This is a genomic window from Streptomyces sp. CA-135486, assembly GCF_050936555.1.
In the GTDB taxonomy this organism is placed as follows: Bacteria; Actinomycetota; Actinomycetes; order Streptomycetales; family Streptomycetaceae; genus Streptomyces.
Genome location: NZ_JBNJMM010000002.1, coordinates 395,933 through 453,603 on the forward strand (window position 1 = coordinate 395,933; position 57,671 = coordinate 453,603).

Sequence of the window (57,671 nt, forward strand, 5' to 3'; positions counted from 1 at the left end):
GTCGGTGATCTGGACCGGATCTCCCGGGTTGTGAAGGTTGTTGGTTTTGTCGCTTCGGCGTCGGACTTCACCGGGCAGCCCGGCGTGATCAACGGCGCGAGTGAGTTGCTGGGCGAGGTGCTGGGCGACAAGGGTGTGCACGCGCGCAGCGCGGTGGGCGTCGCGGTGCTGCCGCTGGACGCTCCGGTGGAGATCGAGATCCAGGTCGAGCTCGTCCAGGACTGACTCACCTTTCAAAACTGACTGAGCGTTCAGGTATGACGATGGGTTCGTCCGGCAGAGCGATCGTTTCGGACTGACCGATCGTTCAGCACAGTGCGCAGCTTGTACGGGAGTGAAGCTCCTGGTCAGGCCATACATAAGGCCCCGTGTCCGCTGGTTTTCCGGCGGAGGCGGGGCCTCACTCGTCTTCGGTAGACCCTTGCATCTCTCTTGACGTGGACGCGTCGCCGGGTGTGACCTGTCCACGGTTAGGAACGTTTCCTAACCATCTGAACGCAGGAGGGATCCGTGGCACCAACCCCCCGCCGGTCGCGCAGAGCGGTCGGTGCTCTCGTGGCCGCGGCCACCGCAGCCTTAACCGTGGCCCTGCCCACCCTGAGCAACGCCCAGTCGGCCGCCCACCATGCCGAAGAAACCGTGAGCGCCGCGCCGGTCCGCTACGAGGCCGAATCGGCGACCGTCTCGCACGGCGTAACCGAGTCCAACCACGCGGGCTTCTCCGGCACCGGCTTCGTCAACTACACCAATGTCGCCGGGGGCTATGCCGAGTTCACCGTGAACGCCCCCGCCGCGGGGAGCGCCACCCTGGCCCTCGGCTACGCCAACGGCACCACCGGCAACCGCCCGCTGGACATATCCGTCAACGGAGCGGTCGCCTCCGCCCATCTCACCTTCCAGCCCACCGGCGCCTGGACCACCTGGTCCGCCGTGACCACCACGGTCACGCTCAAGGCGGGCACCAACACCATCCGCGCCACCGCCACCGCCCCCGAAGGCGGCCCCAACCTGGACTTCATCGACGTCACTCCCGCCGACAACCAGGCGGGCACGGACTACGAGGCCGAGTCCGGGACGATCTCCCAGGGTGCCGTCGAGTCCAATCACGCCGGTTACTCCGGCACCGGCTTCGTCAACTTCCAGGCCGTGACGGGCGCCTACGTGGAGTTCGCCGTCGACTCCGCTCAGGCTGCGAACGCCAAGCTGGACTTCCGTTACGCCAACGGCTCCACCGCGAGCCGCCCCCTGGACATCACGGTGAACGGCACCTCGGTCGCCGACGACCTCGCGTTCCCCGCCACCGGCGCCTGGACCACCTGGAAGGCCGCCACCGTCAACGCGGCCCTCAAGGCGGGCTCCAACAAGATCCGCGCCACCACATCCGCGGGCGACGGCCCCAACCTCGACAAACTCACCGTCACCGCGAGCGGCCCGGCCGACACCGAGAAGCCCACCCCGCCCTCCAACCTCCGCAAGGACAAGGAGCCGACGGCGTCCACCGTCTCGCTGGCCTGGGACGCGTCCACCGACAACGTCAAGGTCACCGGCTACGACATCTACCAGCACGGCCAGTTGATGAAGCAGGTCGACGGCAGCACGCTCGCCGCCACGGTGGAGGGCCTCAACCCCGAGACCTCGTACGACTGGACGGTCTTCGCCCGTGACGCCGCCGCCAATGTCTCCGCCGCGAGCAACGCCGTCACCATCGCCACCCAGCCCGCCCCGCCGGACAACCAGCCGCCGAGCGTGCCGGGCAATCTGCGCTCCACCGGAAGGACCGCGACCAGCGTCGATCTCGCCTGGAACGCCTCCACGGACAATGCGAAGGTCACCGGGTACGAGATCTACCGCGACGGCGCCGCAGCCGGCACCGCCGACTCCACCACGACGACGATCGCGGGCCTGAGGGCCAACACCGCGTACAAGTTCAAGGTCAGGGCCTTCGATCTGAAGGGCAACAAGTCCGACTTCAGCACGGAGATCACGGTCACCACCGGCGGCAGCCGGCCCGGCGGCGTCCCCGACCCCGGTGCCGTATCGACCCTGGCCGGCGGCGTGGATGTGGCCTGGGGTCTGGGTTTCCTGCCCGACGGCTCCGGCATCTACACCGAGCGGAACACCTTCAACGTCTACCGGCTCACCAAGTCGGGCACCAAGACGCTGATCGGCAAGGTCCCCAATGCCGTGGGCACGGGCGGTGAGGGCGGTCTGCTCGGCGTCGAGATCAGTCCCGGCTTCAACACCGACCACTACCTCTACTTCGCCCACACCGCCGCCGAGGGCAACCGCATCGTACGGATGAAGTACGAGAACAACGCGCTCAGCGACTACAAGATCCTGCTCCAGGGCATGGAGAAGAGCCGCTTCCACAACGGCGGCCGGCTGCGCTTCGGCCCCGACGGCAAGCTGTACGCGTCGATGGGTGACGCCCAGAGCGGCAGCCGGGCGCAGGACAAGAACTCGCTCAACGGCAAGATCCTGCGGATCAACCCGGACGGCACGATCCCGTCGGACAACCCGTTCGGCAACGCGGTCTGGTCGCTCGGCCACCGCAACCCGCAGGGTCTCGACTTCGACTCCCAGGGCCGGTTGTGGCAGGCGGAGTTCGGCAACAGCACCATGGACGAGGTCAACCTCATCCAGAAGGGCGGCAACTACGGCTGGCCCAACTGTGAGGGCACCAGCGGCAGCTGCTCCGGCTACATCGCGCCCAAGAAGACCTGGCCCACGTCCTCGGCCTCACCCAGCGGACTGACCATCATCAACGACTACGTCTTCGTCGCCACCACCGTCGGCCGGCGCGTCTACCGGCTGCGCATCGACGCCGGCAGCAACCTGGTCGAGCAGAAGACGTACTTCCAGGGGACCTACGACCGGCTGCGCACCGTCGAGGTCGACCACGACGGCGACATCTGGCTCACCACGTCCACGGACAAGGACGGCACGGCCGGCAACGACCGGATCCTCTTGATCGACATCGTCTACTCGGGCGGCAATCCGCAGCCCGGCGATTTCAAGCTGACCAGCGGTGCCTTCAACGACAACGCGACCATCCCGGCGAAGTACACCTGCGCCGGTGACGGCACGGCGGGCCAGGATCCGTCGCCACCGCTGGCGTGGGGCGCGGGCAGCTCTGGGGCGAAGAGCTATGCGATCGTCTTCGCCGACGTCGCGAACAGCGGCAACAAGCTGCACTGGGCGATCTGGGACATTCCCGCGGCGAACCTCTCCCTCCCCGAGGGGCTCGGGTCCGGCTACGACGTCCCGGGCCAGGCCGGCGCCAAGCAGAAGGCGATGGGCAGCGGGGCGAACTCGCAGAAGTTCTTCGGGCCCTGCCCGGGCGGCTCGACCCATCCGTACACCTTCACGCTGTACGCGGTGAACTCGGCGACCGTGCCGGGGCTGACCTCGGGTTCGTCGATGGCCCAGATCGAAACGGCGATCAAGAACGCGAGCACCGCGAATGTGAAACTCCGCGGCAACTCCAACGCGGGCACATGACGGGGGGCCCGGGTTTGTGAGGGGGGTTCGAGGGGCGGCAGGGCATGGCCGCCCCTCGAACATCCCGACGGATGCGCATAGCATCCGTCCATGTCCAATGGTCAGTGGTACCCGCCGGAGTGGCCGGACCGCATTCGCGCGCTCGCGAGCGGTGAGCTCACCGCCGTGCCGCCGAAGCGGGCCGCGACCGTGATACTGCTGCGCGACACTGCGGACGGGCCTGCCGTCCATATGCTGCGCCGACGCGCCTCCATGGCATTCGCCGGAGGCGCGTACGCATATCCGGGCGGCGGGGTCGACACACGGGACTCCCGGCCGGTCCGGTGGGCGGGCCCCTCGCTCGCGGACTGGGCGGACCGGCTCGGCGTGGACACGGCATCCGCGCAGGCCATTGTGTGCGCGGCGGTCCGGGAGACGTACGAGGAGGCGGGCGTCCTGCTCGCAGGCCTCACGCCCGACACGGTCGTCGGCGACACGACGGGCGACGACTGGGAGGCGGACCGGCGGGCGCTGGTCGACCGGGAGCTCTCCTTCGCGGACTTCCTGGACCGGCGGGGTCTGGTGCTGCGCTCCGACCTGCTCGCGGCGTGGGCGCGCTGGATCACCCCCGAGTTCGAGCCGCGCCGCTACGACACCTGGTTCTTCGTGGCGGCCCTGCCGCACGGCCAGCGGACGCGGAACGCGTCGACGGAGGCGGACCGTACGGTGTGGATCCGCCCCGAGGAGGCGGCGACGGGCTACGACAAGGGCGACCTGCTGATGATGCCGCCGACACTCTCCACGCTCCGGGCGCTTCAGCCGTACGCGACGGCCGGGGCGGCGCTGTCGGCGGCGGCGGAGCAGGACCTCACTCCCGTACTGGCCAAGGCGCGGCTGGAGGACGGGAGACTGGTGCTGAGCTGGCCGGGCCACGACGAGTTCACCAAGCACATCCCGACGGAGGGCTCGCGATGACGGACCACACCGGGGCCCGCGCACACGCCGGAGGTGTGCGATGACCGAAGCAGCGGCTCTGCCCGGGCAGCCCCGCGGTGGCGTGCTCTCCGGGCCCGCCACCGCCCGCGCCGTGAACGTTCTCGCGCCCAACCCCTCCGCGATGACGCTGGACGGCACCAACACCTGGATCGTCTCGGAGCCGGACTCGGAGCTGGCCGTCGTCATCGACCCGGGCCCGCTCGACGACGCCCACCTGAACCAGGTCGTCGCCACGGCGGAGAAGGCGGGCAAGCGGGTCGCCCTGACCCTGCTCACGCACGGCCACCCCGACCATGCCGAGGGCGCCTCGCGCTTCGCCGAGCTGACGCGTACGACTGTGCGTGCCCTCGACCCGGCGCTGCGGCTCGGCGACGAGGGGCTCACGGCGGGGGATGTGATCCGGGTCGGCGGGCTTGAGCTGCGCGTCGTTCCCACCCCCGGCCACACGGCCGACTCGCTCTGCTTCCACCTGCCCGCCGACCGGGCCGTGCTGACCGGCGACACGATCCTCGGGCGCGGTACGACGGTGGTCGCGCACCCGGACGGGCGGCTCGGCGACTACCTGGACTCGCTGCGCAGACTCCGCTCGCTGACGGTCGACGACGGGGTGCATACGGTGCTGCCGGGCCACGGGCCCGTACTCGACGACGCACAGGGCATGGTCGAGTTCTATCTGGCCCACCGCGCCCACCGGCTGGCGCAGGTGGAGACGGCGGTCGAGGACGGGCATACGACGCCTGCCGAGGTGGTCGCGCATGTGTACGCGGACGTGGACAGGTCGCTGTGGCCCGCCGCGGAGCTCTCGGTACGGGCGCAGCTGGAGTATCTGCGCGAGCACGGACTGATCTGAGCCGTCGTCCCGCGCATGCGCAAGGGCCGCCCGGGAGTCGTCCCGGGCGGGCCTTGTCGTACGTCTGTCCTTGTCGTACGCCTGTCGTACCTATGACGTAGGTCGTACGTCAGGAGCTGCCGTCAGCCGCCGCTGCCGGTGGCCGTCCTCTGCCGCTGCTCAGCGCGAACGCTTCGCGAGCCGCTCCACGTCCAGCAGGATCACGGCCCGCGCCTCGAGCCGGAGCCAGCCGCGCTGTGCGAAGTCGGCCAGTGCCTTGTTCACGGTCTCGCGGGAGGCGCCGACCAGCTGGGCCAGCTCTTCCTGGGTCAGGTCGTGGACGACGTGAATGCCCTCCTCCGACTGCACGCCGAAGCGGCGCGACAGGTCGAGGAGCGCACGGGCCACACGGCCCGGCACGTCGGAGAAGACCAGGTCGGACATCTGGTCGTTGGTCTTGCGCAGTCGGCGGGCGACGGCGCGCAGCAGCGCGGTGGCCACCTCGGGGCGTACGTTCAGCCAGGGCTGCAGATCGCCGTGGCCGAGGCCGAGGAGCTTGACCTCGGTCAGCGCGGTGGCCGTGGCCGTGCGCGGGCCCGGGTCGAAGAGGGACAGCTCGCCGATCAGCTCGCCCGGGCCGAGGACGGCGAGCATGTTCTCGCGGCCGTCGGGGGACGTGCGGTGGAGCTTGACCTTGCCTTCGGTGACCACGTAGAGGCGGTCGCCGGGGTCGCCCTCGTGGAAGAGCGCGTCGCCGCGGGCGAGCGTCACTTCACTCATCGAGGCGCGGAGCTCCGCGGCCTGCTCGTCATCGAGCGCCGCGAAGAGCGGGGCGCGCCGCAGAACGTCGTCCACGAGTTCTCTCCTTGTCGACCTGCTCAGGGACCGTGGCCCCTGCTGCTCAGGGGTGGTGGCCCCATGATGCCGGACCGCGCTGCATTGGACCGAGGCCGCAGCACCGTAGGGCGGCGCTGCACTGTACAGCGGCGCGGGGGCCGGATCACCAGCAGTAAAACCGTGCGATCAATCACAACAAGTCTGACGCACTGGAGCGCCTGTTCGTGCGGCAGGGGCCCGATTGGGTCCCGATTACCTGTGACCGGGGCGGATGTCAGTGGGGGACCGTAGGCTGGCCGGGTGTCCAATTCGCCGGTGAGAGCGCAGGCCAAGGGGGCTGGGAGAGTGTCCGGAAAGCTGAATTCCGCTGTGGGCGAACAGTCCTCGCCCGGCGGCAAGAAAACGACCAAATCGGTCAAATCGGAATCGCGGCTAGCGACAGTCCGCCGTGCCCGGCGGATCAACCGTGAGCTGGCCGAGTTCTATCCGTATGCCCATCCGGAGCTGGACTTCGAAAATCCCTTCCAGCTGCTCGTGGCCACGGTCCTGTCCGCCCAGACGACGGACCTCAGGGTGAACCAGACCACGCCCGCACTCTTCGCGAAGTACCCGACGCCCGAGGACCTCGCCGCCGCGAATCCGGAGGAGGTCGAGGAGCTCATCCGCCCGACCGGCTTCTTCCGCGCCAAGACCAAGTCGATCATGGGCCTGGCGACCGCCCTGCGGGACAACCACGGCGGCAATGTCCCCGGCCGCCTCGAAGACCTCGTCAAGCTGCCCGGCGTGGGCCGCAAGACAGCCTTCGTGGTCCTGGGAAACGCCTTCGGGGTGCCCGGGATCACCGTCGACACCCACTTCATGCGCCTTGTGCGCCGCTGGCGGCTGACGGAGCAGGAGGACCCGGTGAAGATCGAGGCGGAGATGGCCGCGATCTTCCCCAAGAGCGAGTGGACGATGCTCTCGCACCGGGTGATCTTCCACGGCCGCCGCATCTGCCACGCCCGGAAACCGGCCTGCGGTGCCTGTCCGATCACGCAGCTGTGCCCGTCGTACGGAGAGGGCGAGACGGACCCGGAGAAGGCGAAGAAGCTGCTGAAGTACGAGCTGGGCGGACTGCCGGGCCAGCGCCTGAACCCGCCGCCGGACTATCCGGGCAAGCCGGCCCCACCGCTCGGAGCGGCCGGGTGACGCTGCTGCCCGAGCCGGGGGAGGTACGAGTGCCGGCCGAGCCGGGGGAGGTACGAGTGCCACGGCCTCAGTCCCCAGGCGTGCCCGCGGGACTCAGCCACCCAGGCGTGCCCGGGCCTCAGGCCGTACGAGTCACGGAACGATCCAAGCGCCCCAAGGCGTTGTGAACGAGGGGTGCCCTGATGAGAGCTGGAGAGAACACGTACGACGACACGTTCAACGAGACGTACGACGGGGGTTACGAGACGAGCGGTGACGGCGAGGTCGCCATCACCGCCGACGGGCTGCCCGCCTGGCTCGACCCCGTCGTGCGCGCCGCGGACACCGTCGAGCCGGAGCAGCTCAGCCGTTTCCTGCCGCCCGAGAGCGGCCGCGGCCGGCAGTCGGCCGTCCTGATCCTGTTCGGCGAGGGCGACAGGGGTCCCGAGGTGCTGCTCATGGAGCGTGCGGGGAGCCTTCGCTCGCACCCGGGGCAGCCGTCCTTCCCCGGCGGCGCGCTCGACCCGGAGGACGGCGACCCGGCGACCACCGGGCCGCTGCGGGCCGCGCTGCGCGAGGCCGAGGAGGAAACCGGCCTCGACCCGGCGGGCGTCCAGATCTTCGGCGTACTGCCCAAGCTCTACATCCCGGTGAGCAGTTTCGTTGTCACGCCCGTACTGGGATGGTGGCGCGCCCCGAGCCCGGTGGGGGCGGTCGATCCGGCCGAGACCGCGCGGGTGTTCACGGTGCCCGTGGCGGATCTCACGGACCCCGCCAACCGTGCGACGACGGTGCACCCGAGCGGTTACCGCGGCCCGGCCTTTATGGTCGAGGGGGCTCTGGTCTGGGGTTTCACCGCGGGTGTGATCGATCGCATCCTGCATTTCGCAGGATGGGAACGACCATGGGACCGCGCCAAGCAGGTCACGCTGGACTGGCGCTCATGACAGGCTGACCCCAGCCGCTCCAGCCCGACGGAGCATAGGCGACGAATCTGCGAGGCAAATGACGGTGAACGTGCTGGACATTCTGTTGCTGGTTGCCGCCGTGTGGTTCGCGATCGTCGGTTACCGCCAGGGTTTCGTCGTCGGCATCCTGTCGGTGATCGGTTTCCTCGGTGGCGGTCTTGTCGCCGTGTATCTGCTGCCCGTGATCTGGGGTCAGCTGACCAACGATTCCGACGTGTCCACGACGGCCGCCGTCGTGGCCGTCGTGATTGTGATCGTCTGCGCCTCGGTGGGCCAGGCCTTCACCACCCACCTCGGCAACAAGCTGCGCAGACACATCACCTGGTCACCCGCGCGCGCCCTGGACGCCACCGGCGGCGCGCTGGTCAACGTGGTCGCGATGCTGCTGGTCGCCTGGCTGATCGGCTCCGCGCTCGCCGGGACCTCGCTGCCCACGCTCGGCAAGGAGGTCCGCAACTCCAAGGTGCTGCTCGGGGTCTCCCGGGTGATGCCCGATCAGGCCAACACCTGGTTCACGGACTTCTCCTCCGTCCTCGCGCAGAACGGCTTCCCGCAGGTCTTCAGCCCGTTCTCCAACGAGCCCATCACCGAGGTCCAGGCGCCGGACCCGGCACTCGCGGGCAGCCCGGTGGCCGCCCGCGCGCAGCGGTCCATCGTTAAGGTCGTGGGCACCGCGCAGAGCTGCGGCAAGGTCCTCGAAGGCACCGGCTTCGTCTTCGGCGAGCGCCGCGTGATGACCAACGCGCATGTCGTCGGCGGGGTCGACGAGCCGACCGTGCAGATAGGCGGCGAGGGCAAGCTGTACGACGCGAAGGTCGTCCTCTACGACTGGCAGCGCGACATCGCTGTACTGGACGTGCCCGACCTCAATGCGCGGTCGCTCCAGTTCGCCGACACGGACGCGCGCAGTGGCAACAGCGCGATCGTCGCGGGCTTCCCGGAGAACGGGGCATACGACGTGCGCTCGGCCCGCGTCCGCGGCCGGATCAACGCCAACGGCCCCGACATCTACCGCCGTGGCACGGTGCGCCGCGATGTCTACTCGCTGTTCACGACGGTCCGTCAGGGCAACTCCGGCGGACCGCTGCTCACGCCCGACGGCAGGGTGTACGGCGTCATCTTCGCGAGGTCGCTGGACGACCCGGACACCGGTTACGCCCTGACGGTCGACGAGATCCGCGAGGACATCTCATTCGGCCTGACCGCCAACCAGCAGGTGGACACGCAGCAGTGTGCGCTGTAGCGCCTGCGTGGTGGCGGTGCGGTACCGGCGATGAGGTGGTGGCGCCGCGTGCGTCAGCCGTGGGTACGTCAGCCGTGGGTACGTCAGCCGTGGGTACGTCAGCCGTGGGTATGCCGCAACTCAGCCGCGGGTATGCCGCAGCCGCGCCGACACCCAGCGGGCGCGGCGCCTGAGGATGCGGGGAATACCGATCCCTTGCCCCGGATGCTCATGGCCCTCAGTCGGGGGGCCGCCCCTCTCCTGGGTGATCGGCCCACTGGCCGACCGGCGGTTGCGTGCTGCGTCACCGTAGTCGTGCGTCCAGCCCATACCCCGACCTGTGCCCGTGCCCCATGGTCGGTAACCGCGTCAGGAGCGGCCAATTGGCCTATGCGCCAGGCATTTGGCTGTTCGTAGTACAAGTGTTCACCGGTGTACGCGGTGCGCACGGGTTGGCCTACCGGTCGGGCTCGGGGTCCTTCAGCCAGTTGATGAGCTCCGTGGAGAAGGCCACAGGGTCCTCCTCATGGGGGAAGTGGCCGAGGCCGTCGAACAGGCGCCAGCGGTACGGCGCCTCCACGTACTCGCCCGAGCCCGCCGCGCTGCGCGTCCGCATCGCCGGGTCGAGCGAGCCGTGCAGATGCAGCGTCGGCACCCGCACCGGGCGCTTCATACGGCGGTTGAACTGGATGCCGTCCGGCCGTGCCATCGACCGCACCATCCACCGGTACGGCTCGATTGAGCAGTGCGCCGTCGACGGAATGCACATGGCCCGCCGGTAGACGTCCACCGCGTCCTCCTCCGGCGGCTGCGGCCCGGACCAGTCCTGGATCAGCTTGCCCACCAAGGCCCCGTCGTCCGCCACGAGCTGACGCTCCGGCAGCCACGGCCGCTGGAAGCCCCAGATGTACGACCCGGCACGGCTCTGCGAGAAGTCGGAGAGCATCGCCGAACGCCACCGCCGCGGATGCGGCATCGAGGAGACCGCGAGCCGGCGCACCAGCTTGGGCCGCATCACCGCCGCCGTCCACGCCAGATAGCCGCCCAGGTCGTGCCCGACCAGCGCCGCGTCCGGCTCGCCCAGGGACCGCACGACTCCGGTGATGTCGAGCGCGAGGTTCGCGGGGTCGTAACCCCGCGGCGTACGGTCGCTGCCGCCCACGCCGCGCAGATCCATCGCCACCGCCCGGAACCCCGCATCCGAGAGCGCGGTCAGCTGATGCCGCCACGTCCACCAGAACTGCGGAAACCCATGGAGCAGCAGCACCAGCGGCCCGTCGCCCACCTCGGCAATATGGAAGCGCGCACCATTGGCCGCCACGTCGCGATGTGTCCAGGGACCTTCGATGCGTACAGGGCTTCCAGTACCGGTATCAGGGGCCGTCATGCAGACGAGCGTGCCACACTCGCGCACCACGCGTTCGCCACGCCCACCCCCCAAAGGGCGGCGGACCGCCCCCAATGGGCGCTCCGCCGGAGCTCAACGGCCCTGCGGCCGTGTCCTCAGACCGAGACCTTGGCCTGCGCCGGCCGGGTGTGCGGCTTGACGCCCTGCAGTACGGCCGCCGTCTCCTTGGCAGAGGCGATGGACCTCTCCGGCGGCTTTACCTTCTTGAACTTGGCGACGGCCAGCAGCGCCAGCAGCCCCGCAAGCAGCAGATAGGCCCCGCCCACGATCAGGAACGACCACGCCAGGCCGAGACCCAGATTGTGAATCCCGTACGCCGCCGCAAAGCTCAGCACCGGCAGCGAGAAGAGCGCGAACACTCCCGCGACGGTCATGGAAACGCCGCCGATCGCTCCGCGCTTCACGTCCTGCCGCAGCTCGGCCTTGGCCAGGGCGATCTCGTCGTGCACGAGCGCGGTCATCTCGGCGGTCGCCGAGGCGACCAGCTGGCCGAGACTGCGGTCGGCGCTGACAGTGATCGCCGCGCTGTTGCCGGGGTCGCTCATCGCTGACTCCCTCTCCTCATCGACGGATTCCTCATCAATTCATCAACGGATCCGATGTCAGATCATGCCGGACCGTGGCCGTCGTCGCGCGATGCCCCTGCCAGTTCAGCCTTGCGGCGGTGCTCCGCGGCCTTCTCCTCGTAGATCGCGGCCATCCGAAGGTGGTACTCGGGGCTGTCCTGCTCGTAGATGTCGGGGATGCCGTCGCGGTCTTCGTCGCGCTCCTCGTCCTCGACGAGCGCCCGGTACCTCCGTACCCGCAGCTTGAGCAGAATCCCGGCAAACAGGGCGGCGATCAGGGAGCCCGTCAGGACCGCGGCCTTGACCTCGTCGGTCAGCGCGGGGTTCCCGGTGAAGGCGAGTTCACCGATGAGCAGCGAGACGGTGAAGCCGATGCCCGCCAGCGCGGCGACGGCGAACACGTCCGGCCAGGCCAGGTCGTCATTCAGCTCGGCGCGGGTGAAACGGGCGGCCAGCCAGGTGCCGCCGAAGATTCCCACGGACTTGCCGACCACCAGGCCTAGGACGACGCCGAGGGGCTCGGGCCTGGTGAAGACATGGCCGAGCAGGTCGCCGGAGACGGCGACACCGGCCGAGAGGAGGGCGAACAGCGGCACGGCGAGTGCCGCCGAAAAGGGCCGTACGAGGTGCTCGATGTGCTCGCCGGGGGAGTGCTCCTCGCCGTTGCGCCGGGTGCAGCGCAGCATCAGGCCCATCGCGACACCGGCGATGGTGGCGTGGACGCCGCTGTTGTACATCAGCGCCCAGACGACGAGCGCGAGAGGTACGTACACGTACCAGCCCCGCACGTCCTTCCTCAGCAGCAGCCAGAAGACGCCGAGGCCGATGACCGCGCCGCCGAGCGCGGCGAAGTTCAGGTCGCCGGTGAAGAAGACCGCGATGATCAGGATCGCGAACAGGTCGTCGACGACGGCGAGAGTGAGCAGGAAGGCGCGCAGCGCGGACGGCAGTGAGGTGCCGATGACCGCGAGAACGGCGAGCGCGAAGGCGATGTCGGTCGCGGTCGGCACGGCCCACCCGTCGGTGGATCCGCCGCCGGTCGCGGCGACGAGGGTGTAGACGAGCGCGGGCATCGCCATGCCGCAGAGCGCGGCGATGACGGGGAGGGCGGCGGCCTTGGGGTCGCGCAGCTCACCGGCGACGAGCTCGCGCTTGAGCTCGATGCCGGCGACGAAGAAGAAGACGGCCAGCAGTCCGTCGGCGGCCCAGTGCTCGAGCGAGAGATCAAGACCGAGGGCCGAGGGGCCTATGTGGAAGTCGCGTACGGATTCGTAGCTGTCGCCGAGCGGAGTGTTTGCCCAGATCAGCGCGGCGATCGCGGCGACTAGCAGCAGCACGCCCCCGACGGTCTCGGCCCGCAGCGCATCCACGACGTAGGTCCGCTCGGGCAGCGAAAGACGTGCGAGGAACTTACGGCTGGTGGTGGGCGCGGCCACGTCGGGGACCTCCGGTCGGGTAGGCAGGACAGAGCACATGCCGACCAGACTTCCCGGCGCACCTGGGTCATTCTTGTCGCGTCATTGACGCGATCTTCACTGTACCCAACGACGCAAGGGCGTATCCGGCGAAACTCATTTTAAGTACATAATGGGCGACAGGCGCGCGAGGTACGCCGTGCGGTGGGCCCGTTGGGGGCCGGGCCCCCTGCCCGTCCACGACGGAGGGGTCCGGCCGCGACGCGGTCGGACCCCTCCGTACAACACCCGGTCAGTCCTCGTCTGTGGTGGTGGGGAGCTTGGACTGGATGAGGTCCATCACGGAGGAGTCCGTGAGCGTGGTGACGTCGCCCAGTTGACGGTTCTCCGCCACGTCGCGCAGCAGTCGGCGCATGATTTTGCCGGAGCGGGTCTTGGGCAGCTCGGCCACCGGCAGGATCCGCTTGGGCTTGGCGATCGGCCCGAGCGTGGCGCCTACGTGGTTGCGTAGCTCGTCCACCAGGCCCGCGTCCTCCGCGGCGTTGCCGCGCAGGATGACGAAGCCGACGATCGCCTGGCCGGTCGTCTCGTCGGCCGCGCCGACGACGGCGGCCTCGGCGACCTTCGGGTGGGAGACGAGTGCGGACTCGACCTCGGTGGTGGAGATGTTGTGGCCGGAGACGAGCATGACGTCGTCGACCCGGCCGAGCAGCCAGATGTCGCCGTCGTCGTCCTTCTTCGCGCCGTCGCCCGCGAAGTACTTCCCCTCGAAGCGCGACCAGTACGTCTTGGTGTAGCGCTCGTCGTCGCCCCAGATGGTGCGGAGCATGGAGGGCCACGGCTCGGTGAGGACGAGGTACCCGCCGTGTCCGTTGGGGACCTCCTTCGCGTCGTCGTCGACGACGGTGGCGGAGATCCCGGGCAGGGCGCGCTGCGCGGAGCCGGGCTTGGTCTCGGTGACGCCCGGCAGCGGGCTGATCATCATCGCGCCGGTCTCGGTCTGCCACCAGGTGTCGACGATCGGCGTTGTGCCCGCGCCGATGTGTTCGCGGTACCAGATCCAGGCCTCGGGGTTGATCGGCTCGCCGACCGACCCCAGGACGCGCAGCGAGGACAGGTCGAACCTGGCGGGGATGTCGTCGCCCCACTTCATGAAGGTACGGATCGCGGTGGGCGCGGTATAGAGGATGGTGACGCCGTACTTCTGGACGATTTCCCAGAAGCGGCCCTGGTGGGGGGTGTCGGGGGTGCCCTCGTAGATCACTTGTGTCGCGCCGTTGGCGAGGGGCCCGTAGACGATGTAGGAGTGGCCGGTGACCCAGCCGATGTCGGCGGTGCACCAGTAGATGTCCGTCTCCGGCTTGAGGTCGAAGACGGCGTGGTGGGTGTAGGCCGCCTGGGTGAGGTAGCCGCCGGAGGTGTGCAGGATGCCTTTCGGCTTCCCGGTGGTGCCGGAGGTGTAGAGGATGAACAGCGGGTGTTCCGCGTCGAAGGCCTGCGGGGTGTGCTCGGCGGACTGGCGGTCCACGGCCTCGTGCCACCACACGTCGCGGCCCTCGGTGAAGGCGACGTCCTGGCCGGTGCGGCGGACCACCAGGACGTGCTCGACCCGGTCCACGCGGTCGATCGCGTCGTCGACGGCGGGCTTGAGAGCAGTGGCCTTGCCGCGCCGGTAGCCGCCGTCGGCGGTGATGACGACCTTGGCGTCGGCATCCTCGATACGGGTGGCGAGCGCTTCGGCGGAGAAGCCGCCGAAGACGACCGAGTGCGCGGCGCCGATCCGGGCGCAGGCCAGCATCGCCACGACGGCCTCGGGGATCATCGGCAGATAGACGGCGACCCGGTCGCCCGCCTGGACACCCAGCTCGGTCAGGGCGTTGGCGGCGCGCGAGACCTCGTCCTTGAGCTCGGCGTAGGTGATGGCGCGGCTGTCGCCGGGCTCACCCTCGAAGTGGATGGCGATGCGGTCGCCGTTGCCGGCCTCGACATGGCGGTCCACGCAGTTGTACGCGATGTTCAGCTTGCCGTCCGCGAACCACTTCGCGAACGGCGGGTTGGTCCAGTCAAGGGTCTCGGTCGGTTCGGTGGCCCAGCTCAGCCGCCTCGCCTGCTCGGCCCAGAAGCCAAGCCTGTCAGCCTTGGCCTGCTCGTACGCCTCCGCCGTCACGTTGGCGTGCGCGGCCAGCTCGGCCGGCGGTGCGAACCGCCGTTCTTCCTTGAGCAGGTTGGCCAGGCTTTCGTTGCTCACGACATCTCCCTTTCCCAGGGCGTCCTATGTGCCTATGTGTCCCATGCCATAGCTCATCAGCCAGACGGCCGGGTGACAAGAGTCTTCCGGAAATTGGTTTAGACCTATTGGCTTCATGAGTGGCCCCTCCTCCCCGGGCGGTGGGAAGGAGGGGCCATACGTTCTCACGTGCGCGGCAGGTCGCCGGTTCAGGCGCGCGACTTCTCCAGAGCCGAAGGAGCAGGTGCGACACGGTCGAAGACCACGTCGATCTCATGCTCGTCACTGCTCGCGAGCAGATAGGCCTGAGCCTCGCCGACGTGGAAGTACATGCCGTGCAGCTCCAGCGTGCCCTCGGCGAGCCGCCGAGCCACCGCCTCATGGGCTCTCAGATGCTCCAACTGCTGGACCACATTGGTCAGACACAGCTGCTCCACCGCATCGGTGGGCAGCCGCCCGGAGATCCTCGCCCAGGAAAGGTGCGGGCTCCTCATCCGGTCCAGGCTCGGCAGTCCGTGCCGCAACCAGCGCCGCAGAGGTGTCTGCGCGCCCCCCGACGGACCGTTCAGCAGGGCCTGCATCGCGCCGCAGCCGGAGTGCCCGCAGATGGTGATGGAGCCGACCTCCAGCACATCGACGGCGTACTCGATCGCGGCCGCCACCGAGTCGTCGCTGCTCTCCGCGCCGGGCAGGGGCACCAGATTGCCCACATTCCGTACGGTGAACAGATCGCCCGGGCCGCTTGCCGTGATCATGCTGGTCACCAGGCGGGAGTCGGCGCAGGTGAGGAACAGCTGTGAGGGCCGCTGCCCCTCGCGCGCCAGCCGTGCCAGCTCGTCCCGCACCAGCGGAGCCGTATTGCGCTGGAAGGAGCTGAGCCCGCTGGCCAGTTGATGCCCGGTGGTGCGCCGAGGGCGCTCTCCGCAGTGGTGGTTGCGCCACGGAGTCCAGGGGCGGCAGCAGCCGTGCGTCTCCGAGGCGGGCTCGCTGATCCGGCCCCCGGCCCGGCCGGTGAACTCCACCGTCCCGCCCTGCGCGAGGTGCGAGGCCTGCCAGTCGTGCAGCGCCTCGTACGCGGCATGGTCCATGAAGGATCCGTCCAGCTCGACGACACAGTCCGTCCCGTGAGGCACCTGACCGAGCGTCCGGCTCAGCCGCGGCACCGCAAGAAAGGTCAACTGGCCGCGTGCCCGCACCCGGTGGAGCCCCTCGTGCTCCTCCACCGTGATCCGGGTCCTGGTCAGCCGGTGCAGAGCGACCGCGACCGCCACCGCGATCCCGATCACCACGCCCTCCAGCACGCCGGTGACGACGACCGAGATCAGCGTCACGGCGTACACCAGCAGTTCGCGATTCCGCTTCACGGTGCGCATATGGGTGATGTTGACCATCTGTACGCCGACGACCATCACCAGCGCGGCCAGGGCGCCCAACGGGATCAGATCGAGCACGGGCACCAGCAGCAGTGCCGCGATCGCGATCCACAGGCCGTGCAGCATCGTGGCGTGACGACTCACCCCGCCCGCGGCCACATTGGCGGAGCTGCGGACGGCGACCCCGGTGATGGGCAGGCCGCCGAGGGCACCGGACACGACATTCGCCGCCCCCTGCCCGGCCAGCTCCCGGTCGAGCCGGGCACGCGGAATGCGAACGTCCGGCTCCTTGCGGGCAGCCACCAGTTTGTCGACGGCGACCGCCGACAGCAGCGACTCCACGCTCCCCACCAGGGTGATGGTGAGGACGGCGGCGAGGAGGCCGAGCACCGGGCCGTCGGGCAGCCCGGGCAGGGCGTGGTTGCTCCACGACGGCAGATCGACCCGTGACAGCCGCAGCCCGGCGACCGCGGCGAACGTGGTCGCGGCCGCCACGGCGGCGAGGGCGGCCGGGAGTCTACGTACGACCCGCCCCGCGCGCCCGGGAATCCGCGGCCACAGCAGCAGTACGGCAATCGTCAGCGCGCTGGCCGAGAGCGCGGCAGGTTGCAGATCGGCCAACTGGGCGGGAAGTGCACGGACGTTGTCGATGGCGGAGCTCTGCGGGGTGCCGCCGAGCACGATATGGAGTTGTGCCAGGGCGATCGTGGCGCCGATGCCGGCCAGCATGCCGTGCACGATCGCGGGGCTGACTGCGAGGGCCGAGCGCGCCACCCGCAGTGCGGACAGGCCGAGTTGGGCCAGTCCGGCGAGGACGGTGATGGCGCAGGTGGTGCGCCAGCCGTACTGCTGGATCAGATCGGCGGTGACGACGGTCAGCCCGGCGGCGGGACCGCTGACCTGAAGCGGCGAACCGCCGAACCGGCCGGCGACGATGCCGCCGACTGCGGCGGCCACCAGCCCGGCCTGGAGCGGTGCGCCGGTGGCGAGTGCGATGCCGAGAGAGAGCGGCAGCGCGATCAGAAAGACGGCGATGGAGGCGGTTAGATCGGCGCCCGCGATGCGGAAGCGGCGGGGGCCGCCTTCGCCGGTCGGTGGCGGGCTGTGCGGACGCTGGAAGCGCGCAGCGAGAATCGCGCGGGACGGACGGAGCTTGCGCGAGGCGCCGGCCTCGCCGCTCGTGGGGGCTTGGTGGGACTTGCTGTTCTTTCGGGACTTTCGGGACTTGGGGTTTTTACGAGATGGGTCGTCGGTGCGAGTGGGGACGCAGGCGGACATGTTTCCCGTCTCCTCCGGGGCAGCGCGGTCGCGGAATGTGGGGACGCGGCCGTGGGTCACGGCGTGCAGCGGCGGGATCTTCAACTCTCGGTAAATTGATCGTAATGCAGAGTAAAGACTGAGGCAGGATTTTCCAGGCAAACGGGGCAGCTTTTCACCCGTTCTGGTGATTAATGATTTGAATGCGGCTCGTCGCACCCTCCCCCTCGGCACCCCGATGCGAGTTTGTCGGCGCCGTAGGCAATTCGTCGTACAGGCATACCGGCCTATAGGCGTATGGGCACAGGAAAGAGGGTGGGCGGATGAAGGCCGCTACGAGGAGGATCGCCGTCGGCGCAGTCGCCACGGCGCTGATCGCAGGACTCGCCGGCTGTTCCGGTGCCGATCGTTCGACCACCGTCAACAAGGGCGCTCACGAAGGGAAGAAGGCTGCCCCGGCCCCCGAGAGCGCGGTACGCCTCATCGGCGACGGCTCCACCGCGTTCACCGGAGTCCAGCCCGGCCTGCTCAAGCCGGAGCGTCTGAAGCCCGGTCAGCAGCCACCGCAGTTCGTGGTCTTCTCCTGGGACGGGGCCGGCGAGGACAGCCAGAAGCTCTTCTCGCGCTTTCGCAAGGTCGCCAGGAAGTACGACGCGACGATGACCTACTTCCTCAGCGGCGTCTATCTGCTCCCCGAGGCGAAGGCCGGCCTCTATCTCCCGCCCCAGCACTCGGCCGGCCGATCGGACATCGGCTTCAACGACACGCAGGGGATCAAGGACACCGTGCGTGAGCTGCGCGGCGCCTGGCAGGAGGGCAACGAGGTGGGTACCCACTTCAACGGCCACTTCTGCGGCACGGACGGCGGGGTGGGCCAGTGGTCCGTGGCCGAGTGGCTGAGCGAGATCCGCCAGGCCAAGTCCTTTGTGAAGAACTGGAAGTCGAACGCCGGCCTCGCCTCCGAGCAGCCGCTGCCCTTCGACTACGACAAGGAGCTCATCGGCGCCCGTACCCCCTGCCTGGAGGGGCGCCCCAACTTCCTGCGCGCCGCAGGCCAGTTGGGCTTCCGTTACGACACCAGCGGCATCAACGACCAGATCTGGCCCAAGAAGGAACTGGGCCTGTGGGACCTGTCGTTGCAGTTGGTCCCGGTGCCGGGCCGCTCCCTCGAGACGCTGTCCATGGACTACAACTTCATGGTCAACCAGTCCGGGACGGGCAAGGGCGACCCCTCGCGGCGCAAGTACTGGGGCGACCAGCTGCGCGACGGCCTGGTGCAGGCCTTCGACCGCGCTTACAAGGGCAACCGGGCCCCGCTGATCATCGGCAACCACTTCGAGTCCTGGAACGGCGGCCAGTACATGCGCGCCATCGAGGAGACGATCGCGACGGTCTGTGTGAAGCGCGACGTGAAGTGCGTGTCCTTCCGCCAGCTCGCCGACTGGCTGGACGTCCAGGATCCGCAGGTCCTGGCGAAGATGCGCACGCTCGGGGTCGGCCAGGCCCCGAAGGGCGGCTGGGCGGCCTTCCTCGCCGCCCAGCCGGCGGCTCCGGCCGCCTCACCCGCCGTCAGACGGGCTGGCCGGCACTGACCTCCGACATCCGCTCCGCGAGCACGAAGGCGGGGTCGACCTGCGCGGCCAGGTCGGCGCCCGTCTTCGCGTTCCCCCAGCTCTCCGCGTTCTTGAGATGGAAATGCACCATCTGACGCGTGTAGCGCTCCCAGTCGCGGTGCTCGTACGAGTCCTCCGCGGCGTTCTGCAGGGTCTGGAGCGACATGCGGTTGTCTGCCTCCAGCTGCTCGAAGTGCAGCGGCCGGCCCTTCTCCATCGCCCGCACCCAGTTGGAGTGGCCGACGGTCACGAGCAGATCGTCGCCCACCTCCGCACGCAGGAAGTCGATGTCGTCCGGTCCCTGCACCTTGTTGCCGACGACCTTCAGCGCGACACCGAAGTCCCGTGCGTACTCCTGGTACTGGCGGTACACGGACACACCCTTGCGGGTCGGCTCGGCCACCAGGAACGTCATGTCGAAGCGGGTGAACATCCCGGAGGCGAACGAGTCCGACCCGGCGGTCATGTCGACGACCACATACTCGTCCGGGCCGTCGATGAGGTGGTTGAGGCAGAGCTCCACCGCGCCGACCTTCGAGTGGTAGCAGGACACCCCGAGGTCGGATTCGGTGAAGGGGCCGGTGGCCATCAGCCGGATGTCCCCGTCGTCGAGGCGGACGGTGCGGGCGCAGGCCTCGTAGACGGGGTTGTCCTCGAGAACGCGCAGCAGCCGCGAGCCCTCGCCCGGCGGCGTCGTCTTGATCATTGTCTCGGCGGAGGCGATCCGGGGGTTGGAGCCCCGCAGGTATTCCTTGATCAGCGGCAGATGCGCGCCCATCGCGGGCAGCGCGACGGCCTCTGCCTCGCCGAGACCGAGCGCGGCCCCCAGATGCTGGTTGATGTCGGCGTCCACCGCGACGACGGGGGCTTCATTGGCGGCCAGGTGGCGGATGAAGAGCGAGGACAGCGTGGTCTTCCCGCTGCCGCCCTTCCCTACGAAAGCGATCTTCATGTTCACCTAGGGTAGTGGATCAATCGCATGGTGTGCTCAAGTTGCGTGAGGAAGACCACTCCAAGGTGGGGCGCACGCCGCAGGCGCGTAGCCTCGCTACTTATGAGTACGAATGCCTCGTCGGTCGACCCCCTGGCCACTCTCGGATCCCTGCCGGGTGTCGCCGACTCCGTGGACTCCGTACGTAAAGCGGTCGACCGGGTCTACGGCCACCGGGTCATGCGACGCCGCGGCAACGAGATCACCTCTGAGGCGGCGCTGCGCGGAGCGCGTGGGTCCGCCGCACTGTCCGGCGCGGACTGGGCGCTGGAGGAGGTCCGCAGGCGCACCGACTTCGGTGTCGAGCGCGAGGCGCGCACCGTCGGCGCGGCGCTGCGACTGACCGCCGAGGCCGGTCAACTCCTCTCCATCTGGCGGCAGTCGCCGCTTCGGGTGCTGGCCCGGCTGCATCTGGTCGCCGCCGGCGGTGCCGCCGCCGACGACACGGTGGGCAGGCCGCGGCTGGCGGGCGAAGCGGTCGACGAGCCGCTGATCGAGGCCCCGCTGCCGGACGCGAGCGAGGTCACCGGCCGGCTGGACGGACTCGCCGAGCTGATCATCTCGGGCAGCTCCGCACCCGCATTGGTGGTGGCGGCCGTCGTCCACGGCGAGCTGCTGGCGCTGCGGCCCTTCGGCTCGTACAACGGGCTCGTCGCGCGGGCGGCCGAGCGCATTGTCCTGATCGGCAGCGGGCTGGACCCGAAGTCGATCTGCCCGGCGGAGGTCGGGCATGCGGAGCAGGGCCGGGCGGCGTATCTAGCGGCCTTCGAGGGGTATCTTTCGGGGACTCCGGACGGAATGGCCGCCTGGATCGCCCACTGCGGGCGCGCGGTGGAACTCGGCGTGAGGGAGTCGACGGCGGTGTGCGAGGCGCTTCAGCGCGGGGCTGCGTGACTTTTCCGTTCCTGGCGGAACGTGCCCTGAACAGGGTTGCGGCGGTACCGGAATTGGTACCGCCGCTGGCATGTCCACGTAGTTACCATGCGTCCTCGAATATTTGCCCATCAGGTCGGGAACTCTGCCCGTCACCTGGTGCGGCTGGCCCGTAATCGACGGGTCGACGTCGCGTGGGTACTCCGTTTTCATGCTTCGGTCCGTGGGGCCTTCATGCGTTTAAAGGTGATCCTCTCGGATGTCCTTGGTCTCGCGGGCCGTTGACTCCTTTCTACTCCTGCGCGAGAGCAAGCGGAAGTCCCGGCTGCACTTCTTTACTTTTAGGTTCAAATTCGGGCGAAATGGCCGCCCGTAACGGCCGCAGCGGCCTGAGCTGCGGCGCTGCGGCGGCGGCTGGCGTACCAGACCAGCCCGGCGGTGGCCGCCGCGGCACCCACTGCGGCCACCGCGACGAGGGCCGGACGGGGCGGCATCGAGAACGCGGGCAGCCGCTGCTTCAGCCGGACCGGCCGGTTGAAGACGAGAATCGGCCAATCGCGAGCGGTCGCCTCACGGCGCAGCGCGCGGTCCGGGTTCACGGCGTGCGGATGTCCGACGGACGCCAGCATCGGGACATCGGTGGCGGAGTCGCTGTACGCGTAGCAGCGCTCCAGGTCATACCCCTCGGAGGCGGCGAGCTCCTTGATCGCTTCCGCCTTGGTCGGTCCGTATGCGTAGTACTCCACCTCCCCCGTGAAGCAGCCGTCCTCGCCGACCACCATGCGGGTAGCCACCACCCGGTCCGCGCCCAGGAGCTCGCCGATGGGCTCGACGACCTCCGCGCCCGAGGTGGAGACGATGACGACGTCGCGGCCCGCCGTGTGATGCTCCTCAATAAGGGACGCGGCCTCGTCGTAGATGATCGGGTCGATCAGGTCATGGAGGGTCTCGGCGACGATCTCCTTGACCTGCTGGACGTTCCAGCCCTTGCAGAGCGATGAGAGGTACTCACGCATCCGCTCCATCTGGTCGTGGTCGGCACCGCCGGCGAGAAAAACGAACTGGGCATAGGCAGTCCGCAGTACGGCGCGCCGGTTGATCAGCCCGCCTTGGTAGAAGGACTTGCTGAAGGTCAGCGTCGAAGACTTCGCAATGACCGTCTTGTCCAGGTCAAAGAAGGCGGCTGTGCGCGGCAAGGAGTGGTTTTCCACGAGCCTGAGCATAGGTGCCCGCCATTCGGCGTACGCTCGCGCGTGTGGGTTTGCCTGAGAAGGCTCTCGGGTACACCATGGAAGTCACGGATCGTTCGCGACCGTGCTAACCCGGTCCGGCTCCTCCCCCCCCGAGTCGGCCGGAGAGACGACCCCCGCTCTCCCCCCCCGGCGGGGGTCGTCGCATGTCCGGGTGCCTTTTCGCCTGTCTGCGGTGATCCATCGTGATCGATCTCCCCTCGGCGAGCTGTGCTGCGGGCGGCCTCCCATCACTCTGACCCGTCACTGAGCGTAGCGGAAGGGCTGCTCCCGGGAGTCACCGGTATGAGCTACGGAGATATTCACAAGTGGCGAGTTGTCCACAGTTTTTCAGCAAGATCCACACCATTTTCCGTTGGGCTGCACGGTGATTCCACCCGCGTAGTTCGCGGACCGCGGGAATCGCAGATCTCACAACCAAGCGAGATCGAAGTAAGTAGGGGGTGGAGATCGTGGCTGGATCTATCACATCGCAGCGGCCGCCGGTCGTCGAAGGGCGTCGGGACGGGCCGCTGATCGTCACCGAAGACATGGAACTGCTCGACGATCTGCTCAGGTTGTGCGCCGCCGCGGGAGCCGAGCCGGACGTCCATCACTCGGTTCCGGAGCAGAGGGGAAGCTGGGAGGGCGCGCCGCTGGTCCTTGTCGGCGACGATGCGGCCGCGCGCTGCCGCGGGGCCACCCGCCGACGCGGCGTGCTGCTGGTCGGGCGCGACCAGGACGACCCGGACGTCTGGCGCCGGGCCGTGGAGATCGGGGCCGACTGTGTGCTGCGGCTGCCTGATGCGGAGGGCTGGCTCGTCGACCGGATCGCCGATGTGGTCGAGGGGGTCGGGCGGCCGGCGCTGACCGTCGGGGTGATTAGCGGTCGAGGCGGGGCAGGGGCATCGACGCTGGCCTGCGCGCTGGCGGTGACAGCGGCCCGAGGCGGTCGCCGCACCATGCTCGTCGACGGCGACCCGCTCGGCGGAGGGCTCGACGTGCTACTCGGCGGGGAGCAAGCGGAAGGCCGACGATGGCCGGATTTCGCCGCTTCCAAGGGCCGAGTCGCGGGTGGGGCGCTGGAGGAGTCGCTGCCCGAGCTGCATGCGTTGCGGTTGCTCAGCTGGGACCGAGGCGACTCGGTGGTGATCCCGCCGGAGGCGATGCGGTCGGTGCTCGCCGCGGCCCGCAGACGCGGCGGAGTGGTGGTCGTGGATCTGCCGCGCCGGGTCGACGAGGGCGTGGCCGAGGCGCTGGCTCAGCTGGATCTGGGGCTTCTTGTGGTGCCTGGCGAGCTACGGGCGGTCGCCGCGGCGAACCGGGTGGCGTCGACGGTGGGCATGGTGCTCCAGGACCTGCGCGTGGTTGTGCGCGGGCCGTTCGCGGCGGGGCTGGACGAGCAGTGGGTCGCGGACGCCCTGGGGCTTCCGCTGGCCGGCGAACTGCCTGCGGAAGCAGGGCTGTTGATGGCACAGGACGGTGGCACCCCGCCGGGCGGGGCACGCGGGCCGCTGGCCAGGTTCTGCACTGCCTTCTGGGAGCGGGCGCTGGCCGGGGGCGGGGTCTCATGAGCACCGGACTGCTCGATGCCGTACGGCAGCGGCTCGCGGAGAGCGGCGGCGAGCCCACGCCGGCCAGGGTGGCGGCCGCACTGCGGGCGCAGGGGCGGCTGCTCGGGGACGCCGAAGTGCTCGGCGGGACCGAGAAGTTGCGGTGCGAGCTCGTGGGGACAGGGCCGCTGGAGCCGCTGTTGGCAGATCCGTCCGTGACGGACGTCCTGGTGTCCGCGCCCGACCGGGTGTGGGTGGACCGGGGCCGAGGCCTCGAGCTCACCGAGGTGACCTTCGCCGACGCGGCGTCGGTGCGCAGGCTGGCGCAGCGGCTCGCGGCGGTGGCGGAGCGGCGACTGGACGACGCCCGCCCATGGGTGGATGCCCGGCTGCCGGACGGGACGCGGATGCATGCTGTGATCCCTCCGGTGGCGGTCGGGTCGACCTGTCTGTCGCTGCGAGTGGTGCGGCCCAGGGCGTTCTCGGTGAAGGAGCTCGTCGCGGCGGGGACGGTGCCGCCGGGCGGCGATCGCGTACTGGGGGCGCTGATCGATGCGCGGCTGTCATTTCTGATCAGCGGAGGTACGGGTTCGGGCAAGACGACATTGCTGTCGAGTCTGCTGGGGCTCGTGGGGGAGCGCGAGCGGATCGTGCTGGCCGAGGACTCGGCGGAGCTCAGACCCGAGCACAGGCATGTGGTCCGACTGGAGTCGCGTACCGCGAACCAGGAGGGCGCCGGCCGGGTGACACTGCGGGACCTGGTGCGTCAGGCGCTGCGGATGCGGCCCGACCGTCTGGTCGTCGGGGAGGTGCGCGGGGCGGAGGTCACCGAACTCCTGGCCGCGCTCAACACCGGGCACGAGGGCGGCTGCGGGACCGTCCACGCCAATGCGGCGGCGGATGTGCCGGCGCGGCTGGAGGCGCTCGGGACGGCGGCGGGGCTCGACCGGGCGGCGCTGCACAGCCAGTTGGCGGCCGCCCTCTCGGTGGTGATCCATCTCGTACGGGACCGGGGCGGGCAGCGTCGGATCGCCGAGGTGCATGTGCTGGAGCGGGATGCGGCGGGCCTGGTGGTGACCGTGCCCGCCCTGCGATGGGGCGCGGAGGCCTTTGTGTACGAGCGGGGCTGGCAGCGGCTGGGGTCGCTGATCGGAGGTGCTCTGTGATGGCCGCCGAGCCGGTGTACGCGGCCGCGGTGTGCGCAGGGGCCGCGGCATGGCTGACGGTCGGGCGGGACCGGGGGTTCAAGAGGGCGCAGCTGCTGCTTGCCGGCGGCGGCGCGGTGCAGATCCCTCCGCGGTGGTCGTGGGAGCGGATGCTGCCGGTGGTCAGGCTCCGGCGGGAGTGGCTGTGCCTGCCGGTGGCCCTCGTCCTCGCCGTACTGGGGGAGTCGGTGCTGCCGCTGATCGCGGGGGTGGCGGCGGTGCCGCTGGTGAGGCGGCAGCTGCGGGCCGGGGAGCGCAAGCGGGAGAAGGAGCGGCGGGCCGAAGGGGTGATCGCCTTGTGCGGTGCGGTCGCCGGTGAGCTGCGGGCGGGGATGCAGCCCGGGCAGGCGCTGCTGTTCGCCGCCAGATCCACTGGAGCGCTGGGCGAAACGGAGGCCGCGGTGCTGGCGGCGGCGCGGTTCGGGGGCGATGTGCCCCAGGCGCTGCGGGAGGCGGCCCGGGAGCCGGGCGCGGACGGGCTCGCCGGAGTCTCGGCCTGCTGGCAGGTGGCCGTGGACAGCGGGGCGGGTCTGGCCGCCGGGCTCGACCGGCTGGAGGCGGCCCTGCGGGCGGAACGGGACCAACGGGAGGATCTGCGGTCCCAGTTGGAGGGTGCGCGGTCGACGATCCGGCTGCTGGCGCTGCTTCCGCTGGCCGGCCTGGCGATGGGCTGGGCGTTGGGCGCCGAACCGCTGAGGGTCCTGTTTCACACCGCGGCCGGGCTGGCATGTCTGGTGATCGGCGGGCTGCTGGAGGCCGCGGGGCTGTGCTGGGCGGGGCGGATCGTCGGACAGGGGGCGGAGGCATGACCGGGGACGCCGTCCACAGGCTCATGACCGGGGACGCCGTCCACAGGCTGGGGACAGTGGTGTTCGTGCTGGCTGCGATGGCCTGCCTGGCCTTCACGATCGCGGCGCGGCAGCGGGAGCGCCGGGCGCGCAGGCGGATCGAGTCTCTCCTGGCCAGGCAGCGCGCGCGACCGCGATGGCGGCCCGAGTGCCGGGTGTGGGTGGGGAGTTGGGCAGGGCCGCTGGGAGCCGTGGTCACTGGTTACGTCCTGGTGGGAGGGCTGATCGGCTGCGCGGTCGGGCTCGGCGGGGCGTATGGCGTGTGGCGCTGGCAGCAGAGCCGTAAGCCTGTCGCCGAAGCCGTGGACCGGGACGCGGGCCGTCAACTCCCGCTCGCCGCCGACCTTCTGGCGGCCTGCATCTCGGCCGGAGCCGGTCCACGGGAGGCGGCGGAGGCGGTCGGGGAGTCGCTGGGCGGGCCGGTCGGCGAGCGGCTTGCGCGTGCGGCAGCCGAGTTGCGGCTCGGAGGTGAGCCGGCACGGGCCTGGGGGTGGTTCGGGCGGATACCGGACGCGGCGCCGCTGGCCCGCTGTCTGGAGCGGGCCGACTCCACGGGGGCACCGGCTTCGGAGCCGGTGTCGCGGCTGGCAGAGCGCTTCCGGGCGGACCGGGCGCGTACGGCCGATGCCCGGGGCCGCAGGGCACAGGTCCTGATCACCGCTCCGGTGGGGCTGTGTTTCCTGCCCGCGTTCCTGGCGGTCGGGGTGGCCCCGGTCGTGATCGGCCTGGCCGACGGACTGCTGAACGGCAACTGAACGACATCTATCAACTGAACGACATCTATAGGGGGTTGGCATGTGGAATTCGGTACGGGGACGGCTGCGCGGACTGGCGCGCAGGACGCGGAAGAGCTCGGTGCGCAGGAACTTGATGCGCAGGGACTCGGGGATGACCACGTCCGAGTACGCGATGGGGACGATCGCCGCGTGTGCCTTCGCCGCGGTTCTGTACAAGGTCGTCACCAGCGGTGCCGTTTCGGGGGCGCTCCAGTCGGTGATCGGGAAGGCGCTCAATGCGCAGTTCTGACGCCCCGGAGAAGGCGCGGGCGGCGGAGCGCGAGGCTGCGACGGACCGGGGGTCCGTGACGGCGGAGGCGGCCGTCGCGGTGCCGGCCCTGGTGGTCTTCGCCATGGCCCTGGTCTGGGCGCTGATGGCGGCCTCGGCCCAGATCCAGTGCGTGGACGCGGCCAGGGCAGGGGCGCGGGCCGCGGCCAGATCCGAGCCACGGGCTGCCGCCCTGGCCGCCGCACGATCAGCGGCCCCTGGCAGTGCCCGGGTGACGCTGGGGCGGTCGGGGGACCTGTGGCGGGTGCGCGTCGAGGCGGACACCCCGGGACCGGGCGCGCTGGCGCTGGCGCTCAGCGCGGAGGCGGCTGCCCTCGCCGAGGACACCGTGGGCCAGACGGACGCGGCCGCCCACAGCACCGAAGCGGTGGACCCATGAATCGGCATCGTGGGCGGGACCGAGGGTCGGCGACCGTGTGGGTGGCCACGGCGGTGACCGTGCTCTGTGCCGTGTTCGCCGTCGTCCTGGCCATGGGGCAGGCGGTGGTCGCCCGCCACCGGGCGGGCGCCGCCGCCGACCTGGCGGTGCTGGCCGCTGCCGACAACGCGCTGCGCGGGCCGGCCACTGCATGCGCGAAGGCGGCCAAGGTGGCCCGGGCCCAGGACGCGGCGGTGGTGCGGTGCGCGGTGCGCGGCGAGATCGCCGAGGTCACGGCGCAGGCCCGCTTCGGCCCGTACGCCCCGACGGTCAGGTCGCGGGCGGGGCCTCCGGGGCTCCCTGTGCGCCACGGTCAGGTCGCGGGAGAGGCCCCTGGTCACCCAGTGCCCCCTGGTCCCCCTCGGCCCCCTGTGCCTCCACAGGCTGGCTCCCCGGGCCGTCCTGGCCCCCCGCTGGATGGGCTCCCCGGGGCTCCCTGAACCTCGCTCGGGTCGCTCGCGTCCCCCGGATTCCCTGGATTCCTCGGAGTCTCACCCGGGCCCCCCGGCGCTCCCCGCAGCAGTTCCGTGAGGAGACGGACGGCGCCGCGCTTGTGCAGCGGGTCGTTGCCGTTGCCGCATTTGGGCGACTGGATGCAGGAGGGGCAGCCCGCCTCGCACTCGCAGGAGGCGATCGCCTCACGGGTGGCGGTGAGCCACTCGCGAGCGGTGTGGAAGGCCCTTTCGGCGAAGCCCGCGCCACCCGGATGGCCGTCGTACACGAAGACCGTCGGCAGCAGCGTGTCCGGGTGGAGGGGCACGGAGACCCCGCCGATGTCCCAGCGGTCGCAGGTGGCGAAGAGCGGGAGCATCCCGATGGACGCGTGCTCGGCGGCGTGCAGTGCGCCGCCCAGCTGCTGAGGGCCCACCCGGGCGGCGTCCAGCTGGTCCTCGGTGACCGTCCACCACACGGCCCGGGTGCGCAGGGTGCGCGGTGGCAGATCGAGTTTGGTCTCGCCGAGCACCTCACCGGTGATGAGTTTGCGGCGCAGGAAGGAGACGACCTGGTTGGTGACCTCGACGGAGCCGTAGCAGAGGCGTCCGTCGCCCCACGGGATCTCGGTGTCGGTCTCGAGTACGGAGATGGAGGTGGTGTCGCGGGCGGTGGTCGAATACGGAGGGTTGGCCTCCTCGACGAGGGCGGCGGAGTCCTCCAGGTCCAGATGCTTCACCAGGTACGTACGGCCCTGGTGGAGGTGGACGGCACCGTCGTGGACCGCGGTGTGGGCGGCCGACTCGTCGACCGTGCCCAGCAGCCGGCCGGTGGCGGCCTCGACGACCTGGACGGGGCGGCCGCCCTCGCCCCGGATGTCGGTGAGGTCGGCGGCCCGCTCACGGCGGGTCCAGTGCCAGCCGGATGCCCGGCGCCGGAGCAGCTTGGCGGCCTCCAGCTGGGGCATCAGCTCGGCGGCCGCCGGGCCGAAGAGCTCCAGGTCGGCCTCCGTGAGTGGAAGCTCGGCAGCGGCAGCGCACAGATGGGGGGCGAGGACGTAGGGGTTGTCCGGGTCGAGGACCGTGGACTCCACGGGCTGCTGGAACAGCGCCTCGGGATGGTGGACGAGGAAGGTGTCCAGCGGGTCGTCACGGGCGACGAGGACGGCCAGGGCGCCCTGGCCCGACCTTCCCGCGCGGCCCGCCTGCTGCCACAAGGACGCCCGTGTCCCGGGGTAGCCGGCTATGACGACGGCGTCGAGGCCCGAGACGTCCACGCCGAGCTCCAGGGCGGTGGTGGCGGCCAGACCGAGAAGCTCGCCGGAGTGCAGCGCCCGCTCCAGGGCGCGGCGCTCCTCCGGGAGGTAACCGCCCCGGTAGGCGGCGACCCGCGTCGGCAGCGACCGGTCCACCTCCGCCAGGCGTTCCTTCGCGATCACGGAGATGAGCTCCGCGCCGCGCCGGGAGCGTACGAAGGCGACGCTGCGGACGCCCTGCACGGTCAGGTCGGTGAGGAGGTCGGCGGCCTCTGCGGTGGCCGTGCGGCGCACGGGCGCGCCCTTCTCGCCGTGCAGCTCCGTGAGGGGCGGCTCCCAGAGGGCGAAGACAAGCTCGCCGCGGGGCGAGGCGTCGTCGGCGACCTCGTGGACGGGCAGGCCGGTGAGCCGGCCGGCGGCCAGGGCGGGTTCCGCGGAGGTGGCGGAGGCGAGGAGGAAGACGGGGTTCGCACCGTAGCGGGCGCACAGGCGGCGAAGGCGGCGCAGCACCTGGGCGACATGGGAGCCGAAGACGCCCCGGTAGGTGTGGCACTCGTCGATGACGACATAGCGCAGGGCGCGCAGGAAGGAGGACCAGCGGGGGTGTGAGGGAAGTATTCCGCGGTGCAGCATGTCCGGATTGGTCAGGACGTACGTGGCGTACTGCCGGACCCACTCACGTTCCTCGACGGGCGTGTCGCCGTCGTAGACCGCGGGGCGGACGCGGTTGCCGAGCGGCGCGGCGAGCTCCTTCACGGCGCGGCACTGGTCGGCGGCGAGCGCCTTGGTCGGGGCGAGGTAGAGGGCGGTCGCGCCGCGTCCGTTCGGGGCCTCGGCGCCGTCGAGGAGGGTGGTGAGTACGGGCGCGAGATAGGCGAGGGACTTGCCCGACGCGGTTCCGGTGGCGATCACGACGGACTCGCCGTCCAGGGCGTGCTCGGCGGCGGCCGCCTGGTGGGCCCAGGGATGGTCGATCCCCGCCTGCTGAATGGCGTTGATCACTTCCGGGCGGATGCGGTCGGGCCAGACGGCATGGCGACCCGGTCTGGGGGGCAAGTGCTCCGTATGGGTGATGCGCGTAGCCCGGCTCGCACCTGCGGTGAGCCGGTCGAGGACCGTACCGGGGGAGGGGCGGTTGCCCCCGCTCTCGGGGGGTCGTCTGGGACGCTGTGTCTTGGCCATCGGCACCGAGTGTGTCACTGGCGTAGCGGACAATGGTCTCAAGGCGTCGTGCATGGCTGCTGGTAAGTGATTGAATGCCATCGCGGCTGGCGACCGTCCTCCGGCTCCGTCGGGGAGACCTGAAGGGCGGCCGCTCGATAGCAAGGTGCTGGAGGATCCGTGGACCTGTCCCTGTCGACTCGCAATGTGTCCGGCCCTGGTGGCGACCGTACGGTCGTCGAGGTCGGTGGCGAGATTGATGTGTATACCGCGCCCAAGCTGCGCGAGCAGTTGGTCGAGTTGGTGAACGACGGCAACTACCACCTGGTTGTCGACATGGAGGGCGTGGACTTCCTCGACTCCACCGGCCTTGGCGTCCTCGTGGGCGGCCTGAAGCGCGTGCGCGCGCACGAGGGCTCGCTGCGCCTGGTCTGCAACCAGGAGCGCATTCTCAAGATCTTCCGGATCACAGGTCTGACCAAGGTGTTCCCCATCCACACCACGGTCGAGGAGGCTGTCGCGGCCACCGACTGACGGTTGCCGGAGACTGCCGGAAGATGAGAGGGGCACCGGGCATCCAGCCCGGGCCCCTGAGATGCACGCCCGTACGTCTGAGGGGGATGGCATGGCCACCGTTGAACTCCGCTTCAGCGCTCAGCCTGAGCATGTCAGGACCGCCCGTCTGGTGGCCGCTGCCGTGGCTCGCCGGGCCGGGGTCGACGAGGCGGTGCTCGACGAGGTCCGCCTCGCGGTCGGGGAGGCGTGCAGCCGTGCGGTCGGGCTGCACCGCAGCCATGGCATCACGGCCCCGGTCAGGGTCGCGCTCACCGAGGAGGAGAAGGCCTTCTCCATCGAGGTCGCGGACGAGGTCCCCGCGGCGGGCGCCGAAGGGTCCTCCGCGGCCTCCGGCGGGCGTGGCACGGACCAGGAGGTGGAGTCCGAGGGCGAGGACGAGATGGGCCTCGCGGTCATCAGCGGTCTCGTCGACGACGTGGAGGTCAGCTCCACCGAGGAGGGTGGCGTGATCCGGATGAGTTGGCCGACGACGCCCGTCGCTGTTGAGCCCTGATTCCTGGTGATCGACAACGGACACGCGAAACCGGCCCGTTGATCGTCTCCAGTCAGTCCCACTTGGAAGAGGCCCCGCTGAGCAGGGCCTCTTTCCTTTTCTCTAGATCATTTATCGAACGTCAATGCTTTTGCCCCATTACCTCTTTCGGGGCGAGTTTCGGAACCCGATCATTTGCTGAGTAGCAAGTGAAGGTCAATTCCGTTTGTCGCCCACTGTTTTGATCAGGTTCCGCTACCTACAATCCGTCCACATCTTGAGCTCTGAGCGTCAAGGAGGACGAATGGCGGGGCTCTTCAACCCAGAACTGATCGACAACCCCACTTCTCTCGCAGCCGCAGTACTCACGGACGACAATCGGCTGATCGTGATCGTCATCGCCGTCGTCGCGGTGGCGGCGCTGATCGTCGCCCAGTTGCTGGTGCGCCAAGTGCTCGCGGCGGGCGAGGGCACCGATTCCATGAAGAAGATCGCGGCAGCGGTGCAGGAGGGGGCGAATGCCTATCTGGCACGGCAGTTGCGCACCCTCGGCGTTTTCGCTGTCGTGGTGTTCTTCCTGCTGATGCTCCTTCCCGCGGACGACTGGTCGCAGCGCGGCGGACGGTCGGTGTTCTTCCTGGTGGGTGCGCTTTTCTCAGCCGCCACCGGATACATCGGCATGCGTCTTGCCGTACGAGCAAATGTGCGCGTGGCAGCGGCCGCGCGTGAAGCAACCCCGGCGGAGGGCGAGCCGGCAAAGGATCTGACGGCCGTCTCGCACAAGGCCATGAAGATCGCTTTCCGGACGGGAGGCGTGGTCGGCATGTTCACGGTGGGCCTCGGCCTGCTCGGTGCCTCCTGCGTTGTTCTCGTCTACGCGGCCGACGCCCCCAAGGTGCTCGAGGGCTTCGGCCTCGGCGCCGCGCTGATCGCCATGTTCATGCGTGTCGGCGGCGGCATCTTCACCAAGGCCGCCGACGTCGGCGCCGACCTCGTCGGCAAGGTCGAGCAGGGCATCCCCGAGGACGACCCACGCAACGCCGCGACCATCGCCGACAACGTCGGCGACAACGTCGGTGACTGCGCCGGCATGGCGGCCGACCTCTTCGAGTCGTACGCCGTGACGCTCGTCGCGGCGCTCATTCTCGGCAAGGCGGCATTCGGCGACGCCGGGCTCGCCTTCCCGCTGATCGTCCCGGCGATCGGCGTGGTCACCGCGATGATCGGTATCTTCGCGGTCGCCCCGCGGCGCGCCGACCGCAGCGGAATGACGGCCATCAACCGCGGATTCTTCATCTCCGCGCTGATCTCGCTCGCCCTGGTCGCCGCGGCGGTCTTCATCTATCTGCCGTCCTCGTACGCCAAGTTGGACGGCGTCACCGAGGCCGCGATCCGTCTCCACGGCGGAGACCCGCGGATCCTGGCCCTCGTCGCCGTTGCCATCGGCATCGTGCTCGCGGCCCTGATCCAGCAGTTGACCGGGTACTTCACCGAGACCAACCGGCGTCCCGTACGCGACATCGGCAAGTCGTCGCTGACCGGGCCCGCGACGGTCGTGCTGGCGGGCATCTCCATCGGTCTCGAATCCGCCGTCTACACCGCGCTGTTGATCGGTCTGGCTGTGTACGGGGCGTTCCTGCTCGGCGGTACGTCGATCATGCTCGCTCTCTTCGCGGTCGCGCTGGCCGGCACCGGCCTGCTCACCACGGTCGGCGTCATCGTCGCCATGGACACCTTCGGACCCGTTTCCGACAACGCCCAGGGAATCGCCGAAATGTCGGGCGACGTCACGGGTGCGGGCGCGCAGGTGCTCACCGACCTCGACGCCGTCGGCAACACCACCAAGGCGATCACCAAGGGAATCGCCATCGCCACGGCCGTACTGGCGGCGTCGGCGCTCTTCGGTTCGTACCGCGATGCCATCGCGGGCGCGGCCCGGGACGTCGGCGAGAAGGTCGGCGACGGCGCTCCGATGAACCTGGTGATGGACATCTCGCAGCCCAACAACCTCGTTGGGCTGATCCTCGGCGCCGCGGTCGTCTTCCTGTTCTCCGGGCTGGCGATCAGCGCGGTCTCCCGCTCGGCGGGCGCGGTGGTCTACGAGGTGCGGCGGCAGTTCCGCGAACACCCGGGGATCATGGACTACACCGAGAAGCCGGAGTACGGGCGCGTCGTCGACATCTGCACCAAGGACGCGCTGCGCGAGCTGGCCACACCGGGTCTGCTCGCCGTGCTGACCCCGATCGCGGTCGGTTTCTCGCTCGGCGTGGGAGCCCTCGGCTCCTTCCTCGCGGGCGCGATCGGCACCGGAACGCTGATGGCCGTCTTCCTCGCCAACTCCGGTGGCGCGTGGGACAACGCCAAGAAGCTGGTCGAGGACGGCCACCACGGCGGCAAGGGCAGTGAGGCCCACGCCGCGACCGTCATCGGCGACACCGTCGGCGACCCGTTCAAGGACACCGCGGGCCCGGCCATCAACCCGCTGCTGAAGGTGATGAACCTGGTGGCGCTGCTGATCGCGCCCGCGGTCATCCAGTTCAGTTACGGGGACGACTCGAGTGCCGGAGTGCGGGGGCTGGTGGCGGTGCTCGCCATCCTCGTCATCGTCGGCGCCGTGTACATCTCCAAGCGGCGCGGCATCGCCATGGGTGACGAAGACAATCATGCGGAGCGGAGCGCGAAGTCCCCTGATCCAGCGGTGGTTTCGTAACACCTGCTCAAGAGGCGGGCGGGCGGCGCGTATTGACGTGTCGGCCGCCCGTCGGCATGTGGTCGTGAGCCTTGTCTCCCTTGGTGCAAATGGCTTTAATAGGTTATGAATGGGACACACGGCACGCGGATGTCGCCCACTTGGCGTGTATGTTCCGGGGCCGAGAGCCTTGGAAGGGACCAATCCGGTGAACAACAAGCTTGCGGCCGCACTGTCCGGCGGTGCGGTACTGGTACTGGCGCTGTCCGGCTGCAGCAGCGACGACGGTGACAGCAAGGTGAATGCCTGGGCCAAGAAGGTCTGCGACCAGGCACAGCCGCAGATCCAGAAGAGGGCCAACGCCCAGCAGACGATCATCTCGACTGCCGCGGACGGTAAGCCGGCCGACATCCAGGCCGCCGACTCGAAGGCCTTCCAGGACATCGCCGACGCGGACAAGGCGCTCGCCGCCGCCGTGAGCAGCGCCGGTACCCCGCCCGTCGACAATGGCGAAAAGCTCCAGCAGGACGCGGTCAAGGAACTCAACGCCACCGCCACGGCCTACCTCAATCTGAAGAAGCAGGTCGACGGGCTCAACGCCAAGGACCAGCAGAAGTTCGCGGACGGACTGCAGGGCGTTGCCGACGGTCTGAAGAAGATCGAGACGATGGACCAGGACGCGCTGAAGAAGCTGCAGTCCGGCGCTCTGGGCCAGGCGATGGCGAAGCAGCCCGGCTGCCAGACGGCGAAGGCCTCCAGCCCTGCCGCCGGCTCATCCGCATCGGCCACCCCGTCAACCCCGGTGAAGCCGACTGGATCGGCGTCGGAGAAGCCGTCCGGGAAGCCCTCGGCGAAGACTTCCGCGTCCCCGTCCAGCGGGCAGTAGCGGGCAGTAGCCGGCCATCGTGGCAAGCCAGGCCGAGTGGCGGGCATCGGCGGCGCGGAGTTTGCCGTCGGCGGTGCGGCGTTTGTCAGTGGCGGTCGCCACAATGGGCAGGTGAGTACGACCAGCCCTGCCCCAGGCCTTCCTTCGCCCGACCACTCGCCCCGGCTGCGTGAAGCCCTCATCGCCGCCGCCTTCACCGCCGACGGGCTGCTCGAGCTGCTCGGTGCGCCCGCGTATGCCGCCCTCGCCCGCAGCGAGACGGTGCCCGCCCTGCGGGCCACCCGCGCGGACGGCGTGCTCGACACGCTCGTACGGCTGTTTCTGCTCCAGCGACCCGTTGCGTACGAGCGGGCACGGGCCGCGCTGCCGCTCGAGGAGTGCCTGGCCGACGGCTGGGTGGTGCGGGACGGCGACGAGGTACGGGCCACGGTGGATGTGCGGCCGTACGGCGGTCCCGAGGGGCAGGACTGGTTCATCGTCTCCGACCTCGGCTGTGCGGTCGGCGGCGCGGGCGGTGCGAGCGGCCAGCGCGAAGAAGTCGTCCTCGGCGTCGGCGGCGCCTCCACCACGCTGGCCGGCATCACCGTGCGTACGCCCGTGGCCTCCGCCCTGGATCTGGGCACCGGCTCCGGCCTCCAGGCGCTGCACGCCTCGCAGCACGCCATCCGGGTCACGGCCACCGATCTGAACCCGCGCGCCCTGCACTTCACCCGGCTCACGCTCGCGCTCTCCGGGGCGCCCGAGGCAGATCTGCGCGAAGGCTCGCTCTTCGAGCCGGTCGGCAAGGACACGTACGACCTGATCGTGTCGAATCCGCCGTTCGTGATCTCTCCCGGTGCCCGGCTGACCTACCGGGACGGCGGGATGGGCGGCGACGATCTGTGCCGCTCGCTCGTCCAGCAGGCGGGGGACAGGCTGAACGACGGGGGATATGCCCAGTTCCTGGCCAACTGGCAGCACGTGGAGGGGGAGGAGTGGCAGGAGCGGCTGCGCTCCTGGGTGCCGCGCGGCTGTGACGCCTGGATCGTGCAGCGCGAGGTGCAGGACGTGGCGCAGTACGCCGAGCTGTGGCTGCGCGACAGCGGTGACCACCGCGGCGACCTGGCCCGGTACGCCGAGCGGTACGACGCATGGCTGGATGAGTTCGAGGCCCGTAAGACCAAGGCGGTCGGCTTCGGCTGGATCACGCTCAGAAAGTCCGGTTCCGAGCGCCCGTCGATCGTCGTCGAGGAGTGGCCGCACCCCGTCGAGCAGCCGCTCGGCGAGAGCGTACGGGCCCACTTCGCGCGGCAGGACTATCTGCGTGCGCACGACGACGCGGCGCTGCTCGCCGGGCACTTCACGCTCGCGGCGGAGGTCGTGCAGGAGCAGGTCGGACTGCCCGGCGCGGAGGACCCGGAGCATGTGGTGCTGCGTCAGAACCGCGGCATGCGCCGGGCCACCAAGGTGGACACGGTCGGCGCGGGCTTCGCCGGGGTGTGCGACGGGTCGCTGAGCGCCGGGCGGATTCTGGACGCGATCGCCCAGTTGCTCGACGAGGACCCGGTGGTGCTGCGCGACCGTACGCCGCAGGCGCTGCGGCTGCTGGTCGGGGAGGGCTTCCTGGAACCTGCGGCTCCGGTCCGCTAGGACGATGCGAGGCTGGTGCCGCGTACCGGAATCGTCCAGGACCGCCCCCACGGTGGCGGCGTGCGGCGGAGGCATGGTTCGAGCCCCGCGCCATGAGGTGAAACCGGCCAACATCCACAACGAGCCCCGGAAAGTCACCGTAAGAAGGGGAGCGGCGGCCTCCGGTCGGGTCCGGTTCACCCGGTACCGCCCCCCGGCGGGTGAACCCATCCGGCGTTCACCTGGAATTCGCACCCATGACGCCCGGGGGTGTCAGCCTCGGCCTCCGGGCACCTCGGCATCAGAGAAGGACCGGGTAGGGGCATGGAGAGCGGGCCAGCGATCTTCGCCGGGACGGCGTTCACGCTGTTCGGGGCCGGGCTGCTGCTGTGGACGGCAATACGCCTTCGGCACCGCGCACCGGTCGCGCACGGAGTGAGTCCCGCCACGGCCGTCGCCCTCGCGACACTCTTCGGCGCCGTCTCCTTCGCCCTCGGCTTCTGGACTTTCGGCCGCGTCTGATCTGGGGGCATCTGGGCTCCGAGGCGTCTTCGTGCCGGTCCGGGCGGCAGGAATGGCCGGAGTCGGGTTACCGTTCGAGTGGCCGTTGCGGGCTTTTGCCGTTTGACACGGGGGCGGGTTGTACCGTCACACTCCGCAGCGACAGCAGCGTCACAGCAGTGCCGCACCCAGTGCCGCACCGCCGTGGGCGCGCACCGAGCGTCGACCGGAGAGAAGAGCGAAGTTGTCCCCGACCAGCGAGACCGCACAGGGCGGCCGCCGACTCGTGATCGTCGAGTCGCCTGCCAAGGCGAAGACGATCAAGGGCTACCTCGGCCCCGGCTATGTCGTCGAGGCGAGCGTCGGGCACATCCGCGACCTCCCGAACGGCGCCGCCGAGGTGCCCGAGAAGTACACCGGCGAGGTGCGCCGCCTCGGCGTCGACGTCGAGAACGACTTCCAGCCGATCTATGTCGTCAACGCCGACAAGAAGGCCCAGGTCAGGAAGCTCAAGGAGCAGCTCGCCGAGTCCGACGAGCTCTTCCTCGCCACCGATGAGGACCGCGAGGGCGAGGCCATCGCGTGGCACCTCCTCGAGGTGCTGAAGCCCAAGGTCCCCGTCCACCGGATGGTCTTCCACGAGATCACCAAGGACGCGATCCGCGACGCCGTCGCGAACCCGCGCGAGCTCAACAAGCGCATGGTCGACGCCCAGGAAACCCGCCGTATCCTCGACCGGCTCTACGGCTACGAGGTCTCGCCGGTCCTGTGGAAGAAGGTCATGCCGCGGCTGTCCGCCGGCCGTGTGCAGTCCGTCGCGACCCGGCTCGTCGTCGAGCGTGAGCGCGAGCGCATCGCCTTCCGCTCCGCCGAGTACTGGGACCTGACCGGCACGTTCTCCACCGGCCGCGCCGGTGACGCGTCCGACCCCTCCGTCTTCACCGCCCGCCTTAACACGGTCGACGGACAGCGCGTGGCCCAGGGCCGCGACTTCGGCTCGGACGGCCGGCTCAAGTCCGGCCAGGTCCTGCACCTGGACGAGGCGAACGCCCGGGCGCTGGCCGCCGCGCTCGAAAACGCCTCGTTCGCGGTCCGCTCGGTCGAGTCGAAGCCGTACCGTCGGTCTCCGTACGCACCTTTCCGTACGACCACGCTGCAGCAGGAGGCCTCCCGCAAGCTGGGCTTCGGGGCGAAGGCCACCATGCAGGTGGCGCAGAAGCTGTACGAGAACGGCTTCATCACCTACATGCGTACGGACTCCACGACGCTCTCCGACACGGCGGTCTCGGCCGCCCGGGCGCAGGTCACGCAGCTGTACGGCGCCAATTACCTGCCGGACAAGCCGCGCACGTATGCCGGGAAGGTCAAGAACGCGCAGGAGGCGCACGAGGCGATCCGCCCTTCGGGCGACCGTTTCCGCACGCCCGCCGAGACGGGTCTGACCGGCGACCAGTTCAAGCTCTACGAGCTGATCTGGAAGCGGACCGTCGCGTCCCAGATGAAGGACGCGGTCGGAAACTCGGTGACCGTGAAGATCGGCGGCCGGGCGAGCGACGGCCGCGACGCCGAGTTCTCCGCGTCCGGCAAGACGATCACCTTCCACGGCTTCATGAAGGCGTACGTCGAGGGTGCCGACGACCCGAACGCCGAACTCGACGACCGTGAGCGCCGTCTTCCGCAGGTCGCCGAGGGCGACGCCCTGTCCGCCGAGGAGATCTCGGTCGACGGCCACGCGACCAAGCCGCCGGCCCGCTACACCGAGGCCTCGCTGGTCAAGGAGCTGGAAGAGCGCGAGATCGGCCGCCCGTCGACCTATGCGTCGATCATCGGCACCATCCTCGACCGCGGCTATGTCTTCAAGAAGGGGACGGCGCTCGTGCCCTCCTTCCTGAGCTTCGCCGTGGTCAACCTGCTGGAGAAGCACTTCGGCCGGCTCGTCGACTACGACTTCACCGCGAGGATGGAGGACGACCTCGACCGCATCGCGCGGGGCGAGGCGCAGGCCGTGCCGTGGCTGAGGCGCTTCTACTTCGGCGAGGGCGACGACGCGGGCGCCGCGTCCGCCGCGGGCAACGGCGACGGGGACCACCTCGGTGGCCTCAAGGAGCTGGTGACGGACCTCGGGGCGATCGACGCCCGGGAGATCTCCAGCTTCCCGGTCGGCGAGGGGATCGTGCTGCGCGTCGGCCGGTACGGCCCGTACATCGAGCGCGGCGAGAAGGACGCGGAGGGCCACCAGCGCGCGGACGTCCCGGAGGACCTCGCTCCGGACGAGCTCACCGTGGAGTACGCGGAGGAGCTGCTGGCCAAGCCGAGCGGCGACTTCGAGCTGGGTGCGGACCCGGTGACCGGGCACCAGATCATCGCGCGGGACGGCCGGTACGGCCCGTACGTGACCGAGGTGCTGCCCGAGGGCACCCCGAAGACCGGCAAGAACGCGGTCAAGCCGCGGACGGCCTCGCTCTTCAAGTCGATGTCGCTGGACACGGTCACGCTCGAAGACGCGCTGAAGCTGATGTCCCTGCCGCGCGTGGTGGGCAAGGACGCCGACGGTGTCGAGATCACCGCGCAGAACGGCCGGTACGGCCCGTATCTGAAGAAGGGCACGGACTCGCGGTCGCTGGAGACCGAGGACCAGCTCTTCAGCATCACGTTGGACGAGGCCCTCGCGATCTATGCGCAGCCGAAGCAGCGCGGTCGGGCCGCCGCCAAGCCGCCGCTGAAGGAGCTGGGTACCGACCCGGTCAGCGAGCGTCCCGTGGTGGTCAAGGACGGGCGTTTCGGTCCGTACGTCACCGACGGCGAGACGAATGCGACGCTGCGCACGGGCGACAGCGTCGAGGACATCACGCCGGAGCGCGGCTACGAGCTGCTCGCCGAGAAGCGTGCCAAGGGGCCGGTCAAGAAGAAGACGGCGAAGAAGGCCCCGGCCAAGAAGGCGCCTGCGAAGAAGACCGCGGCCAAGAAGACGGCGGCCAAGAAGACCGCCGCCAAGAAGACGACGGCGGCCGCGGCGAAGAAGACGACCGCGTCGGCGAAGGCCTCGACGGCTCCGGCGGACGAGTCGGACGAGTAGAACCAGACGAGTAGGACCAGCAGTGGGCCGAGCAGTCGGACACGTCGGACACGGCTGCGGCGGACGAGTCGTCGGATTCCGTACGGGCGCTGTGTGCGAGGGAGCTTTCGCATCCTCCGCGCAAAGCGCCCGTATGTTCGGGCAGGCCTCCGGGGAGTGCGGCGCTCCGGATAGGCTGGGCGGATGACGCGAGCCGAGCAGCCAGCCGAGCAGCAGGCGGTCGTGAGCACCGTCTCAGAGACTGCCTCAGACTCCGACGCATCCGAGGCACTTGCCGCGGACTCACGCGAGCGCGCGGTACGCGCCCTGCTGCGCTTCCCGCCACTGCGGCGCCTCTGGAACGCCCAGGTGGTGGGCGGTATCGGGGACTCCATCGCGATTTTCGTACTCCTGCTGCTGACGCTTCAGGCGGCGGTCCTGCAGGGCACGTTCGGCGGCGGCTACCGCGGCGCCGCCCTCGCCGTTGCCGCGGTGCTCGGCGCGCGCGTGCTGTCGACACTGCTCTTCGGTGCCGTACTGCTCGGCCCACTGACCACCCTCACCTCGCCCAAGGGGCTGCTCGACCGGCGCTGGACCATGATCGGCGCGGACGGGCTGCGTCTTGCGCTCCTCGTCGTCGCCCCGCTGTGGATCGACTGGACCCCTAACAACGCGCCCGCGATCCTGCTGAGCACCGTCTTCGTCACGGGCGTCGCCGAGCGTTTCTGGACGGTCGCCAGGGACGGCGCGGCACCCGCGCTGCTGCCCGCCCCGCCGCTGGAGGGCGCCGCGGTGCGTCCGCTGCCGGACCACCTCGACGCGCTGCGCCGGCTCTGGCTGCGTACGGGCTTCGCCGTCATCCCCGCGGGAGCCGCGGCGCTGCTGATCGCCACGCTCATCGGCAATCTCCTCGGCTCCGGCATCGAGTGGTTCTCGCTGCACCAGGCGGCGCTCGGTTCCTATGTCGCCGCCGGACTCTTCGCCGCGTCCGTCTCGACGCTGTACTTCGTGGAGCTGCCCGGCTCGCAGACCCCGCGGCCGCGTTCGCCGCTCGAAGGGCTGCGCCGTCCGTCCACCGGCAACGGCCTGGACAAGGGGCGTACGGGCGCCATACCGCTGTTCGTCCTCGGCTGTGCCGCGGTCGCGGGCGCGATGGCCTCGGCGGTTGCCGTCTCCGTGCTGCACGCCTTCGACCTCGGTGGCGGCCCCGCCGCCTTCGCGCTGCTTGTGCTCGCGCTGACCGGCGGCACCGGCCTCGGCATCCGTGGCGCCGCGTCCGTACTGCCCACGCTCTCCCGCCGACGGCTGCTGGCTCTTGCGCTCGCGGTCACCGGAATCGCGCTGCTCGCCATGGGCCTGGTGCCGGACACGGCGAGCGTGCTGTTCATCGCGCTGCTCGCGGGACTCGCGGCCGGCGTCGCCGCGAGTACCGGGCACGCGCTCATCGACCAGGAGTCCGAGGACTTCCGACGGCCCAGGATCACCGAACACCTCCAGGCGGTCGTCCGGGTCTCCATCGCCCTCGGTGCGCTCGCGGCGCCGCTGCTCGCCTCGGTGATCGGGCCGCACCGCCTCGCGAGCGGCGACTTCGTCTTCGCGCACGGCGGCGCGGCCTTCACACTGATGCTGGTCGGGGCGCTGCTGCTGCCCGTCGCCGCGATCGTTCTGGCGAAGACGGACGACCGTTCGGGCGTGCCGCTGCGCCGCGATCTGGGCGACGCGCTGCGCGGCGGAGCTGACCCGGCACAGGCGCCGGCCGCGACCGGATTCTTCATCGCCATAGAGGGCGGCGACGGGGCCGGTAAGTCCACGCAGGTCGAGGCGCTGGCGGAGTGGATCCGGGCGAAGGGCCACGAGGTCGTCGTCACGCGCGAGCCGGGTGCGACGCCGATCGGGAAGCGGCTGCGGTCGATCCTGCTGGATGTGTCGTCGGCTGGGCTCTCCAACCGCGCGGAGGCGCTGCTGTACGCCGCCGACCGCGCCGAGCACGTCGATTCGGTCGTACGGCCCGCGCTGGAGCGCGGCGCGATCGTCATCTCCGACCGCTACATCGACTCGTCGGTCGCCTACCAGGGCGCGGGCCGCGATCTGTCGCCCACCGAGATCGCCCGGATCAACCGCTGGGCGACGCACGGTCTCGTACCGCATCTGACGGTGCTGCTCGACGTCTCGCCGGAGGCGGCGCGCGAGCGGTTCACGGAGGCGCCGGACCGGCTGGAGTCGGAGCCGGCGGAATTCCACCAGCGGGTGCGTGCCGGGTTCCTGACGCTGGCCGCGGCCGATCCCGGCCGCTATCTGGTGGTGGACGCGGTCCAGGACCCCGAGTCGGTCACCACCGTCGTACGTCACCGGCTCGACCAGTTGCTGCCGCTCTCCGCCGCCGAGGTGAAGGCGCAGGAGGAGGCCCGCAAGGCGGCCGAGGAGGAGGCCAGGCGCAGGGCCGAGGAAGAGGCCGCGCGCAAGGCGGAGGAAGAGCGGGTCGAGCGCGAGCGGCAGGAACAGCTCGCGAAGCTCCGCGCCGAGGAGGAGGAGCGCAAGCGCCGCGAGCTGGAGGAGGCGCGGCAGCGCGAGGCCGAACGGCAGGCGGAGGAGGCCAGGCGGCGGGCGGAGGAGGCCCGGCTGCGGGCCGAGGAGGAGCGGGCACGGCGGCTCGCGGAGGAGAAGACGCGCCGGGAGGAAGAGGAACGGCGGCGCAAGCAGGCGGAGGAGGAGGCCCGGCTGCGGGCCGAGGCGGAGGAACGGCGTCTCGAGAAGCAGCGCAAGGCGGAAGAGGCGCTGATGAGGGCGGAGGAGGCGCGGCGGCAGGCCGAGGCTTCCGCGGCTGCCTCTGCCTCTGCTTCTGTGGCCTCGGCCACGGAGGTGACGGTGCCGACTCCGGTGGTCAAGCCGGACGAGGTGACGCAGGAGGTCCGGAAGCCGGCACCTGCGGCGGCGGACGAGACGGCAGTACTGCCGAAGGTCCCGGACGGTGCGGACGAGACGACGGTGCTTCCGCCGGTGCGGGACGCGGACGAGACGACCGTACTGCCGCCGGTACGGGACGCGGACGAGACAGCCGTGCTGCCGCCGGTACGGGAGGACGGGGATCCGACCGACCGGGTCCCGCCGGGCATCTTCCGCGACGCGAGTGCGCGTCCGGCCGCGGGCGGGGCCCCGGACGACCGCACTCGCGAACTCCCGCAGGTCGACCCGCAGTCGGGCCGCTCACGCCGCCGCTCGGACTGGGCGGAGGAGACCCCGCTGGACGACCTGCCCACCCTGGCGGACGAGTTGCTGGGCCCGCACGAGGACGACGACGAGGGCAACAGGGGCAGGCGCTGACCCCCGGGTGATGACTGCCTGGGGGCAAGCGGCCCGCCCGCACGACCTTCACTGTCAGACCCGTCCCCCACAATGGGAGATCCCTGCAAGGGGAGACTTCGGCACGGGACACCCAGCACGAAAGGCGGTGACGGCGCATGACCGTCTGGGACGACCTCGTCGGCCAGGACCGCGTCCAGGCGCAGCTCTCCGCCGCCGCCCGGGACGCCGATGCCCGCGTCACCGCCGAGGCCCGCGGTGAGCAGTCGGCCGACGCTTCGAAGATGACGCACGCCTGGCTGTTCACCGGGCCCCCCGGCTCCGGGCGGTCCACCGCCGCGCGGGCGTTCGGGGCCGCGTTGCAGTGCACCAGCCCCGACCGGGCACTCGGCGGCGAGCCGGGCTGCGGATTCTGCGACGGCTGCCACACCACCCTCGTCGGTACGCACGCCGACATCGAGGTCGTCCGCACCGACCTGCTCTCCATCGGCGTCAAGGAGACCCGCGAACTCGTCCGGCGCGCCCAGCTCTCCCCGGCCGTCGGCCGCTGGCAGGTGATCATCCTGGAGGACGCCGACCGCCTCACGGAGGGGGCGGGCAATGTCCTGCTGAAGGCCGTCGAGGAGCCCGCCCCCCGCACGGTATGGCTGCTCTGCGCACCTTCGCTGGAGGACGTGCTTCCCACCATCCGCTCCCGCTGCCGCCACCTGACCCTGCGTACGCCCCCGGTCGACGCCGTCGCCGACGTACTGATCCGGCGGGACGGCATCGAGCCCGACGTCGCGATGGCCGCGGCCCGCGCCACGCAGGGGCACATCGGCCGGGCCCGCCGGCTGGCGACCGACGAGCGGACCCGGGCCCGGCGCGCCACCGTGCTCAAGCTGCCGCTGCGTGTCGAGGACATCGGCGGCTGCCTCAAGGCCGCCCAGGAGCTGATCGACGCCGCGGCCGAGGACGCCAACCAGGTCGCCGAGGAGATCGACGTCAAGGAGACCGAGGACCTCAAGGCGGCTCTCGGCGCGTCCGCGGGCGGGCGGATGCCGCGCGGGACCGCCGGGGCGATGAAGGAGCTGGAGGACAGACAGAAGCGCCGCAAGACGCGTACGCAGCGGGACAGCCTGGATCTCGCGCTCACCGATCTGACCGGCTTCTACCGCGATGTGCTGGCTCTCCAGATGGGCTCGGAGATCGCGCTCGCCAATGGCGACGTACGGGACTCCCTGGACCGGATCGCCCGCGCCTCGACCCCCGAGGGCACTCTGCGCCGGATAGAGGCGGTCGTCGCCTGCCGCCAGGCGCTGGACAGCAATGTGGCGCCGCTGCTGGCGGTGGAGGCGATGACGGTGGCGCTTCGCGCGGGCTGACGACGTCGGAGCGCCCCGGGGGCAGGGCCGGCGGCCCGCGGAGGGGTTGACCGGCTCACCCGTACGAGCGCGCTACGGCACCGCCGCCCACCGGCCGACTAGGCTCCAAGAATGGACACCAGGCGACTGCTGCGTATTTCCGCCCTCGCGCTGACCACGGTCGGCCTGCTGATCTCAGGCTGCACAGGCGGGAGTTCGTCGCCCAGCGCCTCCGCGGACGCCTCCACCCCGGACGGCGGGTCCGCGCCCAACGCCGCGCTCAAGCCGTACTACACACAGCAGTTGAAGTGGCGTCCCTGCGGTGTCACAGGTTTCGACTGCGCCACGATGAAAGCACCGCTGGACTACGCCAAGCCCGGCGGGGAGTCCATCAAACTGGCCGTCGCCCGCAAGAAGGCCACTGGCCCCGGCAAGCGCCTCGGCTCGCTGCTCGTCAACCCGGGCGGCCCGGGCGGATCGGCCGTCGGCTATCTCCAGGTGTACGCGGGCATCGGCTACCCCGCTCCCGTACGCGCCCGCTACGACATGGTCGCCGTCGACCCGCGCGGCGTCGCCCGCAGCGAGCCCGTGGAGTGCCTCACGGGCAAGGAGATGGACACGTACACGCAGGTCGACCAGACCCCTGACGACGCCGCCGAGACGACCCGCCTCGCCGCGTCGCTGAAGGACTTCGCGGCGGGCTGCGAGGAGCGTTCGGGCAAGATCCTGCCGCATGTCTCCACCGTCGAGGCGGCCCGCGACATGGACATCCTGCGCGCCGTGCTGGGCGACGAGAAGCTGTCGTACGTGGGGGCTTCCTACGGCACCTTCCTGGGAGCGACGTACGCCGAGCTCTTCCCCGACCGCACGGGCCGCCTCGTTCTCGACGGTGCGATGGACCCGTCGCTTCCGGCCCGCGCGCTGAACCGCGACCAGACCGCGGGCTTCGAGATCGCCTTCCAGTCCTTCGCCGCCGACTGCGTCAAGAGGAAGGGCTGCCCGCTCGGCACCACCTCCGCCGCGGATGCCTCGGCCCGCCTCAAGGCCTTCTTCGCCGCGCTCGACGCCAGGCCCGTCGGGACCGGCGAGAGCCGCAGGCTCGGCGAGTCGCTGGCGACCACCGGAGTGATCGCCGCGATGTACGACGAGAGCGCCTGGCCCCAGCTCCGAGAGGCCCTCGCAAACGCCATGGCCGGCAACGGCGCGGCTCTCCTCGCGCTCGCCGACAGCTACTACGAGCGCGAGGCCGACGGCTCGTACGCGAACCTGATGTACGCCAACGCCGCCGTGAACTGCCTCGACCTGCCGCCCGCCTTCACCGCCCCCGAGGCCGTGCAGTCCGCGCTCCCCGAGTTCGAGAAGGCATCCCCGGTCTTCGGCAGGGGCTTCGCCTGGGCCGCGCTGAACTGCGCGTACTGGCCGACCCCCGCCACCGGCGCGCCACACCGCATCGAGGCGAAGGGCGCGGCCCCGATCGTGGTCGTCGGCACCACCCGGGACCCGGCCACCCCCTACAAGTGGGCGCAGGGGCTGGCCGGGCAGCTCTCCTCGGGATCCCTGCTCACGTACGAGGGCGACGGTCACACGGCGTACGGGCGCGGTAGCGACTGCATCGACACGGCGATCAACACCTATCTGCTGGACGGCACGGTTCCGCCGGAGGACAAGCGCTGCCGCTGACGGCGTCAGACGGCCACCCGGAGGTGGTTCGGGGCACCCAAAACAACCCTGTAGACTTGGCGCCGCTGCGGATGCGAACGTGTCTTCGCGAGGACGGGTATATCCGCAGCTTGCCGCCTTAGCTCAGTTGGCCAGAGCAACGCACTCGTAATGCGTAGGTCTCGGGTTCGAATCCCGAAGGCGGCTCCAGAGAGGCCCAGGTCGGACACTATCTGACCTGGGCCTTTTGCTTTCCTGTGATCTTCAGGAGATTGCGGCTGCGAAGTCTCAGGGTCTCCTGCGAGAGCAATGCGTGTTTCCGGGGACGTACCGGGGACACGGCGCGGAACGATCAATCGGCGGTGGCCACCGCACAGTTGGTACCGCTGGCGACCAGCTCTGACGGCTGTAGGCATGCGAAACGGGCGAGCCCAGGTCGTGAGGTCCTGGGCTCGCCCGTCGGCACTGCGCGGGTACGTCAGGCGGCTGCCGCGGCCGTACCTTCGTCCCCGTCGGTCTCCTCTTCCTCCGCGTCTTCCTGCGCCTTTTCCTCAGTCGTGATGTCCTCCTCGGATCCCTGGAGGATCTTCTTGCGCGCTCGGGGGACGGCGGCGAGGGTGGCCTCGGCGGCTTCCTTCTCAACCTCTTCGAGGACGCTGGTGTAGATGTCGCCGGTCACCTTGATCGAGGAGTGGCCGAGTTTCTTCTGGACGACCTTGATGTGGACGCCGGCCAGGAGGGCGATGGTGGCCGCGCCGTGGCGGAGGTCATGCAGGCGGATCGGGGGCAGGTCGATCTTCTTGTAGAGCCGTTCGAAGCGGTCGGAGAAGAACTGCGGGTGGTAGACGGTGCCGTCCTCGATGGTGAAGACGCGTCCGCTGTCCTCATAGGGCTTGTTCTTCTCCAGGGCCTCGGCGCGCTCGGTTTCCTGGCGGGCCTTCCACCAGCGCAGGAGGTCGAGGGTGTCCTGGTCGAGGGTGATGTCGCGGATCTGGTCGGTCTTCGGGGTGTCCTCGTAGGGTTCGTACGCGACGGCGACGATCTGCTCGGTGATGTGGATTATGCCTTCGTCGAGGTCTACCTCGCCCCAGGACAGGGCGCAGGACTCGCCGCGGCGCAGGCCATGGAAGGCGATGAGGTGCCAGAGGGGGTAGAGCCGGTCGTGGACGACGGAGTCGAGGAACTGGCCGGTGTGTTCGGGGCGCCAGACCATGACGGAGTTGGGCTTGGTGCTGGTCTTGCGCCAGGCGGTGACGCGGGCGGCTGTCCAGACCATCGGCCTGGGCGGGCGGTAGGAGGGGAGGTCGACGTAGGCGGCCCAGTTGTCGGTGATGGTGCGCTGTTTGCGCGCGGATTCCAGTGCCGAGCTGAGGGCGACCTTGATGCGTGTCTGGGTACCGGCCTCGGTGGGTCGACGGGGCTTGGCCAGCGCTTCTTTGAGCTCCCGCTTTGCTTCGTTCCACTTCTCGCGGAGCTCCGGCGGCCTTGGCTTTTCGGCGTCGCGCCACGCTTTGTTGGCCTTGCGCTCGGCGGCGCGGGCCAGTCTGGCGGCGGTCTGGTTGGCGAGACGGGTCTCGTTCTCCGTACGGATCGCCGTGAACATGTCCTCGATGTGCCGGGTGCGCAGGTCGCGGAGCTTGATGTGTCCGAGGTGTGGGATGAAGTACAGCCGCAGGTAGTCCTCGTAGCTGTGGCGGGTGGACCGCTTGAGGCGCTGCTTGCCGTCGAGCCAGCGCCGTAGGTACTGGCCCATGGTCTCGTCGGACAGGACGTCGATGCCGGCCTGCGCGAGGTCCCAGACCTCCTGTGCCTTGTCCTCGGCGTCCCTCTTGGTGGCGAAGCCGCCCTTACGGGCCCTGCGCCGTTTCCCTCCGGGGCCGGGCTCCAACTCGACGTAGTAGTACCAGGATCCGTGGTCGCGTCGCTTGAGTGCGGGGCACTGTGTCCCGAGTTCGCCGATCTTTTGAGTGCCGTCCTTGTTGAGGACGGGTTTTCCCCTGGTGTCTACAAGCGGCCCCGTGCATGTGGTGCATCGCTTGTAGACGGACCCCTTGAACACGTTGCTTCCCCTCCCGTGTCGATCGGTGCCGGTGGCAGCTGAACGTACTCGATCATATGTGGAGACGGTTCAATGTCTCCTTGATAACGTCGGCTTAGATGGACGGCCTCGTCGACTTGGTGTCTGGTTGGCGTGCACCCGGGTTCGTATGCCCTGGATGCGCACACCTGTGTGGTGGCAGTTGATCCGGATGCCCCAGTTTGGGTGACGCGGATTTCGGTGCCCTCGCTGGGAGACTCTAGGCTCGGCCGGGACTGTCCGGGAGGCGCGGGGGCGAGACGGGAGAGCCTGAACATGCATGATCGTCGAGATTCAGCCATGCGCGGTGCGGTACCTGGCGGCGGTGCCGGAATGACGCGGGAGGAAGTACTGGCGCTGCCGGTAGCGATCGATGTGCTGACCGCAGGCAGGGCGTTTGGCCTCGGCCGCAACACGACGTACGAACTGATCAATGCCGGCGAGTTCCCGGTGAAGGTCCACCAGTACGGCAAGGGCAACCGCAGGGTCCTGACCTCCGAGCTGTGGGCGGCACTCGGGGTGGAGCCGGAATAGAGGAGGGCTCGACGGGCGACTGCGTCACCCCCTCGAAGGTTGCCGCAGGGTCGCCCACCCCTCAGAGCAGCCAACCCAACGAAGAGCTCCTAACGGAATGACCTGCCCGGTGTCTCCGTGGTCACGTCAGGGTCGGGCCTATCCTCGGATCCGGCGGCTTTGGTGGTTGCTAGTGTCCGACCGTGACCCTGACGGACCTCAATAACGGCTTTCGTGACGATGATCAGCGGCGGCGCGTCCAGGCAGTCATCCATGATCGGCTTGCAGACGACCGAGAGCCGCAGGAGTGCCGCTACCTCATGCGGTTCTGGTGGCAGCTGAGCATGCCCTACCAAGAAGTGTCGATGGAGCAGCTCAGCCTGAACGTCCGCAAGCCGAAGCTGGACGTTCTCGAAGAGTTGGTCAGCGCCATCAGGACGTCCCATGACGAGGTCGATGCGTGGATTGTCACCACGCAGCAAGCCTTTCCGGTGATTCAAGATCGCGGCTTCAGGGCCGCCTCGGACAGCGACAGCTAACGCAGCGAGCCGAGTTGCCGGTGGGTGATGAGGCAGCAGGCAAGTCTGAGGAACGTCACCTGCGTCCGCGCCGGTCGCCGAGCATGCGCTGTATCTCCCCAAGCAGCGCCGACGGCGTTCCCTGGGGGAACAGGCATTGCGCCTGGCGCCATCCCTGCAGGTGAGTCGACCGATCGCGGCGCGCGCACGCCTACCCTTGAGTACGGGCCTGGGGTGGCTACGCCAACTCTCAGTTGGCAGACTACGAGTCTGCATATCCGGAACTGTTGCGTGGGCGTGCGTACGTGTATGGTCCGCTCGGGCCGCTGAAACCCAATACGCGAGCGCGCCACCTGTCGGGGTGGCAATGGTGGGTTTTGGCATAGCCTGTGTTTGGGGGATACATCGGGGGATATGGGCTGGAGAGGTTATGAGGGCGTACGGCCATGAGACGGATGGCGTGACTGCCATTCCTGACGAGGCCGCCTACTTGGCGGCTGCTGCTAGGCGTCTCCTTGATGAGAAGACGCTCGCGAGCACCGTGGACTGGATGACGGAGCACGCTGGCCCGACGGTGTCGGGTCGCCCATGGTCGACGACGACGCTGCGCCGCAGACTGCGGAATCCAGCGATTGCTGGGCTGAGGGAGAACGCGGACGGCGAGCTGGTGAAGGGTCCGGCTGAACCACTGATCGACCGCGAGACCTTCGATGCGTTGCAGGAGCTGTTCACGCGCAACGAGCGGGGGCAGGGCGACAAGCCGAAGCACGTGCACTACCTGTCGGGCGGCATCGCCACCTGCGGCCTGTGCCGACATCCGCTGGTGTCTCGGTCTACAGCGAACGGCGGACGGGGGTACGTCTGCGAGGCCGAAGGCTGCGGAAAGGTGCGCATCTCCGCTGAGCCGCTGGACGACTATGTCGGCGAGCGGGTTCTCGCGCATCTGCAGGACAAAGCGCGCCTGAAGTGGCTGGTAGCGATCCGGGATCAGTTTACAGCGGAAGCGAAGAAGGCAGCTGTTTTCCTGGAGCAACTGACCGCCCACAAAGCTGAACTGGCCCGGGCGTACGGTACGAAGGACCTGACGCTGGCGGAGTTCAAGGCAGCCAAGGCCGCCCTCGATGGCAAGCGCAAGGAAGCCATGTCGGCGGAGCGCCGAGGCAAAGCCCTCGAGGAGCTGCCGAAGTTGACACCCGAGGGACTCGAGGAGTGGTGGACGGCGACGGCCGGCCGAGGGCAGAAGCGGACGCTGGTCCAACTCGTCGTAGCCGAAGTGCGGGTGGGTCCGGCGACCGTCCGTGGATCACGGCGGTTTGACGAAGCGAGATTCGACATCGATTGGCGGTAGCAGGAACGCCGTGGCTGTCGGCTGATCCAGCTCAGTCGAGTTTGCGCTCATCCGTGGACGCCCACCACTCGCCGAGCGCGAACTGATTGCCGGCTTCGACGTCGAGGGCTCGGTACAGCCGGGTCAGATGATTCGACAGCGTACGCTCGCTGAGCTGGAGTTCCTTGGCGATCTGGCGCAGCTTCTTGCCCGCGCTGATCCCGCGGAGAATCGCCCGACTCGTAGGGGTCGTGACATTCTCCTCCGGCGGCCGTATTCGTCCTCCCATCCAAGGGTCCGCGCGCTGCCATTGGTCCTCATAGAGCTCGCGGAGGTGGGCGATCATGCCGGGATGGGTCACCTTGAATGCGCCGTTGTCGGGCGTCGGCAGTCCGATGTGGTCGGTCATGAAGGCGACGCTGCTGTCCACGATGACGAGTCTGTGGAACCTGCCGGCCATGGTGCGCACCTCTGCGCCGTGCGCCGTTACTGCTGCCGCCCATGCGGTCTCGGGCCCGCGCGATCGCGAACTCTCCGGGTAGATCGTCCGGAGGTGCTTGCCTTCGCTGAGCAGCTGCAGATCGCGTGGGAGGGACAATTCCAGAGTCTGCTTGGGTCTCTCATGTGGATGTGCGGTAAGGACCTCGTCGGTCAAGCCGTCCATGGCCGCTGTGATTGCGGAGTTGGCTTGGTCGATGGAGCTGAGAAACTCGATGCCGCCAGCGGTCTGTGGTGTCTGTGTGCGGGGTAACGCGGCCAGGAATGCTGGAATCTGCGCCATGCGGTCCGCGGCGGTCGCGATGATTTCGCGCTGGCGCTCCATGTGCATACGCTCCACACGGTGGAGATCGCTCTCGACGTAGCGCCCCACCGTGTAGGGATCACGGACGATCAGACCGAGTTCCAGTAGCTCGTCAAGTCCCTGTTCACCTTCCGGGACCAAGTCTCCCATCTGGACACGCTTGCGGACTCTGCGGGCCTCCTCCGAAAGCCGCAGCCACGTACGGCCAGTGGTCGGGTTGTCCGCTTCAGTCATGTTTCGAACCTGCGTCCTTCCGCAATGCGTGAACACGCATCCGCTCTTCGCTTGATCTCACCAAAACGAACATGCAGCCTACACAAATGACTCACGGGGCAAGGTGGCCGCATCGGCGTGGCGTGTCGGGGGACTTGAGGCGCGCCGCGGACTCCAAGAGGAACGGCCATGTCGGTAGTTCCATGCGCACCAGCTGCCCCCTGTTCGCATCCGGCCGCGGGACGCCGGCGGCCGGTCTACAGTCGCCCGGTCTACAGAGGTGGAAACTCGTGAGGAAAATACGTTGGGCCCAAAGTGCTGCAACTGTCCTGCTGCTTGTTGCTGGAGTGGCGGTGACTCCTGCGGTCGTCGCCGGTGGCGCCACGGCAGCGACAGTCCAGAGTGACCCGAACTGGGGCGCGGCGCTCGGGGATCCGAACTGGGGCGCGCTTGAAGACCCGAATTGGGTGGCGGCGCCTGGGGACCCGAACTGGGACATCGCCAAGGGGATCAGCTTGCAGGGCACTCCTGTCGCCCCAGCTGAGTCTCGCTGGGCCTAGACAGATCGCCTGCGGCCGGGCATGCCAGGGAGGCGGCCCGGCCGTGAAGGCCAGCCCCGCTGCGGGGTGAATGAGGCACGGGCAGGAGCGCTCATGCCGTAGCTCAGGGGGAGTTGCAGGTGGACCGGCGTATCTCGCCGAAGGTGGTCGGGAGGATCAGCGAGGCGGAAGAGCACGAGACGGCAGACATTGATCCGTCGAGCGAGGGCGACTGGCTCGCGGGAGAGATCCTCAAGGTCCTGATGGGGGCTGATGTCGAAGTCGAGCCCGAAGGCGCAGGGTCGACATGTGTGGGGGAAGAGTAGGGCCGTCTGTATAAGTCGCATCATGGTGAGCCCCGATTGCCCGGTGTAGGCAATCGGGGCTCACTCTTTGCCGCCTCCTCGCTCCGACCTCATGAGGCCAGGCTCTGGGCTATATAACACTTGACGGTCAAGATCGATTGATAATAGTATTTAGTCATCACCTCACAGGAATCCATCCTGCGAGACAGACAGTGCGAGGAGTCAGCGACATGAACGTCAGCGAGGCGAACATCCAGGTCATCGCGATCCCTCTCGCGGAGATCGAGCCCAACCCGGACCAGCCCCGCAAGTTCTTCGATGGGGCGAAGCTGGAGGAGCTGGCGGCCCAGTTCCGCTCGGTTGGGCAGCTCCAGCCGATCGTGGTCCGCCCGGCTGGCGACAAGTTCCAGATCGTGATGGGAGAGCGTCGCTGGCGGGCGATGCACCTGGTGGAGGACGCCGGCACCATCGAGGCCAAGGTCGTCAGCAGCGTGGACGATGAGCGGGCGTTCGTGATGGGCATCTCTGAGAACATCGGCCGCGCCGACATGACCCTCATGGAGGAGGCGCAGGCTTATGCGGACCTGGTCGGGTTCGGGTACAAGGCGCAGGGCATCGCGGAGATGTTCGGCAAGACCGTCGACTATGTGAACTGGCGGATGGACCTGCTGAACCTCACCACGGACATCGCGGAACTGGTCGCCGCGGGCACGATCAAGGCGGACTTCGCCTGGTACTTGTCCAAGCTCTCGCCGTCGAACCAGAAGGTGGCGGTCACCCGGTACATGAAGGGTGACTTCAAGACCGAGACGGATGCATCCACGTTCGCGCAGGCCCTGCGGATGAAGGAGAACCAGGAGGGCTTCTTCTCCGAGAAGGAACTGTCGGACAAGGAGAAGCAGGAGAAGTCCACGGAGCGCAAGCGAGCCAAGTCCAAGGTGGACCAGGTCGAGCGCGCCACGGTCCTGCTGGAGGAACTGTCGCAGTTGACGCCGACGGATCTGGCGGAGCTGTTTGAGGGCGAGGTCGGCAAGCATCTGGACGCGGTGGACCGGGTCCGGAAGGCCGCGGCGGAGACGGTGAAGAAGCTTCGCAAGGCGAAGGCGATGTCGGAGGCGAAGCAGCTGACTGTGCGCCCCGAACTGGAGGTCGTGCCCGAGGCGGAGGGTGAGGCCGAGGAGGGGCCGAGCGAGGCCGAGCTCGCTGACCTGGAGGCTGAGGCTCCGGCGGGGGATGGGCTTGAGGCGGCGGCCTGATCGGTCGAGTTCCAGTGGCCGGCTGTCCCTTGAGGTGGGCGCCCGGCCACTGGCATTTCGGCGCCTGGGGGTGCGGGTGCAGTGCCCGGTGGGGTGGAAGTGGGGTGAGGGTGGGGTGGAAGTCGAGGCGCGCAGTTCGTGGGTTGCTCGCGCGAGGGGGTGTGGAGACGGCTGCGAGAGCACGCGAGAACTATAAATGTTGCTTGACGATTGATCTAACTGACAATAGAATTTAATTGTCAAGTCTACAGAGGGTCATGACAACGAGCCGAAACCCGACTGCCCGCTGTGCGGCGGCACCGGAGTCGGCGTGAAGGAGGAGCATGTTCGAACTGTTCACGCACAGGTATCAGGGCTTCGAGCCCGCGATGGGTGCCCCGGTGCGCATCACCCTCTCCCCGCCGAGGTGGACGTTGCCGTACGAGCTGGAGCACCAGGTGCGCGAAGCCGCGCCGAGCCGGGAGTACTTTGGGTCGCCGCGGCCGGACTTCGAGAAGGCATACCGGGCGCAACTCGGCACTGTCGGGGTCGACTTCTTCGGGTCGCGGTTCCAGGAGATTGCGGTCGCGGGGCGGGATCTGCGGCTGGTGCTGCTGTGCTTCGAGGACTTGGCGAAGCCGGGGGAGTGGTGTCACCGGCGGATGTTCGCCACATGGTGGCGGGAGCAGACCGGGGCGCAGGTGCGGGAGCTGGGCCCGTTGGGGCCGGCGTATGAGCAAGGGACGTTGCTGTGAGCGAAGCCGTGGGGCCCAACTGGGTGCAGATGAAGCGTGAGGACTTTGAGGCGGGACCGCCTCCGAGGCCGACGCCGCCGGGGCAGATGGAGCTGTTCGAGCCCGGGCCGACGAAGGTCAAAGTGAAGCGCAGGGCCGTTGAGTCGGACCCGGTCGGCACGATGGACCTGCTGGAAGCCCTGGGCTCAGGCGAATAGCCGAATCTGCCCTCGTCTGTGGTGTGTTGGATATGTAGCGGGTGCGATCTTGCACCCGCTACATGTGTGGAGACGGTTAAGTGTCTGATAGCGTTCGATTGTTGGCGGGTTGATCCTCCCGATCAGTTCCCGTCGCGCGCCGGTAGTGCACCAGGCAGCACACCCCGCCCCCGGCGGGGAAGAGCCCGTTCGAGTCGGGTCCGGCGCTCGAGGATGCGTCCACACAGGCATGTGGTGTGGAGCCGACCAGCCAAGGAACCAAAACCCTCCAGGCGTCCCCCGCGCCTCCTGGTTCCCCGGCAGTCCGGCACGGCAGGACCAGCCCCCTGCCCCTCCGGACCCGCATCCCACCTGTTCGAAAGCGGTCAGCGAACAACGAACTACGAACGAACCAACTCGCTTGGGGAGGACCGGTGTTCCACGGCTCAATCCCCGCAGACCTCCGCGCGATCATCCACGAGCACACCGCCACCTGGGCCGGGCAGGCCGAAGACATCTACGTCGGCTGCTCTGGCAACTTCACCATCGAGCGTGTGCTGCACAACTCCGGGTTCCGGCTGCACGGCTGCGACGTGCAGCTGTACTCCTCGGCCATCGGCTGGTACCTGGCTGGGGAGGAACTCCCGATCACGATCCGGCCCGAATCCGTGGATGAACTCGACTGGCTCGCCCCTTACATGGACGGCCGTGCTGGCACGCTCGCCGTGGTGCTGCTCGGCTCTCGCTTCTTCCAGTGGCTCGGCCGCGACGACCACCCCTACTACGGGCGAATGCTCACCGCGTACCGCGCCCAATTCCCTCAGCTGCACGCGAAGTCCGTCGCGAAGATCGAAGCGCTGCCGCTCAGGCTCGGGTCGTACGCGGCGATGGACGTCAACCAGTGGCTCGCCGAACAAGTGCCGGCGGATGCGCCGGTGGTGGCCTTCCCGCCGTTCTTCGCCGGGGATTACGAGTCGCAGTTCGCCGCCCTGGACAAGCACCTGGACTGGCCCGCGCCGGAGTATCCAACGCTGGACGACGCGGCGAAGCAGACGCTGATCGAGCGCATCACCGACCGGCCGCACTGGGTGCTGGGCCTGCACTTCGACGTCGACGAGCTCGCCGAGCATCTGCGCGGGCAAGTGCAGACCGCCAACCGTGGCGTGCCGATCAATGTCTACTCATCGGTGCCACGCTCGCGGATCGTACGGCCAAACCAGCGCCTGGAGCCGGTGAAGGCCCCGCGGCTGACACCCGGGCGGCAGCTCGGCGAGACACTCACGCTCGCGCCGCTGACCATGGGGCAGTTCGCGACGCTCCGCTCGCAGTACATGAACCACAACATCCGGCCCGGCACCCCGACCATGGCGCTCGCAGTCCTGGTGGACGGGGTGGCGGTCGGCGCATTCGCGTACTCCACGCCGAAGTACGACCCGCACAACGTCTACCTGCTCTCCGACTTCCCGGTCGCCCCGACTTCGTACGGACGCCTGGCGAAGCTCGTGCTGTACGCGGCGCTGTCGACGGAGGCGCAGTTCCTCGTGCAGCGCGCCATGAACACCCGGCTCACCCACCTGAACACCACGGCGTTCACACAGCGGCCGGTGTCGATGAAGTACCGCGGGCTACTGCGCCTGAACTCACGCAAGGACTCCGCCGACCCCGCGTACCGCTACCAGCTCGACTACGGCTCACAGCTCGGCCGTTGGTCGCTCGCCGAGGGATTCGCGCAGTGGCGGAGCAAGCACGGACGAGCGGAATGACTGAAGGAGGAGAAGGGCCTGTGACGCAGCCCATCAAGCCCCGCATGGTCGAGGGTGATCCGCGCGAACTGACGCTGCTGGACGTGAACGCGCGCTTCATGCGGCACGAACAGTTCCAGCGCCTGGTCGAGAACATTCGCCAGGACGGTGCGCTGACCTCCACGCCACTGGTGTGGAACGACGCCGAGAACAGCCGTCGGATCGTGCTGTCCGGCAATCACCGCACCAAGGCCGCCATCGAGGCCCGCGTCGAGCGGATCTGGTGGATGGAGATCACCGAACCGCTGCCGAGGCAACGGCAGATCGCGCTGCAGCTCTCCCACAACGCCATCACCGGCGAGGACGACCCAGCGACGCTCAAGGCGTTGTACGAGGAGCTGGAAGACGTCTCCATGCGCCTGTACTCGGGGCTGGACGACAAGACCCTGGAGCTCCTCGAAGAGGTCACGGTGCCAAGCCTCGCCGAGGCCAACCTGGACTTCGCCACCGTGCAGATCGTCTTCCTGCCGGACGAGAAGGAGACGGCAGAGAAGGCCCTTGAGTCCGCGCGCAAGGCAGCCTCGCCCGACGCCCGGTGGCTGGCCCGCATCGACCAGTACGAGCGTGTGCTGGACGCACTCGACACCACGAAGGGCGCGCACAACATCGGCAACGTCGCCGCAGCGTTCGCCATCATCCTCACCATCGTCGAGCGGCACCTCGGTGAACTCGCCGAGGGCTGGTACGACCCGGACGAGCAGGCCCCCCGCCGCAAGGGAACCGCGCCGATCGAGACGCTGCTCGGCACCCGCACCATGCCGGCCGACGCGGCGGCCGTCGTACAGCGGGCCATCGACCGGATGGAGAAGGAAGCAGAGATCGGGGCCGGGCAGCGGTGGCGGGCACTGGAGCTATGGGCGGCCAACTACCTGGCAGGTGCTGCGTGACCACTGCCCGCACTCCCGACGAGATCTTGTACCGCAAGCTGCTCG

At 69.3% G+C, this 57,671-nt stretch carries 48 protein-coding genes and 1 tRNA gene (2 of these 49 running past the window's edge); 37 read left to right on the forward strand and 12 right to left on the reverse strand.

From position 1 onward, the window contains the following. The 4 genes from ACQEVG_RS20905 to ACQEVG_RS20920 all read left to right on the forward strand — a co-directional run. A protein-coding gene (locus ACQEVG_RS20905; protein ID WP_432986178.1) for a RidA family protein crosses the window boundary here: on the forward strand, positions 1–225 show its 3' portion. Its footprint begins 246 nt before the window's first position; 225 of the gene's 471 nt are visible here — the last part of the coding sequence; its start codon lies off the left edge, out of view; its stop codon occupies positions 223–225. Between the two features lie 357 nt (positions 226–582). Next, positions 583–3,501, forward strand: a complete 2,919-nt coding sequence (locus tag ACQEVG_RS20910; RefSeq protein ID WP_432986180.1) for a PQQ-dependent sugar dehydrogenase — start codon at positions 583–585, stop codon at positions 3,499–3,501. A 90-nt stretch (positions 3,502–3,591) separates the two neighbouring features. Continuing rightward, the gene (locus tag ACQEVG_RS20915) at positions 3,592–4,455 is read left to right on the forward strand and encodes an NUDIX hydrolase (RefSeq protein ID WP_432986182.1); all 864 of its coding nucleotides are present in this window, start codon (positions 3,592–3,594) and stop codon (positions 4,453–4,455) included. 40 nt (positions 4,456–4,495) lie between these two features. Continuing rightward, positions 4,496–5,326, forward strand: a complete 831-nt coding sequence (locus ACQEVG_RS20920) for an MBL fold metallo-hydrolase (protein ID WP_432986184.1) — start codon at positions 4,496–4,498, stop codon at positions 5,324–5,326. 159 nt (positions 5,327–5,485) lie between these two features. Here ACQEVG_RS20920 and ACQEVG_RS20925 read toward each other — a convergent pair whose 3' ends face one another. Then, positions 5,486–6,160, reverse strand: a complete 675-nt coding sequence (locus ACQEVG_RS20925) for a Crp/Fnr family transcriptional regulator (RefSeq protein ID WP_187741560.1) — start codon at positions 6,158–6,160, stop codon at positions 5,486–5,488. A gap of 327 nt (positions 6,161–6,487) precedes the next feature. Between ACQEVG_RS20925 and nth the strand changes: the two genes are divergently transcribed. From nth to ACQEVG_RS20940, 3 genes are all read left to right on the forward strand, one after another. Next, positions 6,488–7,330 carry an endonuclease III gene (nth, locus tag ACQEVG_RS20930; protein ID WP_432986187.1) on the forward strand — a complete coding sequence of 281 codons (843 nt, stop codon included), beginning with the start codon at positions 6,488–6,490 and terminating at the stop codon, positions 7,328–7,330. 182 nt (positions 7,331–7,512) lie between these two features. Continuing rightward, complete coding sequence (locus tag ACQEVG_RS20935) at positions 7,513–8,256, forward strand: NUDIX hydrolase (RefSeq protein WP_432986189.1); 744 nt, start codon at positions 7,513–7,515, stop codon at positions 8,254–8,256. Positions 8,257–8,320: 64 nt separating this feature from the next. Continuing rightward, positions 8,321–9,520 carry a MarP family serine protease gene (locus ACQEVG_RS20940; RefSeq protein ID WP_432992779.1) on the forward strand — a complete coding sequence of 400 codons (1,200 nt, stop codon included), beginning with the start codon at positions 8,321–8,323 and terminating at the stop codon, positions 9,518–9,520. A 120-nt stretch (positions 9,521–9,640) separates the two neighbouring features. Here ACQEVG_RS20940 and ACQEVG_RS20945 read toward each other — a convergent pair whose 3' ends face one another. From ACQEVG_RS20945 to ACQEVG_RS20970, 6 genes are all read right to left on the reverse strand, one after another. Next, positions 9,641–9,829 (reverse strand): hypothetical protein, encoded by a 189-nt coding sequence (locus tag ACQEVG_RS20945; RefSeq protein WP_360880597.1) that lies wholly within the window; start codon positions 9,827–9,829, stop codon positions 9,641–9,643. A gap of 127 nt (positions 9,830–9,956) precedes the next feature. Continuing rightward, positions 9,957–10,886: an alpha/beta fold hydrolase gene (locus tag ACQEVG_RS20950; RefSeq protein ID WP_432986191.1), complete on the reverse strand. Its 930-nt coding sequence runs from the start codon at positions 10,884–10,886 to the stop codon at positions 9,957–9,959. A 116-nt stretch (positions 10,887–11,002) separates the two neighbouring features. After that, complete coding sequence (locus tag ACQEVG_RS20955) at positions 11,003–11,452, reverse strand: phage holin family protein (RefSeq protein ID WP_432986193.1); 450 nt, start codon at positions 11,450–11,452, stop codon at positions 11,003–11,005. Positions 11,453–11,514: 62 nt separating this feature from the next. Further along, complete coding sequence (gene nhaA, locus ACQEVG_RS20960) at positions 11,515–12,909, reverse strand: Na+/H+ antiporter NhaA (RefSeq protein ID WP_432986195.1); 1,395 nt, start codon at positions 12,907–12,909, stop codon at positions 11,515–11,517. 271 nt (positions 12,910–13,180) lie between these two features. After that, positions 13,181–15,136 carry an acetate--CoA ligase gene (acs, locus tag ACQEVG_RS20965; RefSeq protein WP_432986197.1) on the reverse strand — a complete coding sequence of 652 codons (1,956 nt, stop codon included), beginning with the start codon at positions 15,134–15,136 and terminating at the stop codon, positions 13,181–13,183. A gap of 188 nt (positions 15,137–15,324) precedes the next feature. After that, a complete protein-coding gene (locus ACQEVG_RS20970; protein WP_432986199.1) occupies positions 15,325–17,766 on the reverse strand; it encodes a SulP family inorganic anion transporter in 2,442 nt (813 codons plus the stop codon). A gap of 302 nt (positions 17,767–18,068) precedes the next feature. Between ACQEVG_RS20970 and ACQEVG_RS20975 the strand changes: the two genes are divergently transcribed. Next, a complete protein-coding gene (locus ACQEVG_RS20975) occupies positions 18,069–19,337 on the forward strand; it encodes a hypothetical protein (protein WP_432986201.1) in 1,269 nt (422 codons plus the stop codon). Here the strand turns inward: ACQEVG_RS20975 and ACQEVG_RS20980 are convergent. Beyond that, the gene (locus ACQEVG_RS20980) at positions 19,315–20,310 is read right to left on the reverse strand and encodes an ATP-binding protein (RefSeq protein WP_432986203.1); all 996 of its coding nucleotides are present in this window, start codon (positions 20,308–20,310) and stop codon (positions 19,315–19,317) included. The two genes, ACQEVG_RS20975 and ACQEVG_RS20980, sit on opposite strands and share 23 nt — an antisense overlap. A gap of 102 nt (positions 20,311–20,412) precedes the next feature. On the opposite strand from ACQEVG_RS20980, the gene ACQEVG_RS20985 reads away from it, so the two are divergent. Further along, positions 20,413–21,243: an oxidoreductase gene (locus tag ACQEVG_RS20985; RefSeq protein ID WP_432986205.1), complete on the forward strand. Its 831-nt coding sequence runs from the start codon at positions 20,413–20,415 to the stop codon at positions 21,241–21,243. Positions 21,244–21,569: 326 nt separating this feature from the next. Here the strand turns inward: ACQEVG_RS20985 and ACQEVG_RS20990 are convergent, their stop codons facing one another. Next, positions 21,570–22,445 carry an HAD family hydrolase gene (locus ACQEVG_RS20990; RefSeq protein WP_432986207.1) on the reverse strand — a complete coding sequence of 292 codons (876 nt, stop codon included), beginning with the start codon at positions 22,443–22,445 and terminating at the stop codon, positions 21,570–21,572. A 479-nt stretch (positions 22,446–22,924) separates the two neighbouring features. Between ACQEVG_RS20990 and ssd the strand changes: the two genes are divergently transcribed. The 7 genes from ssd to ACQEVG_RS21025 are packed head-to-tail and all read left to right on the forward strand — an operon-like array spanning position 22,925 to position 27,980. Then, a complete protein-coding gene (gene ssd / locus ACQEVG_RS20995; protein WP_432986209.1) occupies positions 22,925–24,025 on the forward strand; it encodes a septum site-determining protein Ssd in 1,101 nt (366 codons plus the stop codon). Beyond that, a complete protein-coding gene (locus tag ACQEVG_RS21000; protein WP_432986211.1) occupies positions 24,022–25,170 on the forward strand; it encodes a TadA family conjugal transfer-associated ATPase in 1,149 nt (382 codons plus the stop codon). Before ssd ends, ACQEVG_RS21000 begins: the two co-directional genes overlap by 4 nt. Continuing rightward, entirely contained in the window at positions 25,170–26,018 is an 849-nt protein-coding gene (locus tag ACQEVG_RS21005) for a type II secretion system F family protein (protein WP_432986213.1), read from the forward strand. Before ACQEVG_RS21000 ends, ACQEVG_RS21005 begins: the two co-directional genes overlap by 1 nt. After that, positions 26,015–26,812, forward strand: coding sequence for a type II secretion system F family protein (locus ACQEVG_RS21010; protein ID WP_432986215.1), 798 nt, complete (start codon positions 26,015–26,017; stop codon positions 26,810–26,812). The genes ACQEVG_RS21005 and ACQEVG_RS21010 overlap by 4 nt, the downstream gene beginning before the upstream one ends. 40 nt (positions 26,813–26,852) lie before the next feature. Further along, positions 26,853–27,083: a DUF4244 domain-containing protein gene (locus ACQEVG_RS21015; protein ID WP_432986217.1), complete on the forward strand. Its 231-nt coding sequence runs from the start codon at positions 26,853–26,855 to the stop codon at positions 27,081–27,083. Continuing rightward, a complete protein-coding gene (locus ACQEVG_RS21020) occupies positions 27,070–27,501 on the forward strand; it encodes a TadE family type IV pilus minor pilin (RefSeq protein ID WP_432986219.1) in 432 nt (143 codons plus the stop codon). Before ACQEVG_RS21015 ends, ACQEVG_RS21020 begins: the two co-directional genes overlap by 14 nt. Continuing rightward, the gene (locus ACQEVG_RS21025) at positions 27,498–27,980 is read left to right on the forward strand and encodes an Rv3654c family TadE-like protein (RefSeq protein ID WP_432986221.1); all 483 of its coding nucleotides are present in this window, start codon (positions 27,498–27,500) and stop codon (positions 27,978–27,980) included. The genes ACQEVG_RS21020 and ACQEVG_RS21025 overlap by 4 nt, the downstream gene beginning before the upstream one ends. On the opposite strand, the gene ACQEVG_RS21030 is transcribed toward ACQEVG_RS21025, so the two are convergent. Next, positions 27,878–30,490, reverse strand: a complete 2,613-nt coding sequence (locus ACQEVG_RS21030) for a DEAD/DEAH box helicase (RefSeq protein WP_432986223.1) — start codon at positions 30,488–30,490, stop codon at positions 27,878–27,880. The two genes, ACQEVG_RS21025 and ACQEVG_RS21030, sit on opposite strands and share 103 nt — an antisense overlap. A 78-nt stretch (positions 30,491–30,568) precedes the next feature. Here ACQEVG_RS21030 and ACQEVG_RS21035 point away from each other — a divergent pair, with 78 nt between their 5' ends. The 11 genes from ACQEVG_RS21035 (at position 30,569) to ACQEVG_RS21085 (ending at position 46,687) form a co-directional block, all read left to right on the forward strand. Beyond that, positions 30,569–30,922 (forward strand): STAS domain-containing protein, encoded by a 354-nt coding sequence (locus tag ACQEVG_RS21035; protein ID WP_215097290.1) that lies wholly within the window; start codon positions 30,569–30,571, stop codon positions 30,920–30,922. A 91-nt stretch (positions 30,923–31,013) separates the two neighbouring features. Next, positions 31,014–31,457: an ATP-binding protein gene (locus ACQEVG_RS21040; protein WP_432986226.1), complete on the forward strand. Its 444-nt coding sequence runs from the start codon at positions 31,014–31,016 to the stop codon at positions 31,455–31,457. A gap of 283 nt (positions 31,458–31,740) precedes the next feature. Beyond that, positions 31,741–34,146, forward strand: coding sequence for a sodium-translocating pyrophosphatase (locus ACQEVG_RS21045; RefSeq protein WP_432986228.1), 2,406 nt, complete (start codon positions 31,741–31,743; stop codon positions 34,144–34,146). A gap of 187 nt (positions 34,147–34,333) precedes the next feature. Continuing rightward, complete coding sequence (locus tag ACQEVG_RS21050; protein WP_432986230.1) at positions 34,334–35,011, forward strand: small secreted protein; 678 nt, start codon at positions 34,334–34,336, stop codon at positions 35,009–35,011. A gap of 111 nt (positions 35,012–35,122) precedes the next feature. Beyond that, the gene (locus tag ACQEVG_RS21055) at positions 35,123–36,640 is read left to right on the forward strand and encodes a DUF7059 domain-containing protein (RefSeq protein WP_432986232.1); all 1,518 of its coding nucleotides are present in this window, start codon (positions 35,123–35,125) and stop codon (positions 36,638–36,640) included. 303 nt (positions 36,641–36,943) lie between these two features. Beyond that, a complete protein-coding gene (locus ACQEVG_RS21060; protein WP_432986234.1) occupies positions 36,944–37,141 on the forward strand; it encodes a hypothetical protein in 198 nt (65 codons plus the stop codon). A 223-nt stretch (positions 37,142–37,364) separates the two neighbouring features. Then, complete coding sequence (topA, locus tag ACQEVG_RS21065) at positions 37,365–40,196, forward strand: type I DNA topoisomerase (protein WP_432986236.1); 2,832 nt, start codon at positions 37,365–37,367, stop codon at positions 40,194–40,196. Positions 40,197–40,379: 183 nt separating this feature from the next. Beyond that, positions 40,380–43,496, forward strand: a complete 3,117-nt coding sequence (gene tmk, locus ACQEVG_RS21070; RefSeq protein ID WP_432986238.1) for a dTMP kinase — start codon at positions 40,380–40,382, stop codon at positions 43,494–43,496. 137 nt (positions 43,497–43,633) lie between these two features. Further along, positions 43,634–44,839 carry a DNA polymerase III subunit delta' gene (locus ACQEVG_RS21075; protein ID WP_432986240.1) on the forward strand — a complete coding sequence of 402 codons (1,206 nt, stop codon included), beginning with the start codon at positions 43,634–43,636 and terminating at the stop codon, positions 44,837–44,839. Between the two features lie 111 nt (positions 44,840–44,950). Then, on the forward strand, positions 44,951–46,498 hold the full coding sequence (locus tag ACQEVG_RS21080; protein WP_432986242.1) for an alpha/beta hydrolase: 1,548 nt from the start codon (positions 44,951–44,953) through the stop codon (positions 46,496–46,498). Positions 46,499–46,610: 112 nt separating this feature from the next. Beyond that, positions 46,611–46,687: transfer RNA gene (locus ACQEVG_RS21085), tRNA-Thr, on the forward strand. 268 nt (positions 46,688–46,955) lie between these two features. On the opposite strand, the gene ACQEVG_RS21090 is transcribed toward ACQEVG_RS21085, so the two are convergent. Beyond that, entirely contained in the window at positions 46,956–48,536 is a 1,581-nt protein-coding gene (locus tag ACQEVG_RS21090) for a tyrosine-type recombinase/integrase (protein ID WP_432986244.1), read from the reverse strand. Positions 48,537–48,887: 351 nt separating this feature from the next. Here ACQEVG_RS21090 and ACQEVG_RS21095 point away from each other — a divergent pair, with 351 nt between their 5' ends. From ACQEVG_RS21095 to ACQEVG_RS21105, 3 genes are all read left to right on the forward strand, one after another. Next, positions 48,888–49,088 carry a DNA-binding protein gene (locus ACQEVG_RS21095; protein WP_432986246.1) on the forward strand — a complete coding sequence of 67 codons (201 nt, stop codon included), beginning with the start codon at positions 48,888–48,890 and terminating at the stop codon, positions 49,086–49,088. A gap of 182 nt (positions 49,089–49,270) precedes the next feature. Then, positions 49,271–49,606, forward strand: coding sequence for a hypothetical protein (locus tag ACQEVG_RS21100; protein WP_432986248.1), 336 nt, complete (start codon positions 49,271–49,273; stop codon positions 49,604–49,606). A gap of 439 nt (positions 49,607–50,045) precedes the next feature. After that, positions 50,046–50,933, forward strand: a complete 888-nt coding sequence (locus ACQEVG_RS21105; RefSeq protein WP_432986250.1) for a recombinase family protein — start codon at positions 50,046–50,048, stop codon at positions 50,931–50,933. Positions 50,934–50,964: 31 nt separating this feature from the next. Here the strand turns inward: ACQEVG_RS21105 and ACQEVG_RS21110 are convergent, their stop codons facing one another. Continuing rightward, positions 50,965–51,948, reverse strand: a complete 984-nt coding sequence (locus tag ACQEVG_RS21110) for a LuxR C-terminal-related transcriptional regulator (RefSeq protein WP_432986252.1) — start codon at positions 51,946–51,948, stop codon at positions 50,965–50,967. Between the two features lie 658 nt (positions 51,949–52,606). On the opposite strand from ACQEVG_RS21110, the gene ACQEVG_RS21115 reads away from it, so the two are divergent. The 7 genes from ACQEVG_RS21115 to ACQEVG_RS21145 all read left to right on the forward strand — a co-directional run. Next, positions 52,607–52,792: a hypothetical protein gene (locus ACQEVG_RS21115; protein ID WP_432986254.1), complete on the forward strand. Its 186-nt coding sequence runs from the start codon at positions 52,607–52,609 to the stop codon at positions 52,790–52,792. 209 nt (positions 52,793–53,001) lie between these two features. Further along, positions 53,002–54,027, forward strand: a complete 1,026-nt coding sequence (locus ACQEVG_RS21120; RefSeq protein WP_432986256.1) for a ParB/RepB/Spo0J family partition protein — start codon at positions 53,002–53,004, stop codon at positions 54,025–54,027. A gap of 323 nt (positions 54,028–54,350) precedes the next feature. After that, positions 54,351–54,761 carry a hypothetical protein gene (locus tag ACQEVG_RS21125; RefSeq protein ID WP_432986258.1) on the forward strand — a complete coding sequence of 137 codons (411 nt, stop codon included), beginning with the start codon at positions 54,351–54,353 and terminating at the stop codon, positions 54,759–54,761. Next, positions 54,758–54,958 (forward strand): hypothetical protein, encoded by a 201-nt coding sequence (locus tag ACQEVG_RS21130; RefSeq protein ID WP_432986260.1) that lies wholly within the window; start codon positions 54,758–54,760, stop codon positions 54,956–54,958. Before ACQEVG_RS21125 ends, ACQEVG_RS21130 begins: the two co-directional genes overlap by 4 nt. A 413-nt stretch (positions 54,959–55,371) precedes the next feature. Continuing rightward, positions 55,372–56,700 carry a hypothetical protein gene (locus ACQEVG_RS21135; RefSeq protein ID WP_432986262.1) on the forward strand — a complete coding sequence of 443 codons (1,329 nt, stop codon included), beginning with the start codon at positions 55,372–55,374 and terminating at the stop codon, positions 56,698–56,700. Between the two features lie 20 nt (positions 56,701–56,720). Then, the gene (locus ACQEVG_RS21140; RefSeq protein ID WP_432986264.1) at positions 56,721–57,626 is read left to right on the forward strand and encodes a ParB/Srx family N-terminal domain-containing protein; all 906 of its coding nucleotides are present in this window, start codon (positions 56,721–56,723) and stop codon (positions 57,624–57,626) included. Then, positions 57,623–57,671, forward strand: the 5' portion of a protein-coding gene (locus ACQEVG_RS21145) for a VRR-NUC domain-containing protein (RefSeq protein WP_432986266.1). The gene runs 416 nt beyond the window's last position; only the first 49 of its 465 coding nucleotides appear in the window; its start codon is at positions 57,623–57,625; its stop codon lies beyond the right edge, outside the window. Before ACQEVG_RS21140 ends, ACQEVG_RS21145 begins: the two co-directional genes overlap by 4 nt.

What these genes read in the sequence shown, in the direction of transcription:
- ACQEVG_RS20915 (WP_432986182.1), top strand. Translation starts at nt 3,592, where the DNA reads ATGTCCAATGGTCAGTGGTACCCGCCGGAGTGGCCGGACCGCATTCGC.
- ACQEVG_RS20920 (WP_432986184.1), top strand. Translation starts at nt 4,496, where the DNA reads ATGACCGAAGCAGCGGCTCTGCCCGGGCAGCCCCGCGGTGGCGTGCTC.
- ACQEVG_RS20935 (WP_432986189.1), top strand. Translation starts at nt 7,513, where the DNA reads ATGAGAGCTGGAGAGAACACGTACGACGACACGTTCAACGAGACGTAC.
- ACQEVG_RS20945 (WP_360880597.1), bottom strand. Translation starts at nt 9,829, where the DNA reads ATGGGCTGGACGCACGACTACGGTGACGCAGCACGCAACCGCCGGTCG.
- ACQEVG_RS20950 (WP_432986191.1), bottom strand. Translation starts at nt 10,886, where the DNA reads ATGACGGCCCCTGATACCGGTACTGGAAGCCCTGTACGCATCGAAGGT.
- ACQEVG_RS20955 (WP_432986193.1), bottom strand. Translation starts at nt 11,452, where the DNA reads ATGAGCGACCCCGGCAACAGCGCGGCGATCACTGTCAGCGCCGACCGC.
- ACQEVG_RS20970 (WP_432986199.1), bottom strand. Translation starts at nt 17,766, where the DNA reads ATGTCCGCCTGCGTCCCCACTCGCACCGACGACCCATCTCGTAAAAAC.
- ACQEVG_RS20975 (WP_432986201.1), top strand. Translation starts at nt 18,069, where the DNA reads ATGAAGGCCGCTACGAGGAGGATCGCCGTCGGCGCAGTCGCCACGGCG.
- ACQEVG_RS20980 (WP_432986203.1), bottom strand. Translation starts at nt 20,310, where the DNA reads ATGAAGATCGCTTTCGTAGGGAAGGGCGGCAGCGGGAAGACCACGCTG.
- ACQEVG_RS20985 (WP_432986205.1), top strand. Translation starts at nt 20,413, where the DNA reads ATGAGTACGAATGCCTCGTCGGTCGACCCCCTGGCCACTCTCGGATCC.
- ACQEVG_RS20990 (WP_432986207.1), bottom strand. Translation starts at nt 22,445, where the DNA reads ATGCTCAGGCTCGTGGAAAACCACTCCTTGCCGCGCACAGCCGCCTTC.
- ACQEVG_RS21000 (WP_432986211.1), top strand. Translation starts at nt 24,022, where the DNA reads ATGAGCACCGGACTGCTCGATGCCGTACGGCAGCGGCTCGCGGAGAGC.
- ACQEVG_RS21005 (WP_432986213.1), top strand. Translation starts at nt 25,170, where the DNA reads ATGGCCGCCGAGCCGGTGTACGCGGCCGCGGTGTGCGCAGGGGCCGCG.
- ACQEVG_RS21010 (WP_432986215.1), top strand. Translation starts at nt 26,015, where the DNA reads ATGACCGGGGACGCCGTCCACAGGCTCATGACCGGGGACGCCGTCCAC.
- ACQEVG_RS21015 (WP_432986217.1), top strand. Translation starts at nt 26,853, where the DNA reads ATGTGGAATTCGGTACGGGGACGGCTGCGCGGACTGGCGCGCAGGACG.
- ACQEVG_RS21020 (WP_432986219.1), top strand. Translation starts at nt 27,070, where the DNA reads ATGCGCAGTTCTGACGCCCCGGAGAAGGCGCGGGCGGCGGAGCGCGAG.
- ACQEVG_RS21025 (WP_432986221.1), top strand. Translation starts at nt 27,498, where the DNA reads ATGAATCGGCATCGTGGGCGGGACCGAGGGTCGGCGACCGTGTGGGTG.
- ACQEVG_RS21030 (WP_432986223.1), bottom strand. Translation starts at nt 30,490, where the DNA reads ATGGCATTCAATCACTTACCAGCAGCCATGCACGACGCCTTGAGACCA.
- ACQEVG_RS21040 (WP_432986226.1), top strand. Translation starts at nt 31,014, where the DNA reads ATGGCCACCGTTGAACTCCGCTTCAGCGCTCAGCCTGAGCATGTCAGG.
- ACQEVG_RS21045 (WP_432986228.1), top strand. Translation starts at nt 31,741, where the DNA reads ATGGCGGGGCTCTTCAACCCAGAACTGATCGACAACCCCACTTCTCTC.
- ACQEVG_RS21060 (WP_432986234.1), top strand. Translation starts at nt 36,944, where the DNA reads ATGGAGAGCGGGCCAGCGATCTTCGCCGGGACGGCGTTCACGCTGTTC.
- tmk (WP_432986238.1), top strand. Translation starts at nt 40,380, where the DNA reads ATGACGCGAGCCGAGCAGCCAGCCGAGCAGCAGGCGGTCGTGAGCACC.
- ACQEVG_RS21075 (WP_432986240.1), top strand. Translation starts at nt 43,634, where the DNA reads ATGACCGTCTGGGACGACCTCGTCGGCCAGGACCGCGTCCAGGCGCAG.
- ACQEVG_RS21080 (WP_432986242.1), top strand. Translation starts at nt 44,951, where the DNA reads ATGGACACCAGGCGACTGCTGCGTATTTCCGCCCTCGCGCTGACCACG.
- ACQEVG_RS21095 (WP_432986246.1), top strand. Translation starts at nt 48,888, where the DNA reads ATGACGCGGGAGGAAGTACTGGCGCTGCCGGTAGCGATCGATGTGCTG.
- ACQEVG_RS21110 (WP_432986252.1), bottom strand. Translation starts at nt 51,948, where the DNA reads ATGACTGAAGCGGACAACCCGACCACTGGCCGTACGTGGCTGCGGCTT.
- ACQEVG_RS21120 (WP_432986256.1), top strand. Translation starts at nt 53,002, where the DNA reads ATGAACGTCAGCGAGGCGAACATCCAGGTCATCGCGATCCCTCTCGCG.
- ACQEVG_RS21125 (WP_432986258.1), top strand. Translation starts at nt 54,351, where the DNA reads ATGTTCGAACTGTTCACGCACAGGTATCAGGGCTTCGAGCCCGCGATG.